The organism is Nocardia speluncae NBRC 108251 (genome assembly GCF_001613245.1).
Taxonomy (GTDB): Bacteria; Actinomycetota; Actinomycetes; order Mycobacteriales; family Mycobacteriaceae; genus Nocardia; species Nocardia speluncae.
Genome location: NZ_BDBZ01000018.1, coordinates 115343 through 173013 on the forward strand (window position 1 = coordinate 115343; position 57671 = coordinate 173013).

55 protein-coding genes (2 of these 55 running past the window's edge) are annotated in these 57671 nt (G+C 67.2%); 35 read left to right on the top strand and 20 right to left on the bottom strand.

Annotation, left to right across the window (positions count from 1 at the left end; translation table 11 throughout):
- Positions 1–854: the 5' portion of a WXG100 family type VII secretion target gene (locus tag NS6_RS34820; RefSeq protein WP_068043261.1), read on the bottom strand. 736 nt of this gene lie to the left of the window's left edge; 854 of the gene's 1590 nt are visible here — the first part of the coding sequence; the start codon lies at positions 852–854; its stop codon lies beyond the left edge, outside the window.
- Between the two features lie 889 nt (positions 855–1743).
- On the opposite strand from NS6_RS34820, the gene NS6_RS17800 reads away from it, so the two are divergent.
- The 8 genes from NS6_RS17800 to NS6_RS17835 all read left to right on the top strand — a co-directional run bounded on the left by NS6_RS17800 (position 1744) and on the right by NS6_RS17835 (position 11601).
- The gene (locus NS6_RS17800; protein ID WP_245669402.1) at positions 1744–2517 is read left to right on the top strand and encodes an aldo/keto reductase; all 774 of its coding nucleotides are present in this window, start codon (positions 1744–1746) and stop codon (positions 2515–2517) included.
- A 365-nt stretch (positions 2518–2882) separates the two neighbouring features.
- On the top strand, positions 2883–3689 hold the full coding sequence (locus NS6_RS17805; protein ID WP_068043266.1) for an NmrA family NAD(P)-binding protein: 807 nt from the start codon (positions 2883–2885) through the stop codon (positions 3687–3689).
- A 172-nt stretch (positions 3690–3861) separates the two neighbouring features.
- Positions 3862–5760: an alkyl/aryl-sulfatase gene (locus NS6_RS17810; RefSeq protein WP_068043269.1), complete on the top strand. Its 1899-nt coding sequence runs from the start codon at positions 3862–3864 to the stop codon at positions 5758–5760.
- Between the two features lie 81 nt (positions 5761–5841).
- Positions 5842–6921 carry an NAD(P)H-dependent flavin oxidoreductase gene (locus NS6_RS17815; protein ID WP_068043409.1) on the top strand — a complete coding sequence of 360 codons (1080 nt, stop codon included), beginning with the start codon at positions 5842–5844 and terminating at the stop codon, positions 6919–6921.
- A gap of 82 nt (positions 6922–7003) precedes the next feature.
- Entirely contained in the window at positions 7004–7642 is a 639-nt protein-coding gene (locus NS6_RS17820; protein ID WP_068043273.1) for a maleylpyruvate isomerase family mycothiol-dependent enzyme, read from the top strand.
- 132 nt (positions 7643–7774) lie between these two features.
- On the top strand, positions 7775–9172 hold the full coding sequence (locus tag NS6_RS17825) for an ATP-binding protein (RefSeq protein ID WP_068043411.1): 1398 nt from the start codon (positions 7775–7777) through the stop codon (positions 9170–9172).
- A gap of 28 nt (positions 9173–9200) precedes the next feature.
- Positions 9201–11153, top strand: coding sequence for a vWA domain-containing protein (locus NS6_RS17830; RefSeq protein WP_068043275.1), 1953 nt, complete (start codon positions 9201–9203; stop codon positions 11151–11153).
- Positions 11154–11187: 34 nt separating this feature from the next.
- On the top strand, positions 11188–11601 hold the full coding sequence (locus tag NS6_RS17835) for a TIGR03668 family PPOX class F420-dependent oxidoreductase (protein WP_068043413.1): 414 nt from the start codon (positions 11188–11190) through the stop codon (positions 11599–11601).
- 96 nt (positions 11602–11697) lie between these two features.
- Here the strand turns inward: NS6_RS17835 and NS6_RS17840 are convergent, their stop codons facing one another.
- Positions 11698–12324 carry a TetR/AcrR family transcriptional regulator gene (locus tag NS6_RS17840; protein WP_068043277.1) on the bottom strand — a complete coding sequence of 209 codons (627 nt, stop codon included), beginning with the start codon at positions 12322–12324 and terminating at the stop codon, positions 11698–11700.
- 70 nt (positions 12325–12394) lie between these two features.
- Between NS6_RS17840 and NS6_RS17845 the strand changes: the two genes are divergently transcribed.
- Positions 12395–13402: an SDR family NAD(P)-dependent oxidoreductase gene (locus NS6_RS17845; RefSeq protein WP_068043279.1), complete on the top strand. Its 1008-nt coding sequence runs from the start codon at positions 12395–12397 to the stop codon at positions 13400–13402.
- 106 nt (positions 13403–13508) lie between these two features.
- Here NS6_RS17845 and NS6_RS17850 read toward each other — a convergent pair whose 3' ends face one another.
- Together NS6_RS17850 and NS6_RS17855 are read right to left on the bottom strand one after the other, a co-directional pair.
- Positions 13509–14096, bottom strand: coding sequence for a TerD family protein (locus tag NS6_RS17850; protein WP_068043281.1), 588 nt, complete (start codon positions 14094–14096; stop codon positions 13509–13511).
- Positions 14097–14148: 52 nt separating this feature from the next.
- A complete protein-coding gene (locus NS6_RS17855) occupies positions 14149–14664 on the bottom strand; it encodes a MarR family winged helix-turn-helix transcriptional regulator (RefSeq protein ID WP_068043283.1) in 516 nt (171 codons plus the stop codon).
- Between the two features lie 74 nt (positions 14665–14738).
- On the opposite strand from NS6_RS17855, the gene NS6_RS17860 reads away from it, so the two are divergent.
- The 6 genes from NS6_RS17860 to NS6_RS17885 all read left to right on the top strand — a co-directional run bounded on the left by NS6_RS17860 (position 14739) and on the right by NS6_RS17885 (position 20104).
- Entirely contained in the window at positions 14739–16178 is a 1440-nt protein-coding gene (locus tag NS6_RS17860) for an MFS transporter (protein WP_068043284.1), read from the top strand.
- A 42-nt stretch (positions 16179–16220) separates the two neighbouring features.
- Entirely contained in the window at positions 16221–16466 is a 246-nt protein-coding gene (locus tag NS6_RS17865) for a hypothetical protein (RefSeq protein ID WP_157112815.1), read from the top strand.
- A gap of 122 nt (positions 16467–16588) precedes the next feature.
- The gene (locus NS6_RS17870; protein WP_068043288.1) at positions 16589–17197 is read left to right on the top strand and encodes a hypothetical protein; all 609 of its coding nucleotides are present in this window, start codon (positions 16589–16591) and stop codon (positions 17195–17197) included.
- Between the two features lie 113 nt (positions 17198–17310).
- A complete protein-coding gene (locus NS6_RS17875) occupies positions 17311–17919 on the top strand; it encodes a CHAP domain-containing protein (RefSeq protein WP_245669403.1) in 609 nt (202 codons plus the stop codon).
- Positions 17920–17985: 66 nt separating this feature from the next.
- Positions 17986–19146 carry a hypothetical protein gene (locus NS6_RS17880; protein ID WP_245669404.1) on the top strand — a complete coding sequence of 387 codons (1161 nt, stop codon included), beginning with the start codon at positions 17986–17988 and terminating at the stop codon, positions 19144–19146.
- 244 nt (positions 19147–19390) lie between these two features.
- Positions 19391–20104, top strand: coding sequence for a DUF1906 domain-containing protein (locus NS6_RS17885; protein ID WP_068043290.1), 714 nt, complete (start codon positions 19391–19393; stop codon positions 20102–20104).
- Positions 20105–20111: 7 nt separating this feature from the next.
- Here the strand turns inward: NS6_RS17885 and NS6_RS17890 are convergent, their stop codons facing one another.
- The 4 genes from NS6_RS17890 to typA all read right to left on the bottom strand — a co-directional run bounded on the left by NS6_RS17890 (position 20112) and on the right by typA (position 25334).
- Positions 20112–20564 (bottom strand): hypothetical protein, encoded by a 453-nt coding sequence (locus NS6_RS17890; protein ID WP_084471161.1) that lies wholly within the window; start codon positions 20562–20564, stop codon positions 20112–20114.
- Between the two features lie 119 nt (positions 20565–20683).
- Positions 20684–21547 (bottom strand): N-acetyl-1-D-myo-inositol-2-amino-2-deoxy-alpha-D-glucopyranoside deacetylase, encoded by an 864-nt coding sequence (mshB, locus tag NS6_RS17895; RefSeq protein WP_068043421.1) that lies wholly within the window; start codon positions 21545–21547, stop codon positions 20684–20686.
- 50 nt (positions 21548–21597) lie between these two features.
- Entirely contained in the window at positions 21598–23385 is a 1788-nt protein-coding gene (locus tag NS6_RS17900) for an ABC transporter family substrate-binding protein (RefSeq protein WP_068043292.1), read from the bottom strand.
- A gap of 50 nt (positions 23386–23435) precedes the next feature.
- Positions 23436–25334: a translational GTPase TypA gene (typA, locus tag NS6_RS17905; protein ID WP_068043294.1), complete on the bottom strand. Its 1899-nt coding sequence runs from the start codon at positions 25332–25334 to the stop codon at positions 23436–23438.
- 149 nt (positions 25335–25483) lie between these two features.
- Between typA and NS6_RS35215 the strand changes: the two genes are divergently transcribed.
- A complete protein-coding gene (locus tag NS6_RS35215; RefSeq protein ID WP_168443446.1) occupies positions 25484–25660 on the top strand; it encodes a hypothetical protein in 177 nt (58 codons plus the stop codon).
- Positions 25661–25735: 75 nt separating this feature from the next.
- Positions 25736–26026, top strand: coding sequence for a 4a-hydroxytetrahydrobiopterin dehydratase (locus NS6_RS17910; protein WP_068043296.1), 291 nt, complete (start codon positions 25736–25738; stop codon positions 26024–26026).
- Here the strand turns inward: NS6_RS17910 and NS6_RS17915 are convergent.
- Entirely contained in the window at positions 25971–27233 is a 1263-nt protein-coding gene (locus NS6_RS17915) for a mannosyltransferase (RefSeq protein WP_084471162.1), read from the bottom strand. The two genes, NS6_RS17910 and NS6_RS17915, sit on opposite strands and share 56 nt — an antisense overlap.
- Positions 27234–27635: 402 nt before the next feature.
- Between NS6_RS17915 and NS6_RS17920 the strand changes: the two genes are divergently transcribed.
- Both NS6_RS17920 and NS6_RS17925 read left to right on the top strand, forming a co-directional pair.
- A complete protein-coding gene (locus NS6_RS17920; RefSeq protein WP_068043297.1) occupies positions 27636–28397 on the top strand; it encodes an Rv1157c family protein in 762 nt (253 codons plus the stop codon).
- 72 nt (positions 28398–28469) lie between these two features.
- The gene (locus tag NS6_RS17925) at positions 28470–28817 is read left to right on the top strand and encodes a hypothetical protein (protein ID WP_068043299.1); all 348 of its coding nucleotides are present in this window, start codon (positions 28470–28472) and stop codon (positions 28815–28817) included.
- A gap of 30 nt (positions 28818–28847) precedes the next feature.
- Here NS6_RS17925 and NS6_RS17930 read toward each other — a convergent pair whose 3' ends face one another.
- Entirely contained in the window at positions 28848–30509 is a 1662-nt protein-coding gene (locus NS6_RS17930) for a PH domain-containing protein (RefSeq protein WP_084471164.1), read from the bottom strand.
- Complete coding sequence (locus NS6_RS17935; RefSeq protein ID WP_068043301.1) at positions 30506–31018, bottom strand: PH domain-containing protein; 513 nt, start codon at positions 31016–31018, stop codon at positions 30506–30508. The genes NS6_RS17930 and NS6_RS17935 overlap by 4 nt, the downstream gene beginning before the upstream one ends.
- Before the next feature lie 163 nt (positions 31019–31181).
- Here NS6_RS17935 and NS6_RS17940 point away from each other — a divergent pair, with 163 nt between their 5' ends.
- The 5 genes from NS6_RS17940 (at position 31182) to NS6_RS17960 (ending at position 38114) form a co-directional block, all read left to right on the top strand.
- The gene (locus NS6_RS17940; protein WP_068043428.1) at positions 31182–33761 is read left to right on the top strand and encodes a bifunctional FO biosynthesis protein CofGH; all 2580 of its coding nucleotides are present in this window, start codon (positions 31182–31184) and stop codon (positions 33759–33761) included.
- 221 nt (positions 33762–33982) lie between these two features.
- Positions 33983–34306 carry a ferredoxin gene (fdxA, locus tag NS6_RS17945; protein WP_068043303.1) on the top strand — a complete coding sequence of 108 codons (324 nt, stop codon included), beginning with the start codon at positions 33983–33985 and terminating at the stop codon, positions 34304–34306.
- Between the two features lie 13 nt (positions 34307–34319).
- Positions 34320–35432, top strand: a complete 1113-nt coding sequence (gene dapC / locus NS6_RS17950) for a succinyldiaminopimelate transaminase (protein WP_068043305.1) — start codon at positions 34320–34322, stop codon at positions 35430–35432.
- Positions 35433–35467: 35 nt separating this feature from the next.
- Positions 35468–37105: an L-glutamate gamma-semialdehyde dehydrogenase gene (pruA, locus tag NS6_RS17955; RefSeq protein WP_068043306.1), complete on the top strand. Its 1638-nt coding sequence runs from the start codon at positions 35468–35470 to the stop codon at positions 37103–37105.
- 49 nt (positions 37106–37154) lie between these two features.
- Positions 37155–38114 (top strand): proline dehydrogenase family protein, encoded by a 960-nt coding sequence (locus NS6_RS17960; RefSeq protein WP_068043308.1) that lies wholly within the window; start codon positions 37155–37157, stop codon positions 38112–38114.
- 131 nt (positions 38115–38245) lie between these two features.
- Here the strand turns inward: NS6_RS17960 and NS6_RS17965 are convergent, their stop codons facing one another.
- Positions 38246–39112, bottom strand: coding sequence for an oxygenase MpaB family protein (locus tag NS6_RS17965; RefSeq protein WP_068043310.1), 867 nt, complete (start codon positions 39110–39112; stop codon positions 38246–38248).
- Positions 39113–39240: 128 nt separating this feature from the next.
- Here NS6_RS17965 and NS6_RS17970 point away from each other — a divergent pair, with 128 nt between their 5' ends.
- Complete coding sequence (locus NS6_RS17970; RefSeq protein WP_068043311.1) at positions 39241–39879, top strand: TetR/AcrR family transcriptional regulator; 639 nt, start codon at positions 39241–39243, stop codon at positions 39877–39879.
- 112 nt (positions 39880–39991) lie between these two features.
- The gene (locus tag NS6_RS17975; protein WP_068043312.1) at positions 39992–41437 is read left to right on the top strand and encodes an acyl-CoA synthetase; all 1446 of its coding nucleotides are present in this window, start codon (positions 39992–39994) and stop codon (positions 41435–41437) included.
- A gap of 127 nt (positions 41438–41564) precedes the next feature.
- On the opposite strand, the gene dapD is transcribed toward NS6_RS17975, so the two are convergent.
- Positions 41565–42512, bottom strand: coding sequence for a 2,3,4,5-tetrahydropyridine-2,6-dicarboxylate N-succinyltransferase (gene dapD / locus NS6_RS17980; protein ID WP_068043313.1), 948 nt, complete (start codon positions 42510–42512; stop codon positions 41565–41567).
- A 60-nt stretch (positions 42513–42572) separates the two neighbouring features.
- Here dapD and dapE point away from each other — a divergent pair, with 60 nt between their 5' ends.
- From dapE to NS6_RS18000, 4 genes are read left to right on the top strand one after another with little or no spacing between them, the layout of a single operon-like run.
- Positions 42573–43670, top strand: coding sequence for a succinyl-diaminopimelate desuccinylase (dapE, locus tag NS6_RS17985; RefSeq protein WP_068043314.1), 1098 nt, complete (start codon positions 42573–42575; stop codon positions 43668–43670).
- Positions 43667–44245 carry an LOG family protein gene (locus NS6_RS17990; protein ID WP_068043315.1) on the top strand — a complete coding sequence of 193 codons (579 nt, stop codon included), beginning with the start codon at positions 43667–43669 and terminating at the stop codon, positions 44243–44245. The genes dapE and NS6_RS17990 overlap by 4 nt, the downstream gene beginning before the upstream one ends.
- Positions 44246–44304: 59 nt before the next feature.
- Positions 44305–45186 (top strand): dihydropteroate synthase, encoded by an 882-nt coding sequence (gene folP / locus NS6_RS17995; protein ID WP_068043317.1) that lies wholly within the window; start codon positions 44305–44307, stop codon positions 45184–45186.
- Positions 45183–46121 (top strand): glucosyl-3-phosphoglycerate synthase, encoded by a 939-nt coding sequence (locus NS6_RS18000; protein ID WP_068043319.1) that lies wholly within the window; start codon positions 45183–45185, stop codon positions 46119–46121. Before folP ends, NS6_RS18000 begins: the two co-directional genes overlap by 4 nt.
- Positions 46122–46355: 234 nt before the next feature.
- Here the strand turns inward: NS6_RS18000 and NS6_RS18005 are convergent, their stop codons facing one another.
- From NS6_RS18005 to sigE, 6 genes are all read right to left on the bottom strand, one after another.
- Positions 46356–46865, bottom strand: coding sequence for a hypothetical protein (locus tag NS6_RS18005; RefSeq protein ID WP_068043321.1), 510 nt, complete (start codon positions 46863–46865; stop codon positions 46356–46358).
- A 303-nt stretch (positions 46866–47168) separates the two neighbouring features.
- Positions 47169–48029 (bottom strand): hypothetical protein, encoded by an 861-nt coding sequence (locus NS6_RS18010; RefSeq protein WP_068043323.1) that lies wholly within the window; start codon positions 48027–48029, stop codon positions 47169–47171.
- 51 nt (positions 48030–48080) lie between these two features.
- Positions 48081–48497: a Sec-independent protein translocase protein TatB gene (gene tatB / locus NS6_RS18015; protein ID WP_068043325.1), complete on the bottom strand. Its 417-nt coding sequence runs from the start codon at positions 48495–48497 to the stop codon at positions 48081–48083.
- A 33-nt stretch (positions 48498–48530) separates the two neighbouring features.
- Positions 48531–50069 (bottom strand): S1C family serine protease, encoded by a 1539-nt coding sequence (locus NS6_RS18020; RefSeq protein WP_068043327.1) that lies wholly within the window; start codon positions 50067–50069, stop codon positions 48531–48533.
- A gap of 10 nt (positions 50070–50079) precedes the next feature.
- Positions 50080–50466 (bottom strand): zf-HC2 domain-containing protein, encoded by a 387-nt coding sequence (locus NS6_RS18025; protein ID WP_068043329.1) that lies wholly within the window; start codon positions 50464–50466, stop codon positions 50080–50082.
- A 111-nt stretch (positions 50467–50577) separates the two neighbouring features.
- Positions 50578–51240, bottom strand: a complete 663-nt coding sequence (gene sigE / locus NS6_RS18030) for an RNA polymerase sigma factor SigE (protein WP_084471180.1) — start codon at positions 51238–51240, stop codon at positions 50578–50580.
- Positions 51241–51677: 437 nt separating this feature from the next.
- Here sigE and NS6_RS18035 point away from each other — a divergent pair, with 437 nt between their 5' ends.
- The 4 genes from NS6_RS18035 to NS6_RS18050 all read left to right on the top strand — a co-directional run bounded on the left by NS6_RS18035 (position 51678) and on the right by NS6_RS18050 (position 56030).
- Complete coding sequence (locus tag NS6_RS18035) at positions 51678–52310, top strand: O-methyltransferase (protein ID WP_033243314.1); 633 nt, start codon at positions 51678–51680, stop codon at positions 52308–52310.
- A 218-nt stretch (positions 52311–52528) separates the two neighbouring features.
- Positions 52529–53275 (top strand): TetR/AcrR family transcriptional regulator, encoded by a 747-nt coding sequence (locus NS6_RS18040; RefSeq protein WP_068043331.1) that lies wholly within the window; start codon positions 52529–52531, stop codon positions 53273–53275.
- 182 nt (positions 53276–53457) lie between these two features.
- Positions 53458–54378: an ABC transporter ATP-binding protein gene (locus tag NS6_RS18045; RefSeq protein ID WP_068043432.1), complete on the top strand. Its 921-nt coding sequence runs from the start codon at positions 53458–53460 to the stop codon at positions 54376–54378.
- Positions 54375–56030: an ABC transporter permease gene (locus NS6_RS18050; RefSeq protein WP_168443445.1), complete on the top strand. Its 1656-nt coding sequence runs from the start codon at positions 54375–54377 to the stop codon at positions 56028–56030. The genes NS6_RS18045 and NS6_RS18050 overlap by 4 nt, the downstream gene beginning before the upstream one ends.
- Positions 56031–56126: 96 nt before the next feature.
- Here NS6_RS18050 and glgC read toward each other — a convergent pair whose 3' ends face one another.
- Positions 56127–57341: a glucose-1-phosphate adenylyltransferase gene (gene glgC / locus NS6_RS18055; protein WP_068043333.1), complete on the bottom strand. Its 1215-nt coding sequence runs from the start codon at positions 57339–57341 to the stop codon at positions 56127–56129.
- A gap of 88 nt (positions 57342–57429) precedes the next feature.
- On the opposite strand from glgC, the gene glgA reads away from it, so the two are divergent.
- A protein-coding gene (gene glgA / locus NS6_RS18060) for a glycogen synthase (protein WP_084471181.1) crosses the window boundary here: on the top strand, positions 57430–57671 show its beginning. 985 nt of this gene lie beyond the right edge of the window; only the first 242 of its 1227 coding nucleotides appear in the window; it begins with the start codon at positions 57430–57432; its stop codon lies off the right edge, out of view.

A 57671-nucleotide genomic window follows, 5' to 3' on the forward strand; every position in this document is an offset into this window, starting at 1 on the left:
GGCGATACGCGTGGCGGCGTTTCGGTGGCCGGCGCCCCTGGGAACGCCGCTGGTCTGGCCCGCGCGGCAACCGGTTTGTTCTGCACCCACGGGGATTCCGCCGTGGGGCGGCCGCGGCTGCCTGGAGGCGCCGATGTTTCCGGTAACTTTCCTGCCGGTGTGTTCGGTGGAGTACTTTGCGGCCTTGCGGGCTCCCGGGCCGCCGTAGGTGGGCCGGGTGCGGTTTGCGGAGCAGAGTTTCCCGCCTGCTCGCCGGGGGAATCGGGAGATTCGGGGGCGGGAGATTCCGGCGGCGACGAGTCCTGCGGCCGACCGGATCCCGGGGCCTCCCGTGGCGTGGATCCGGGGGCGGCGTCGAGACCGGACCTGGGAAGGATTGCGGGTCCCGGGTGCTGGGCCGCCTCGGATACCGGTTCGTAGGCTCCGGTCGGCTGCTGCGGGTAATCACCTGTGGAGTGAGGACCTGCTGTAGTTCGGGGCTGGATCAGGGGCCCTGCCGGCCGCTCCGGTACGGCTGTGTGCATGTTGTCCCGAGGGAACGGGCCCGAATTCTCGATCTGCTGCGCGCCGAGGCGGTCCTGCTGCTCGAAGGCGTCGGCGGAGTCCTGTAGACCGGCACTCATCGACCGTAGATCCGCGACGAGGGCCGCGAAGCCGTCCACACCACGTTGGGAGCCCGGTTCGTGACTCTTCGCGAACGTCTCACCGAGTTCGTCATCACCCCAGCACTTGCCCTGTTCGGCAATGATCGCCTGGATCGTCTCCAGCATCTGCTCGGTCTCGTCGGCTTGTCGCATCAGTTTCGCTGCCGACAGACGCAGCTCGGCCGGATCGACCGACAGCGAGTCGTTCACTCGGACCCCTTCGGGTTTGTCGCGGCGTCCGAGTAGTTGCGGACCGGGGGCGGCGCTGTTGTGGACAGCATGACGATAACCAGATTTGATTGTTACTTAAGGTGTATCGTCGGCTCATCCCATCGGTGGGAATGTGCGCCTGTACCCTCGGGGCCGAAATTGTCCGCGGCGACGGCCGTAACCGGGTCGGTCGCCGCCTTGTTCGTCGGGCTACGCAGCATGTACGCCTGATCAGGTCTACGCCGAGGCATACGAATGGGTGATCGCCGACTGCCGGCCCCTGGCACCGGCCTCCGCGATGTCGTTTTCGCCGGCTCACCTTTGGCCGCACGAACATGACGAGGCCGGTGACCAGCAGCACGACCAGCGGCAGCAGGGGCAGGTACGACACCCACATCGGTCCCTGCACCGCCAAGGTGACAGAAACGACCACGATGCTCAGTACGAATGCCGCGGCCGCCCAGCGGTGCAGCGCGCGAGTTCCGGCCGGGCGAACCTGCGGGCCGCGGGATCCGGTGTTCGCGGTAGCCCGGCGCCGGGAGCCGAGGTGGGGCACAACGTACAGGTACAGGCCCGAGAGTAGGAGCAGGGCGAGTGCTGGAAGCGGGAGGTAGAACATCCAGTCCGGTCCCTGTACCGCCACGGCGGCGACGGTGACGACCGCAGTCGCCACAAACCCGAGAGCCACCACGCGGTGCGCCTACCGGACTCGTTTGTTCCCGTACATTACGTCCTCCTCGGCCGGGACGCGGCTCGGTCGTCGAGCCGCATGCTGTGTCGATGACAACGCTATTGACGGGCCGGTGGCCGGCGCTTCTCGATTCCTGGCCACTGTTGCGGGGTTGGGCTCAGCAGGCCCGCAGTCCCGCGATCAACAGGCCGACCAGACATGCCGATGGGTGAGGAACGCAACCATCGAGGCGGTTCACGTCGCTGGCTGGCGACAGCCGTGGACGACAGCCTGCGCAGGCTGAACGTCGACCACATCGACCTCTACCAGATGCACCGGTGGGATCCGGACACCAGCGATGACGAGACCCTGTCGGCGCTGACCGACCTGCAACGCGCAGGAAAGATCCGCTACTTCGGCTCCTCCACCTTTCCGGCCTACCGGATCGTCCAGGCGCAATGGGCGGCGCGGGAAAACCATTCGGGTCGCTACGTCACCGAACAGCCTGCCTACTCGATCCTGCAGCGCGGGATCGAAGCCCACGTACTGCCTGTCGCCGAGGAGTACGGGCTCGGGGTACTGGCCTGGAGCCCGCTGGCCTCGGGCTGGCTGTCGGGCGCCATCCGCGCGGACCGGGAGATAGCGACCAGCCGGTCGGCGATGCTCCCGGACCGCTTCGACACCACGATTCCCGTCAACCGGGCGAAGCTCGATGCCGTCGAGAAGCTGGCCGCGCTCGCCGACGGTGCCGGACTGTCCATGATCCAGCTGGCGCTCGGTTTCGTGACCGCGCACCCGGGCGTGACCGGCGCGATCATCGGCCCGCGGACCATGGATCATCTGCATTCCCAGCTGGCGGCGGGGGACGTGGTGCTCGCCGCCGATGTTCTCGACGCGATCGACACCATCGTCGCCCCCGGTGTCGACCTCGCCCCGGGCGAGAAATTCGATACGCCACCCGCATTGCTCGATCCGGCGCTGCGGCGCCGGTGAGCTCCGGGCCCCGGCCGGACCCGACCGGAATCACCGCCGATTGCTATGCCCCGCAGACGAATCCGGGGGTCCCGGCATGGTGGTGATGCGTCGGAGCTGATCGAGGCGGCTCGCGCCTATCTACACCTGCTCGACCGCTCCGGAGTCGGGTGGGTCGAGTCGCGTACGGCCCGCCCGGCGGGATCGTCCACGAGGACGCGGTGCAGGTCGTCGCTGTTCCCTACCGCTATCTCGACGACTGGCCGGTGGTCAGGGTGCCGTGATCCGCATCTGCCGGCCCGTGGTCGGAACTCGACGGGTCTCGCTTCCCTGTTGACCTGAACATATGTTCAGGTCTTAGCGTCTCCGGTGGAAAGGAGCTCACAGTGACGATATTGGTGACGGGCGCAACGGGAAATACGGGACGGCACGTAGTGGCCGAGCTGCTGCGAGAAGGGTATTCGGTTCGGGCGCTGACCCGTGATCCGCAACGGGCAGCAGCGCTGCTGCCGGTGGGCGCGGAAATGGTGGCCGGCACCCACACCCAGCCGGGCACGCTGGATACCGCATTGGACGGTGTCACCGGGCTGCATATCACCGTGACCGCCGGAATGGCCGAGGCCGGACCGGAACTGGTGCGACGGGCAGTCGCCGCGGGGGTCGAGCGGATCACCATCCTGTGGGGTGGATACGTCGGGCCCGCGGAAACCGCGGTCGCGGAATCCGGTGTGGCCTGGACTCGGCTCGAACCTCAGGAATTCATGTCGAATGCGCTGACCTGGCGGGAATCCATCCGGGCGGAGGGGAGGGTGCGGGAGCCGTTCGATCTGCCGAGTGCGGTGGTGCACGAAGGCGATCTCGGTGCGGTGGCCGCGCTCGCCCTCACCGGAGAAGGGCATGCGGGCCGCGCATACAACCTGAACGGGCCGGCGGCACTGACCACGAGTGCGCGGGTGGATATCCTTTCCACCGCGCTGGGCCGGGAGATCGCTTTCGAACAGATCGGCGGCGAAGCGGCGATCGCACGGCTGGTGGGCGAGGGGGTCTCCCGCGGCGATGCCGAGTATGTGGTCGGGTGGCATTCCGATCCGCCCGCGGCGGCGCAGATACCGGACGGCACCGTCGAACGGCTCCTGGGGCGGCCGGCCCGGACCTTCGCCGACTGGGTGACCGAACACAAGGATCTGTTCTGAGCCGGTGGATTGCTGGTTGATAACCATTCGGTGATTGCTTCGCGGATACAGTCGAGTGCCGTCCTATTGTCGCCTGGTCAGCGATATCCGATTCGGTGAAGAATCGAGGTAACCGGCCGGACAGCTCGATGCCGGCGGGCCCGTCGGCCTCCATCCCGGGAACGGAGTCATCATGTGCTACGAACCCAAACCCGCGACGGCGCGCACCGCCCAGGTGAATCGCGACGCGGCGGCGCGGTACGACCTCGCGAATCGGCAGGATTTCACCGATGCCCGCAAGGGGTTGATCGCCGAGCTCCCCGGCAACGTGGTCGGTGACGGGGGCTCGGTGATCTTCGATCCGGGTGCTCTCGAGTGGATCGGCGAGGACAACCCGCCGCCGGATTCGGTGGATCCCAGCTTGTGGCGGCAGAGCCGGCTCATCCGGCTCGGGGGCCTGTACCGGGTCGCCGACGGGATCTACCAGGTGCGGGGGAACGATATCGCCAACCTGACTGTGGTGGAGGGCGAGGACGGGCTCATCGTCATCGACTGTATGGCCGGGGTGGAATCCGCCGCGCAGGGGATGGCATTGGTCCGCGCCCATATCAGCGATAAACCCGTGGTCGCGGTGATCTACACCCACACCCATATCGATCACTACGGCGGCGTGAAAGGGGTGGTCGATCCCGCGGATGTGGCCTCGGGCAAGGTGCCGATCATCGCGCCGGGCCACCAGTTCGACAAATACGCCATCGGCGAGAACGTCATCGCCGGCAATGCGATGGCCCGGCGCAGCTTCTACGCCTTCGGCGGACTCCTGGACCTGAACGAGCGAGGTCATATCACCTGCGGTATCGGGCCCCTCAGCACCGCGGGACCGACCGTCTCCTATATCTCGCCTACTGATCTGATCACCGAAACCGGAACCAAACGTGACATCGCCGGTGTGGAATTCGAATTCCTCTACGCGCCCGATACCGAGGCGCCCGAGGAAATGCATATCTGGATTCCCCGGTTCAAGGCGCTGACGTGCGCGGAGAATGCCAACCACACCTTGCACAACATCCAGACCCTGCGCGGCGCGCGTACCCGCGATGCACGCAACTTCGCCCGCTATCTCGACGAAACACTGGAGCGCTGGGGTGACGAGGCCGAGGTGCACTACGGCCCGCATACCTGGCCGGTCTGGGGTAATGAGCGGCTCACCGCGTTCCTCGAATCCCAGCGCGACACCTACAAGTACATCCACGATCAGGCCCTGCGGCTCGCCAACAAGGGGTATACGCCGCTCGAGGCGGCGGAAGTGATCGAGCTGCCGGCGGAGCTGGGCCGGGACTGGGCCAACCGCGGATACCACGGCACACTGCACCACGACGTGCGTGCGGTGTTCACCAAGGAATTGGGAATGTGGGACGGCGACCCGGTATCCCTGCACCCGCATCCGCCGGTGGAATCGGCGCGGCGATTCGTGGAATTCGCCGGTGCCCAGGCCGTTCTCACCGAGGGCCGGCGGGCTTTCGATTCCGGAGACTACCGCTGGGCCGCCCAGATCCTGCACGCGCTGGTTTTCGCCGAACCGGACAACACGGCGGCGCGTGAACTCCAGGCCGATGCCTATGAGCAGATGGGATACCAAGCCGAAGGGCCGCAGTGGCGCGGCATCTTCCTCAGTGCGGCGAAGGAGTTGCGCGACGGCGTGCCACCGCCCCCTTATACGACCGCGAGCGAGGACACGATCCTGGCTATGCCGGTCGAGATCCTGTTCGATTTCGTGGCTGTGCACGTCATCGGAGAAAAGGCCGCCGAGGTGGATATCGGCATCGACCTCGATTTCACCGATATCGGCGAACAGTGGACGATGTGGATGCGACGCGGCGTTCTCAATGCCCGGCGGGGAAAATCGAGCACGCCCCGACTCACGATCACCGGTGCGAAACCGGCGATCACCAGTGTTCTGCTGAAACCGTCCACCGTCGAGCAGCTCTCGGCGGCCGGCACTTTGCAGGTGGACGGTGACCGCGCGGCGCTGACCGAACTGGACGCTGTCCTGGACGATTTCGACCCCGCGTTTCCGATTGTCACGCCCTGACAGCCGCGCCGGGTTCGTCCGGGCAGCGCGACATCGATGGGTAACGTCGGTGCCGGGCAGACCACCCGAGGAAGGTTCAGCGTGTTCGATCTCGTGGAGTTGACCGTTCCGATCATCGCCGCGCCGATGGCAGGCGGCCCGTCCACACCCGACCTGGTGGTGAGCGTCGGTGAAGCCGGCGGTCTGGGATTCCTCGCAGGCGGGTACAAGACACCGGAGGCGCTGGCGGAACAGATCCGGGAAGTACGGGCCCGCACCGAGCAGCCGTTCGGGGTGAACCTGTTCGTTCCGCAGCAGCCCGCCTACGATCCGGCCGCGGTGCACGAGTACCGGGACCGATTAGGCGCTGCCGCCCAGCGGTACGGGATCGAACTGCCACCGATCCGGGAACGCGACGACGACTGGTTCGCGGCGAAGATCGATCTGCTGATCGAGCAACAGGTGCCGGTGGTCTCGCTGACCTTCGGCCTGCCGCCGGCCGATATCGCCGGCCGGCTCCGCGCGGCCGGAGCCATGATCATCGCGACGGTGACCACTGTCGCGGAGGCGCGGGCCGCGCTGGACCTGGAGGTCGGCGCGCTGTGTGTACAGGGCCCGGAGGGCGGCGGCCACCGCGGGACCTTCCGTGTCGAGGACGAGCCGGAGACGACGCCTCTACCGGCCCTGCTCGACGAGATCACGGCGTGGTGCCCACTGCCGGTGGTGGCGGCCGGCGGGATCGGTGACGGTGCGCGGATCGCGGAGCTGCTCGCCCATGGGGCAGTAGCCGTACAGCTCGGCACCGCGTTCCTCCGGAGCCCGGAGTCGGGGGCGAAAACGGCGTACAAGGACGCGCTGCGCGATCCGCGATTCACTCGTACGGTCATCACCCGAGCCTTCTCCGGACGACCGGCCCGCGGGCTGGCCAACGACTTCATCGCGGCCCACGACGAGGCCGCGCCGGCGGCCTATCCCCAGGTTCATCACCTCACCAGCCCAGTTCGTGCGGCCGCGGCTGCACGGAACGCACCGGAGGATATGGCGCTGTGGGCAGGTACCGGATACCGGGCGACATCGGCGGACCCGGCCGCGACGATTCTGCGGCGGCTCTGGAGCGAGGCCGTTGCGCACGGGGCATTCGGCGCTGGGGGCGGTGGGAAACCCGCTCGGCCGAACCATTGAGGGGAATCTGTCGGTCTGTGCTCGTACGCTGCCCGCAAGCAGCTGCCGCGCGGCCTGCGGCCCCAACAGCTCTGGAGGAACTGTGCAGGATGTCTGGCCGACCGTCCGGGCGGAGCGGCAGGCGCTCATCGCCGATCTCCAGGGGCTGAGCGAGCCGCAGTGGGAAACCCCGTCGTTGTGCGCGGGCTGGTCGGTGCACGATGTGCTCGCCCATATCGTGGCGAGCGCGAAAACATCGAAACTCGGCTTCGGCTGGGAGTTCGCGCGGGCGGGTTTCGATTTCGACCGATTCACGGCCAACGGTGTGGCGCGTGAACGGGGCGTACGGCCCGCCGAAACCCTCGACCGGTTACGCGCTGTGCTGGACCGTACGGTCTCACCGCCCGCGCCGGCCGACAGCCGGCTGGTCGAGATGGTCGTGCACGGAGAGGACATCCGGCGGCCGCTGGGCATCACCCGTGCCTATCCGCAGGACGCGGTCGCGGATGCGCTCCGGTTGCAGATCCGCACGTCGGAAGGGTTCGGTGGCGGACGGGAACTGGTTGCGGGGCTCACGCTGGTGGCCGACGATGCCGATTTCACCACGGGATCCGGGCCGGAGGTTCGCGGCCCACTGCTCGCGCTGCTGCTGACCGCTTCCGGGCGTGAGGTGGCGACAGCCGAGTTGGGTGGCAGTGGCGCCGAGACCGTGCGAGAGCGGCTGGCATCATCCACCTACTAGCGTCCGCGGCACCGATATGCTGCGGAAACGTGTGGCGAACCGGATGGGAGGAACCGTCCGGACGCGATCTCGGCGGCGGGTGTGACCGGTGAGCTGTCGACCGATGGCGGAAATCGTCGTAGCGTCGATGAGGTGACAGTGCCAACAAACCTGCCCACCACCGTGGGCACGTTGCGGGCGGCCGGGTATGCGCCGCGAAGTGTGAAGGCCGAGATACGGGAGAACCTGCTGGCCCGGCTGGGGTCGGGGAAGGACCCGTGGCCGGGGATCGTGGGATTCGAGCGGACCGTGCTGCCGCAGCTGGAGCGGGCGCTGCTGGCCGGTCACGATGTGGTGCTGCTGGGGGAGCGCGGACAGGGCAAGACCAGGCTGCTGCGGACGCTGCTCGGGTTGCTCGACGAATGGACCCCGGTGATCGAGGGTCTGGAGTTGGGCGAACATCCACTCGAACCGATCAGCCCGCAGGCGCTGCGGCTGGCGGCCGAGCTGGGCGACGATATGCCGGTGACCTGGCGGCATCGGTCGCAGCGGTACGCGGAGAAACTCGCCACCCCGGATACATCCGTGGGCGATCTGATCGGTGATGTGGACCCGGTGAAGGTCGCCGAGGGGCGCAGTCTCGGGGATCCGGAGACCATCCATTTCGGGCTGGTGCCGCGGGCGCATCGTGGCATCGTCGCCGTGAACGAACTGCCCGATCTGGCCGAACGGATCCAGGTCGCGTTGTTGAATGTGATGGAGGAGCGCGATATCCAGGTCCGCGGTTATACGCTGCGGTTGCCGCTGGATGTGCTGCTGGTGGCCACGGCCAACCCCGAGGATTACACCAACCGCGGCCGGATCATCACTCCGTTGAAAGACCGTTTCGGCGCGGAGATCCGGACCCACTACCCGCTCACTGTGCCCGCCGAGATGACACTGGTACGGCAGGAAACCGACCTGGTCGCCGAGGTAGGCGATCCGCTCATCGAGGTGCTGGCACGGTTCGTGCGGCGGTTGCGTGAATCGCCGGCCATCGATCAACGCTCGGGGGTCTCGGCGCGTTTCGCGGTGGCGGCCGCCGAAACGGTGGCTGCGGCGGCGCTGCGCCGGGCCGCGCTCACCGGGGAGAATCCCGCTGTCGCCCGGCCGGTCGATCTGGAATCGGTACCGGCCGTCCTGCGCGGCAAACTGGAATTCGAATCCGGTGAGGAGGGGCGGGAGCAGGAGCACCTCACCCATATGTTGCGGCGCGCGTTCGCCGAGACCGCGCGGGAGCGGCTCGGTGGGCTGGATCTGCGGCCGCTGGCCGAAGCCGTCGAGCAGGGACACCTGGTGACCACCGGCGAACGGGTCCCCGGAGCGCAGGTGCTGGCGGGCCTGCCGGAGCTGCCGGTGCTGCACGAGGTGGCAGCCAGGCTCGGCGTGGCCGCCGGGGACCCGCCTGCGCGGATCGCGGCCACGGTCGAATTCGCCTTGGAATCCCTGTATCTGGCGCGTCAGGTGGCCAAGGATTCCGATGACGAGGGCACAGCGGTGTACGGCGCGTGAACGTTGTACTGGCCGGAGATGAGGCGGCATGACAGCGGCGGACAGCTATTCCTACGGGCCTTATCACGAAGGGCCTGATCCGCTCGCGCCTCCGCTGGACCTGCGTGAGGCGCTGACCGATATCGGCCGCGAGGTGATGGAGGGTTCCTCCCCGCGTTCGGCCCTCGAGGAACTGTTGCGGCGCGGAACGACCGGACTTCCGGGGCTCGAGGAGCTGACCCGGCAGCTGTGGGAACGGCGGGCCGAGATCTCCCGCAATCACCGCCTGGACGGGACGTTGCAACAGGTCCGGGAGCTTCTGGACAAGGCGCTGGAAGCCGAACGCCGGGCACTGTTCCCCGATCCCTCCGACGACGCCCGGTTCGCCGAAATGCAACTGGGCGCCCTGCCGTCGAGTACCGCGGGCGCGGTCCGCGAACTCGGCGAGTACCGCTGGCGTTCGGAAACCGGACGCGAGAACTACCGGCAGATCCGCGATCTACTCGGTCGGGAATTGCTGGAATCCCGCTTCCAGGGTATGAAACAGGCGTTGCAGAACACCACCGGACAGGACGTGGAGCGGGTCCGGCGGATGATGTCGGATCTCAACGAGCTGCTGGCCGCGCACGGCCGGGGCGAGGACACCGCCGAACGTTTCGCGGAGTTCATGGCCGAGTACGGCGAATTCTTCCCCGACAAGCCACGTAACACGGAGGAGCTGATCGACAGCCTGGCCGCCCGCGCCGCCGCCGCCCAGCGGATGCTGAATTCGATGTCGGATCAACAGCGGTCGGAGCTGAACGAACTGCTCGGGCAGGCCTTCGGTGATCCCGCGCTGGCGCAGCAGATCGCCGCATTGGACGCCCACTTGCGCGACCTTCGTCCAGGGGAGGACTGGGAGTCGGGCCGGCGGTTCCGTGGTCAGGATCCGCTGGGTATGGGTGAGGCGGTCGAGGCGATGCAGAACCTCGGCGAACTCGACGAACTCGCCGCGCAGCTGGCGCAGTCGTATCCGGGGGCGCGGCTCGAGGATATCGACCTGGAAATGCTGGAACGTCAGCTCGGCACCGACGCCCGGGTCGACGCTGCCCGGCTGGCGGAGCTGGAACGGGAACTGCGCCGCCAAGGTCTGTTCGAACGAGCGCCCGATGGATCGTTGAGATTGACCCCCAAGGCGTTGCGGCGACTCGGTGAAGTGGCACTGCGAGATGTCGTCGGGCAGCTACGCACCCGCAAGGGTGAGCGGGAAACCGCCCGAGCAGGGGCAGCCGGGGAACCGACCGGTGCGAGCCGGCCGTGGCAGTTCGGCGATACCGAACCGTGGGATGTCTCGCGGACGGTCCGCAACGCGGTGTTGCGGACGGCGTCCACCGGGAGTCCCACAGTGACTTTGGATGTCGCGGATGTGGAGATCGCCGAGACCGAGCAACGGTCCCGCGCGGCGGTCGCGCTGTGTGTGGACACCTCGTGGTCGATGGTGCAGGACGGGCGCTGGGTTCCCATGAAACGCACCGCGCTGGCGCTGCAACACCTGATCAGCACCCGGTTCCGTACCGACGCACTCGAACTGATCACCTTCGGTCGTCATGCCACGACCGTGGAGATCGGGGAACTGACCGCGCTGGAACCGGTCTGGGAACAGGGCACCAACCTGCACCATGCGCTGCTGCTGGCCGGACGGCATCTGCGCCGCCACCCCGACGCGGTACCCGTGGTGCTGGTGGTGACCGATGGTGAACCGACCGCCCATCTGGAATCCGACGGGACATCGTTGTTCAACTGGCCGCCGGACCGGCGCACCCTCGCCACCACCATGATCCAGGTCGATTCGCTGGCGAAACTGGGTGCGTCCATTTCGGTGTTCATGCTCGGTGAACAGCCGCGGCTGGCCGCCTTCGTGGATATGGTGGCCCGGCGCAGCGGTGGCCGGGTGGTGGCACCGGACCTGGACGGTCTGGGTGCGGCCGTGGTCAGCGACTATTTGCGGGGCCGGCGCCGCTGACCGACCGGCACGTAGGCGAGGAGTGCGGATGCGGTTGAACGAAGGGCAGGCGCGGGATCGATTCGCCGGCGCCCGGGTGGCCCGGCTGGCCACGGTGACCCCTGAGGGGCGTCCGCATCTCGTGCCGATCGTTTTCGCCGTAACCGGAGACATTGTGTACACGGCCGTGGACGCGAAACCGAAATCGACCACGGCCCTGCGCCGGCTCGCGAATATCGACGCGAACCCGGAGGTCGCTGTACTGACGGATTTCTACGACGAAGACTGGACGCGCCTGTGGTGGGTACGCGCCGAAGCTGTTGCATCGATTGTCACGGGGGAGAGTGCGCGAACCGGTATCGAGCGGTTGACCGTGCGTTACCCGGTGTACCAGAAAGAGCCGCCGCCCGGTCCGGTACTCGCACTCGAGGTCACCCGCTGGTCCGGTTGGTCCGCCGGGCCGATCTGACCACCAGTGCAGGCAGGAAAACGCGGTGGCCGAACCGCAGAGGTGGCCGACCGACTATCTGGGGTCCAGTGAACTCGTCGCCGAGGTCGGCCGTCCTCACGCTTCCTGCGACACCTCGCCCGGTGTTGCAAGTGCGATCTGCAAGGCGAGTCCGACCGCCTCGCGGATCTGTTCGTCGTCACCACCTTTGTCGACGATGGACAGGACGGCAGAGCCGACTGCGAAGGTCGCGCCGCCGATGACGGCGCCGACCAGCGCTCCCGCTTCTATGTCGCCCAGGCCGGGGTATGCGCGGCGAAGCGCGGCTGTCAATTCGTCCTGGCCGGCGAGCAGGCGCTGCATGAGGCGGGCCCGTGCGTGCTCCGACTCGGAGAACAAGCGTGCACGCGCACCGAGCAGGATCGACGTTTCCTTCGGTACTGCGGATTCGATCATCGCTGCGGCCGCGCCGGCCAATGCTGTCCGGGGCGACTCCGTGTCTGCACACGCTTCGATGGTGGCAATTCCGATCTCGGAACGGAGGCGTGCATCGCCGAGTAGCACATCCTCCTTTGTGGCGAAATGCAGGAAGAATGTGCGAGACGAGACATCTGCGGCTTCGGCGATCTCGGCGACTGTGACCCGGTCGAAGCCGCGCTCCGCGAACAGGCGATTCGCGGCGCTGATCAGCGCGGCTCTGGTCTGCTTCTTCTTGCGATCTCTCCGCCCGGGTTCGTTTCCCATGCGATAACACTACACTGACACACCTGCTACAGTTGATGTATTAATTCATTCACTGAAGCAGGAGAGGTTCATGGGAAGTCTTGATGGACGAGTTGCGCTGATTACCGGCGCGGGTCGGGGTATCGGGCGGGCCGAGGCGCTATACCTTGCGGGCGAGGGCGCAAAAGTGGTCGTCAATGATCCCGGCGTCGCACCCGACGGTAGCGGGGGTGACGTGAGCGTCGCGGCCTCCGTTGCCGAGGAGATCCGCGAACGAGGTGGCGAAGCCGTCGCCAGCACGCACAGCGTTGCCGAGTGGTATGCCGCCGCTGCGCTGATACAAACCGCTGTCGACAATTTCGGTGATCTGCACATAGTGGTCAACAACGCGGCGGTCAGTCGGCCGAGCTCGCTGGTGAGTGCGAGCGAGGAGGCGTTCGACGCGGTTGTCGCAGTGAAACTCAAAGGGACGTTCAACGTCAGTCACTGGTCGGCCGACTACTGGCGCGGCCGCTACGAGACGGGCGACCGTCAGGATCGCTCGCTCGTGAACACCACCTCGACGGCCGGACTCGACTCGCCCCTACCGCTCAACACGAGCTACGCTGCGGCGAATGCCGGTGTGGCGGCGATGACGATCGTGCACGCGCTCGAACTCGTCCGCTACGGAGTCCGTGTCAACGCCATCTCTCCCGGCGCGCGAACGCGCCTGTCTCTCGACCTGCCGGCCGGAGTTCCGTCGCTGACGCAGCACACTCCGGCGCCGGGAGAGTACGACCCGTGGGACCCGATCCACCAGGCCGTTGTCGTCGCATACCTCGGTCGAGCGAGCACGGTAGTGACCGGACAGGTTCTTACCGTCCGGGGTAGTACCGTCATCCCGACGAACACCTGGTCGTTGGGAGCGCCGGTGACGAAAGAGGGCGCGGGCTGGGATGTCGAAGAACTCGCGAACGCTCTCGGTGAGGTCCCCTTCGCCGACCCCTTCGACCGGCTCACCTTTCTGCGCCGCGTGTACGGAGTCTCGACGCGTGACGAGATCCAGGACCTGCTCAATTCGATACTCGACACCGATCTGGCCGAAACGGCCAACCCCTAGATATCCTTCAGTGGCAGCCTTTTCCGCGGGTTCCTGTCTTCACCATCGTCGAATTCTGCACATGGGCAACGGACTCGGGTTCGGAAACATTACCGCCGGAGTGATGTCACTGCCCGCCCATGGCGAACCGCAGCAGCGCCTGCTTATCGCCCTGCTTGATCTTGCCCTTGCGGTTGAGTACTTCCAGCTGCCATGCGTTTCCGTTGCGGAACGCGCGGGCCACGGCGTTCGCGTTGTCGGCACCCAGCAGCGACGGCCAGATATCGGCCACCTGCTGGCTGCTGCCGCCGGACGCGTCGTACACCTTGAAAGAAATATTGTTCGCCTTCTCGAAGGAGGTGCCCTTCTTGAACGCGGCCGCGACGAAGACGATCGCGTCGATTCCGTCGGGAACATCGCCGAAAGTGACGTGCACGGTTTCGTCGTCCCCGACGGCTGCACCGGTCTGCTCGTCGCCGGAGTGCAGCACCGAGCCGTTGCCCAGCGGGTCCAGCGAGTCCAGGCCGGCGAACCGCACCGGTTCACTGCCCTGCATGAGGATGGCGATGAGGTCCAGGTCCACCCCCTTCTTGCGGCGCGCCCAGCCGAGCGCGCCACCGCTGGCGCCCGCGGAGGGATCCCAGCTGACCCCGACACTCAGCTTGGTCATTCCCGCGAGATCCGCGGCGCCGTCTTCCTTTTTGAGCGTGATCATGGCTCAACCGTACCGGCTGCCGGAGAGCGCCGGGTGACCGGCGAGTTCGCGCTTATCGACCGCCTGAACCCGCGGGTCGGTACGGGCGTGGCCAAGGGTGGCGGACGACGCCTTCGACGCTTTCGTTGAACCTCTCCATCAGCCGGACCAGCTGGTCGATTTCGTCGTCGGGCCAGTCGGCGAGCATATTCGCGACTCCACTGCGCTGTAGTTCGAGATCGGCCTCGATGAGCTGGATTCCTTTTTCGCTCGGCCGGATCTTGCGCGCCACCCCACCGTCGGGATCGGGGACGCGTTCCACCAGATCCTGCTCCAGCATCGCGGCGACCTGCCGGTTGATCGTGGAGACATCGAGCCCGAACGCTTCGGCCAGTTCGCGCAGCGACAGCGGCGCCCCGAGTTGCAGGCGGGTCAGGATCAGATACGCGGATCTGTCCAGCTGGAACGGGGTTCTGCGGCGTGCGGCCGGATGGTGCCGGGACAGCAGGGTCAACTCCAGGACGAGCCGCGCCAAGACGGTCGGGTCCCGGTGATCCGCCGCACCGGCGGGCAGAGCCGAATCGGACATTCGGCCACTATGGCGTCTGATTCGTCCGATTGCAAAATTGTGCACCATACACAGGCTATGTAACGTGCATAGATGTGACCGCCGTAGCCGACGACCCCTCCAGATCCGGCGAACGGGGTCGTCCAGGCGTCTCGCCGACCCTCCTGATCGCGACTCTCAGCACCATCGGCATCGTCGTCTCGCTCATGCAGACATTGGTCGTCCCGCTCATCCCGAGCCTGCCGGCCCTCCTGGACACCACACCCACCAACGCCTCCTGGGTGATCACGGTAACTCTGCTGGCTTCGGCGGTGTGCACGCCGATCAGCGGCCGGCTCGGCGATATGTTCGGCAAACGCCGCATCCTGCTGTTCGACCTGCTCGCGATGGTTGTCGGCTCGGTGCTGTGCGCGATGTCGTCGTCACTGATTCCCTCGGTCGCCGGGCGCGCGCTACAAGGTGTGGCGATCGGTGCCATCCCGCTGGGTATCAGCATCCTGCGCGACGAATTACCGCCCGAGCGCGTCGGCTCGGCCATGGCGGTGATGAGTTCGACGCTCGGGGTGGGCGGGGCGATCGGGTTGCCGCTGGCGGCCGTCATCGCCGAGCACGCCGACTGGCATGTGCTGTTCTGGGCCGCGGCCGCCATGGGCACGATCGGCGCCGGCCTGATCTTCCGGTTCGTTCCCGAATCGCCGGTACGCACACCCGCCCCGTTCGACTTCGGCGGTGCCGCGGGACTGGCCACCGCCCTGCTCGCCCTGCTCATCGCGATCACCCAGGGCGCGCAATGGGGGTGGACCAGCTCCTCGATCCTCACTTTGTTCGCGATATCGATCCTGGTCTTCCTCGGCTGGGGCCGATACGAGATCGGCCGCCGGCATCCGCTGGTGGATCTGCGGGTATCAGCGCGACCCCGTGTGCTGTTCACCAATATCGCGTCGATCGCCGTCGGATTCGCGCTGTACGGCATGTCGCTGACCTTCCCGCAGCTGTTGATGGCCCCGGCCGAAACCGGCTACGGATTCGGTTTGTCGATGGTCGAGGCCGGATCGGCGCTGGCGCCCAGCGGTTGCGTGATGATGCTGCTCTCCCCGGTATCGGCGCGGATCTCGGCCCGCTTCGGCCCGAAATTTACCCTCGGAATCGGTTCGGCGGTGGTCGGCATCGGCTATCTGTGCGCTGCGGCGATGATGGACAGCGTCTGGCAGATCATGCTGGCATCGATCCTGGTCGCGGGCGGTGTGGGACTGGCCTACGCCGCGATGCCCGCGCTGATCATGGGCGCGGTCCCGGTCACCGAAACCGCGGCCGCGAACGGGTTGAACGCGCTGATGCGTTCGGTCGGGACGTCCACCTCGGCCGCGGTGATGAGTGCGGTACTGGCCAATATGACCATCACCCTCGGTAGTCAGCTCCTGCCGTCCCGGGACGCGTTCCACACCGCCTTCCTGATCTCCGTCGCCGCCGCCTGTGTGGCCATCGTGCTCACCACGCTCATCCCGAAACAAACGGATGCGACGGACCGGATATGACGGATGCGGTCCACCCCGAATCGGCAGTACATTAAGGCCTGGATGGAAGACCGGGAGGCGCTGGCCGCCGCCGGGCTTGATCGGCGGGAGGGGAGCGACATGGACGACCTGACCTCGACTGCCGTTCGATGGGGCGACTGGCTGGTGTTGGTCGATCCGCGCTGGCAGGAAACCGCACCGGAGGTGACGCCACCATCCGAGGTGCTCCTCGGTGGCTGGATGGTAGGCAAAGATGGTGTTGCGGGTCTGTTCGAACCCAATCCCCATTACGTGGCGCTCGGGCGATAGGTCGAGTTGGCCCGGACACGCCACGCCTCTTCGGTCAGAGTCGCACCGGACTCCTTCACACCTTCACACCCGACCAAGTCCGCAGCGTACCGATCCTGAGCCACGACAAGAAGGTTGTCGGAGTGCAATTTCCGTCGAAGCTCACAGACGTGAAGAAGTCGATGAGCTTCACTCGTGAAGGACTCGCATCCGCGAGCCGCGAGTACCATCAATACACGCGGGGGCGAGGACCCGAGCAGCCGAAATGGGTCTGCAAAAGGGCGTACCCGGCTCCGTGGGGTGAAGAGACGGTATTCGCGCGGGCACACGCCGATAAGAGCAGATACGGTGTCCAGGTCAAGAAGAAGATTCCGTTCACGAAATGGAGCAGATGGGTGCCCGTGCGTGTCAACGGAGAGACCTACGGGCAGATCCTTGCCGCGGACAAGCATTTCAAACAGGCCGTCAAAGGCGCACCCACGGCCGAACTGGTCCAGATGTCGTGTTCACCCGCCGCGGGCTCGGCAGCGCGCGAGTCCGCCGAATCGCTGCATTCGGCAGGAATAGGCTTCGATGTACACGCCACCGACAAGACCCATCTCTACAGCTACAACACCAGCGAAGAGCCGGGACCAGGCTCGGTAAAACTGGATGGCGACATCATCGTCGGACACGGTTCCGAAATGGAACTACTCGAATCCGGTGACCCGATGAAGTCACCCTGGGGCAAATACGAGGCACCCGGACAATGACCGAACACACAAGTCCGACGCCCGTACGAACCAATCCCGTTGCACACGACTTCGAACATCAGCGCAGTCGACTTCGAACATCGACAAGAGGTAGCGGTTTCGAAGTAACAGGGGTGACAACGGATATTGGATACGGCCGCGCCCGGCCGGCCGGGCGCGCGATAGGTGCCCTTTGCGTCCTGGTATCAGTGCTGGCGGTGCTCGGCGGTTGTGCGCTGCCCGGATCCGGCGCCGGGATCGTCGGCGAGCGGCTCACCGAGTTCCCGGTGATCGACCGGTCGATGCTGACACCGGCGCAGGCCAGGGTCGTCGATGCCGCCGCGGCCGAATTCGCGGCGCCGCGCTCGGGGCCCGAATACTCCGAAGGCACTACCGAACCCTGGTGCGCGAACTTCGTGAGTTGGGTGATGCGCGCCGCCGGCCTGCCACTGGTCAATCCGAATTCCGGGTCCTGGCGGATCCCCGGCGTCTACACCCTGCAGGAGTACTACGAAAGCCGGGGCCGGTTCGTATCTTTCGACCCCGCGTACCGGCCCGTCAGCGGTGAGGTGGTCCTGTACAGCCCGGACAGCCGATTCGGCCAGCACACAAACATCGTGATCGACTCCGAAAACGGAGTCCTGACCACGATCGGCGGTAACGAAAACGACGAGGTGAGTATCGAACAATGGGATCCCGCCGGCGTCGGCGATATCGCCATCGTCGGATACGGCCGGTTGTAGCCGGGGATGGTTGCCCGAGCCCGCGAACTCGATCGCGTAGCGTGAACCTCGGCGGTGGAGGTGGAGGTGTCGGAACGGCTCATGGAACCGGTCGAAGCAGTCGAGAGGGAATGGATCGACTACGCCGAATTCGGCGAGCGATTCGTCACCCACGCGGTGACCGAATCCAGGATCGAGGCGGCGGTCGCCGGGATCACCGGGCGCGGACTGAGTATCGGACCGTTCAACCTCGGCCCGGCCGGCCTCGCCGGATTCCTGGCCGAAGGCCGGATCGGCCGGCCCGAGGTGGTGCGCCGTGGTTCACGGGTCAGCTTCGACGTCCGGATACCCGTATCTCTCGCTGCCAAGATCCTGCTCGGCGGCCGGCGCCTGGGATTGGAAACGGTGGTCTCGATCGACCTCACGTTCCACGCCCGTACCGCGGATCCGCTGCTCATCGTGATCGATATCCCAGCGGTACGCCGGTCGGACGTCCGGGTGCTGTTGCGCTTGGCCGCCGCGGATTCGGTGGCCGAATGGATGCTCGATCCGATCTCCGGGCTGCTGCAGAACGAGGTCGCGAACCGGGTGAATGCGATGCTGCGTGATCCGGGTGTCTTGCGCAGCCGGATCTACGATGTCGAGGCCATCGTCGACGGCCGGCGCTCCCCGTACCGCGGCCGCACCGAATTCGAGTGGATCGACTACGCCGAGTTCGGCCGCCGTTTCTTTCCGTGGATGGTCACCCGGGAACGTCTCGCCGGTTTCATCGCGCATCTGGCCGGGCGGCCGATCGAGATCGGCCCTTTCCGCACCGGGCCCCGCGCGGCCGCCGAGGTCACGGTGCGCGGCGAGGTCGGGCAGCCGCTGCTCACCGACCTCACCGCGCCTCCGGCAGTGGACGGCGATATCGCCCTGGTGCGTTTCGGTCTCACGGTGCCGGTGTCGCTCGACATCACCGTCAATGTTGTCGAGGACAACCGCTACCGGGCCGGTCTGGAAATCCCCCTGGTTCTCACAGCCCACGCTGCCGACCCGCTGCTGATCGTGGTCGAGGCGGATCCACCGGCCCGGGAAGACGTCCGCCTCGAATACGCGGCCCAGGGGATGCGCGCCGCCGCCCTGGGGGTCCTGGGCGGGATCAAGAAACAGATCATCGCCCAAGCGGTGCGAGTCGTCCGCGCTGAACTGGCGGACCCGGCCACCCGCACGCTGGACGTAGCCGCACGAATCGACCGGCTGCTGTAAGCGCGGGCACCGGTGCGCCGACGTTTGCCGCTTCGGTGCTCGAAGGCGCTGCCTACCAGGGGGCCTGCCCGGCCGTAGCGATGCCCCGGCAAGCCGGGGAGCTCCGGAACCCGCGCGTCGGCGCAGCGGCGCGCACCGCACGTGATGCAATGGTCTCCGCGTTCGAGGCTGTCGGTACGCAGTGCGGCGGGGCGGCACCCCGAACAGACGTTGCGGTTTCCACCGGGGTGCGAAGGAGTCATCGATGGTTTCCCTGTCACGACGTGCGCTGCTCGGGTACGCCGCCGCCGGAGTCGCAGCGGGAGCGGTGGGTTCGACAGTCGCGGCTCGGCCTGCCGCCGCCGCACCGCGGGGCACACTGCTCGACTATGCGGCGGACGTGCCGTCGGCGGAAGCGATCAAGGCCGCCGGGCACGCGGGGGTCATCCGGTATGTATCGGATCGGCGGCCCGGGGCGGAGTGGATGAAAGGGAAACCGCTGCTGGCCGGGGAGGTTTCGGCGCTGCGCGAGGCAGGACTGGCGATCGTGTCCTGCTACCAGTTCGGCAAGGGACCCACCGCGGACTGGCGGGGCGGGATGGAGGCCGGTAAGCGGCATGCCGAACGGGGGCTGGAATTGCACCGCGATGCAGGCGGTCCGGAGAATCGGCCGATCTACGCGTCCATCGACGACAATCCCACGCCGGTCGATTTCGCGACCATGATCCTGCCGTACCTGCAGGGCTGGCAATCGGTGGTGGGACGCGAGAACACCGGTGTCTACGCCAATGCGCCGACCATCGAACTGGCCCGGGTCGCGGGGGCCGGGGCGTGGTTCTGGCAGCACGATTGGGGCACCCCGGAAGGGTTCGTCCATCCCGCGGCGAATCTGCACCAGTTCGAGATCGACGATCGCACGGTGGACGGGGTGGGGGTGGATGTGAACAATATCCTCACCGCGGAATACGGCGCCTGGTGAACGCGGCTCACTTCTTCGTCGCCGGCTCCGGCCGGTTCGCCGCCACATACATGTAGATCAACGGGACCACCGCTCCGGACAGGAAAAGCAACAGCGTCGGCAGATCACTGCGCAGCGGGTAGTCACCACCCGGTCCGCGACTGGCGGCGATCAGGAACGCGGCCAGCCAGGCACCGACCGGCAGGAAGAGTACCGAAAGCCGGGTGCTCACCGTCGCAACCGCCCACACCAGCGCCAGATTCACCGGCCCTGCCAGGATCGCCGTGATCGGTACCGGCACCGTGCCGATATACAGGGGGAGATACAGCACCTCCAGGATCAGTGCGATCACCGCGTCCAGGACCAGCACGGCGATGATCAGCGGACCGGGTATGCCGTTCACGGCAGCGGTGGCCCGGCCGCCGATCCGCGACCGCAGGCTCCGGGCCGGGATCGCCGAATCGTCCACGGTGGCGGTCACCGGCGCGGCCGAGTCGCCGGCGATGCACCTGCTGTCACCCGCGCAGTGCGGGCCGAGCCACCCTCGAGTTCCCAGTGCTGCATGTGGACGAGTGTATTCGGCGCCGCGCTGCCCGGCGGCTATCCCAGTCCGGCGAACAGATCGCCTTCGCGGCCGTCCGCCGCGCGCGGCCCGCTGCGGCCGCGGGCCAGTATGTAGTGCTCCTCGGGGAGAATCGGCTGGGCGACCATATTGGTCAGCGCGAACTCGCGTCCCGACGGCGCGACCGCGAGCTGGGTGGCATGGGCCCGTAGCGCGGCACGTTTACCGGTCAGCACCTCGGCCACATCGATCGTCGCCGTCACCGAAGCGCTCGGTACACAGGCCAGTTCGTTCCCCGCGGCAAGCCGCCATCCGGGTGGCAGCGCGCCGGGCAGGCCGTCGACGGTGCGCCGGGCCAGCGCCCGCAGGTGTTCGTGCAGGATATCGGCGTCGGTCACGGTCCAGTAGAGCTTGGGAGTGTCCCAGCCCCGGCCCGCGGCGGCCGCCACCGCGGCAGTGGTGACCCGATGTGCCCGGATATGGTCGGGATGTCCGTAGCCCCCGTTCGGGTCGTACGTCACGACCACCCGGGGGCGTAACCGCAGGATCACCTCGACCAGCGCCTCGACGGCGGCATCGCCGGACCGGACGAAGGCGCGCGGATGCTCGGCGGCCGGAGTGCCGGCCATCCCGGAATCGCGCCAGCGGCCGGCGCCGCCGAGGAAACAGGGGGGCCCGGCGTCGAGTTCGGTGAGGGCGCGGGTCAGTTCGCCGATGCGGTAGCCGCCGAGCTGGTCGGCGTGATCGGCGGCCAATCCGGCCCATTCGTCGCCGATGATTTCGCCTTCTTCACCGAGCGTGCAGGTCATTACGGTGACCGGGACCCCGAGCCGGCGATAGTGCGCGATGGTGCCGCCGGTGGTGATGGTTTCGTCGTCCGGGTGCGCGTGCACCAGCAGCAGCCCGCCCTCTCGATCCGGGGTGGGTGCGGCGCCGGGCCGGCCGGCGGCGGTCACGGTATCCGCCGCCACATCGCCGCGTCACCGAAGATGCCCGCCTGGATGGCTCCGCTGAGCGAGGCGCCGTCCACCGAGGGGCCGGCCGCGGCGACCACATTGTCCTGCACGATCGGCAATACGATGGATTCGCCCCACAGCCGTGGTTCGGCGTCGGCCAGCGTCCGGGGGACCTCGACCCCGTGCAGGGCGCCGTCGATCGCCGGCTGGAATTCCGGATCGCAGACGCCGGCCAGATTGCTGGGCGCCTGCCGCGCCGCTTCCACGGCGGCGGGCACCTTGGTCTCGGATTCGTTCTCCTCGTCCGCGGGCGCCCCAGGGGGTGCCGCGGGCGGGCAACCATAGCGGGAGGCAAGCGCCGTCGCCGGGTCGCCACCGGTCGCCTCCCAGCCGACCACGGCGTCGATAGTGTTCTCGACCAGTTCTTTCCCGTACAGCTCATCGGCCGCCAGATTGCGCACCGAGGCGTCGATGCCGGCGCTGCGCAGCTGGTCGGCGGCGGTATTGGCGACTGCCAGTGCGGTATCGTCGCCGGTCACCGCGCCGATCCGCAGGACGAGTGGTTCACCGTTGCGGGCCAGCGAACGCGGTCGCGGTGCGGGGGAGGTCGCCGAGACCGGGGGTGGTTCCGGTGCCCGGCCGAAACCGGCCTCGGCCAGGAGCCCGAAGGCCTGGTCGGCGTTGAGTGGCGGCGGCTGGGTGGAGGTGTAGCCGGGGTCGGAGGGGGAGAGTACCTGCGCGCGAACCGGTTCCACCCAGTTCCCGGTCTGGGCGCCGACAGTGGCCAGCAGCGCCGGGTCGAGCAGGGCGAGTACCGCCGTGCGCACCCGGTGATCGGCGAGTACACCGTCGCGGCCGTTGAGGGTCAGCCGCAGCTGCCGCGATTGCGGCATGATCGCGGTCCGCACCGAGGGGATCGCGGCGAGCTGGGCCTCGGTGGCGACACCGCCGTGTACGAGCGCCATCTGGGTATCGCCGTTGCGCAGCGAATCGGCGAGCTGTGCGGTGGTGCCCCCGCGGCGCAACAGGATCTGGTCGGGCCGGGCGGGTGTGCCCCAGAACCGGTCGTTGCGTTCCAGCAGAATCTCGTCGCGGCCGGGGTCGGCGGATTCGATGGTGAAATGACCGCCCGATACCGGGATCTGCTCGACCAGAGTGCGCTGGAACCCTCCCGGCGAATCCTTCATCAGATGTGAGGGCAGCAGGTTCGCGAACAACTGCGGCCACGCCGGATACGGCTCGTTCAGGACCACGGTGACGGTTTTCCCGCCGCCCGATGAGCGGACGTCGGAGATGAGCCGGTAGCCGGCGGGGTCGATCACCCCGGGCTGGGTGATCATCTGTTGCCACAGATACCAGAAATCCTCGGCCGCGATGGGCGCGCCGTCGGACCAGTTGGCCTGGTCCTTCAACCGGTAGGTGATTGTGAACGGCGCCTGCGAGGTGACCGTCGCCGAGTCGAGCAATGCGGTATCCGGTACCCACAGCGTCGCACCGGGCGCGGCCGGGTCGGGGGTCGGCCGGAACGGGCTCGGCAGCACCATGGCCGCGACCGCCGACGTTGCCGGGGATTGGTTCGACCGCAGATGCGGATTGAACCCGATCCCGATATCGTCGACCGCCACGACCACTGTGTTCTTGGTCGGCTGCGCCGGTTCGGTTTTCGGGCTGTCGGTACTGGCGATGGGCGGCGGCGGGTCGGCGGTGCATCCGGCCAGGACCGGAACGAGCACCGCCAGCAGCACAAACAGCCCGCGCCACACCGCGCGCCTCCCCGAAATCATCCTCGGCACTCTACCCAACGCCCGGCTGTCACGTCCGGCGGCGAAACCGGTTACAGCGCGGCCCGGTCGCGGGCCTTGCGGCGGGACAGTTCCCGGGCCCGTTCATTGGAGGCCAGTGTCAGCTTGCGCACCCGCACGAACTCCGGGGTCACCTCCACGCATTCGTCGGCCGCGCAGAATTCCATGGCCGCTTCCAGATCCAGCTGCAGCGGTTTGGCGAGCGTCTCCATCACATCGGCGGTGGAGGAGCGCATATTGGTGAGCTTCTTCTCCTTGGTCACATTGATATCGAGGTCCTCGGCCCGCGGGTTGATCCCGACGACCATGCCCTCATAGGTTTCGGCGCCGGGTTCGACGAAGAACTGCCCGCGGTCGGCGAGCTGGATCATGGCGAACGGGGTCACGCTGCCGGACCGGTCGGATACGAGTGATCCGGTGTGCCGTGCCCGGATCTCCCCGGCCCACGGCGCATAACCGTGCGATACCGCGTTGGCGATACCGGTGCCGCGGGTCTCGGTGAGGAAATCGGTACGGAACCCGATCAGCCCGCGCGAGGGCACGATGAACTCCATCCGCACCCAGCCCGCGGCATGGTTGTTCATCTGCACCATTTTGCCTTTACGGGCGGCCAGCAGCTGGGTGATGGCGCCCAGATATTCGTCCGGGCAGTCGATGGTGAGCTCTTCGAACGGCTCGTGCACCTTGCCGTCGACCTGCCGGGTCACCACCTGCGGTTTGCCGACGGTCAGTTCGAAACCCTCGCGCCGCATCTGCTCGACCAGGATGGCGAGGGCCAATTCACCACGGCCCTGCACTTCCCAGGCGTCCGGGCGCCCGATATCGAGTACCCGCAGCGAGACATTGCCGACCAATTCCTGGTCGAGCCGCGATTTCACCATGCGTGCGGTGAGCTTGTGTCCCTGCACCCGCCCGACCAGCGGTGAAGTATTGGTACCGATGACCACCGAGATGGCGGGCTGATCCACCGTGATCCGGGGCAGCGCGACGGGCTCGTCGGGGTCGGCGAGGGTATCGCCGATCATGATGTCGTTGATACCGGCGACGGCGACGATATCGCCGGCCACCGCGACCTCACCCGGCTGCCGTTCGACACCCACGGTCTGCAACAGCTCGGTGATCTTGACGTTCTTCACACCATCCGCGTGCATCCACGCGACGTTCTGGCCCTTGCGGAGTTCGCCGTTGTGGATCCGCACCAGTGCGAGCCGGCCCAGGAAGGCCGAGGCGTCGAGGTTCGTGACGTGAGCCTGCAGTGGTGCGGTCTGGTCGCCCTTGGGGGCGGGGATGTTCTGGAGCAGTACATCGAACAAGGCGTCGAGGTTGTCCGCGTTCGGCACTTCACCGTTCTGCGGCTGCTCCTCGGATGCTTTACCGGCCCGGCCCGAGGCGTAGAGCACGGGCAGATCCAGGGCCAGTTCGGCGGCCTCGGCGGCGTCGTCGTCGAGATCGGAGGCGAGGTCGAGCAGCAGATCGTGGCTCTCCTCGACGACCTCGGCGATCCGCGCGTCGGGACGGTCGGTCTTGTTGACCACCAGGATCACCGGCAGGCAGGCCGCGAGGGCCTTGCGCAGGACGAAACGGGTCTGCGGCAGCGGCCCCTCGGAGGCGTCCACGAGCAGCACCACACCGTCGACCATGGACAGGCCGCGTTCGACCTCGCCGCCGAAATCGGCGTGGCCGGGGGTGTCGATGACATTGATGACGGTGACACTGCCGTCCGGATGGTGCCGGTGTACGGCGGTGTTCTTGGCGAGAATGGTGATGCCCTTCTCGCGCTCCAGATCGCCGGAATCCATCACTCGATCGACGAGTTCGGCGCGTTCGGCGAAAGCGCCGGACTGCCGCAGCATGGCGTCGACGAGCGTCGTCTTGCCGTGGTCGACGTGTGCCACGATGGCGACGTTGCGAAAATCGCGTGCAGACGACACGCCGGTTCCTCCTGATGGTTGGCTCTTGCTTATCGGCCGGACCCTGGGATCGGGGAGATACGGACTAACCGGCATCTGGGCCGTTTACACCCTACCGGGGCCGAGGTCGCCTGTTCGCGCCCCCCGAAGGTAAGGGTATGCTAACCCGCATGGGCAAGGTCAAGGCGAAAGAGGTGTCGAGCCTGAAGCCGAAGAAAAAGTGCTGTCGGAAGAAGACGCGCTGCGTGAAATGCCCTGTCGTGATCATGCGGATGAAACGCCTGGAAGCCACGGGCGCCACCGGTAAGGAATTGAAGAAGGGCCTGAAGAAGGCGCGCGCCGCGTGAGCTGATCTGTACCGGCCGGTGAATCCGCGGCGGCCACTCTTGTGAGAATGTGAATTCGCGGGGTACCACGGCGATATGACCACACCACTGCTCACCGAAACGCAGATCACCGATGCGCTCGATTCGCTGCCGGAATGGTCGCGTGCGGGCGATGCGATCAACCGCACCGTGCAAGCTTCGTCCTTCCTCGCCGGTATAGAACTGGTGCGCCGCGTCGCGGAGGCCGCCGAGGCGGCGAATCACCATCCGGATATCGATATCCGCTGGCGCAAGGTGACCTTTGTCCTGTCCACGCATTCCGCGGGCGGACTCACGGCACAGGACGTGGCGCTGGCCCGGGAGATAGATCGGCTGGCGGGGCGTTGACCCGGGAAACCGCCCGGCCCGCCCAGATGGTCCAGGCGTACAGCGCGAGCACCCCGATCACATCGACAGCGCCCAGCCACGACCACACCCCCCACCGCGAAATCGTCCAGATCGAATCCTGCAGGAACGACAGCACCCACGGCGCGCCCACCAAGGTGGTGACCAGCCAGTACCCGGCCAGGATCTTCGCCCCGGCCACCTCCCGGAACGGTCCGTAGAGCAGCCAGAGGACCGTCGGCAGCAGCCAGCCCCAGTGATGCGACCAGGAGATCGGCGATATCAGCAGGCCGAACAACTGCACGATCAGCACGGTACCCAGCAGATCATCGCGGCGCAGCGCTCGCCAGGCGAACCAGCCCAGTGCCGCCATCACCGCTGCGCCGGCGATCCACCACGGCCCGGTGCCGACATCGCTGCCCAGTATCCGGCTCAGCGCCCCGCGTAGCGACTGATTCCACACCGACCCCACCGGGCCGATCCGGTCGGCATCACCGAGCAGGGTGCCGAAGTAGCGGCGGGTCTCCTCGGAATTGATCAGGAAACTGCCGCCCACGGTCAGGCCGAAGGCCGCTGCCGACCAGGCTGCCGCGAGCCAGCGGCGCCGCGCCAGGAAATACAGGCCGCTGATCGCCGGTGTGAGCTTGATCCCGGCGACCACCCCGACCAGTGTCCCCGAGACCCACCACCGGGTACTGCGGACGGCGAGCATCACCCCGAGCATCAGGAAGACGTTGACCTGTCCGTAGTCGATTGTGGTGCGCACCGGCTCGAACCACAGGCCCACCGCCGTCCACGCCACGGTGGCGGCCCGCCAGCGTGGCTCGGTGAGCGCCCGGGGGCCCAGGACCAATTCGAACGCGAGACGCACCACCCAGTACAGGGCGCCGACGATCGCGAACAACCAGAGCACCGCGACCGCGGTGAACGGCAGGAAATGCAGCGGGAAGAAGACGACCGCGGCGAACGGCGGATACGTGAAGGGCAGCGGGAAATCCGGGGTCTTCTCGGCGTAGGTGAAATCGTAGAGACGGTCGGTGAGCAGCGACGCCGAACCGTCCACGTAGACGTGCAGATCCACCAGGTTCATACCGTTGGGGGTCAGCAGCATCCACAGCAGGCGCACCGCCACGCTGATCGCCAGCGCCGCCAGGGCCAGGCGAAACGGTGTGAACCCCCGAAGGTCGGTCCGGGCGCTGGGCTGATTCAAGACATGGGCTTTCGAGTCGGTCCGGGTCGGCGGCCGGACCCGGCGCGGCGGCAGGTGTTTCCGGCGCGGAATACATTAACCCGACCGTGCCGGGGCGCTGTGCGACCGGTTACCTCGATCGTTCGCCGGTGTCGGCGAGCCGAGGAGGACGGTGTCCGGATCAGGGGGCTCCCGCGCGACACACATACACATTCGACTCAAATTTCACACATGTCACAATGGTTGCCCGCTACTGTCTGGTATCACAGTGAAATAGGGGTCGCAATCGCTACCCCGGTGCTGTACAACGCGCGCCAGTGTCCTTAGAGTGACCCCGAAACGACGGCTTTTCAGCGTCGCCCAGATGTACCCGAGGTAAGGACGGCTAGACCAGTGCTTCGCACCCGAGGATCGCGGATCGCAATGTCCGCGCTCGCCATTGCGGCCGGCGCCTCCCTCGTGGCGCCCGCGACGGCCGTCGCGGCCCCGGCCACCGAGGCGTCGGTGAACAGCGTCCCGATGGTCCCCGAAGGGGTCCCGGTCGACGTTCTCGCCGCGCTGGCCCCGGTCATCGTCAACCCACCGGCGGCGCCCATCGCGCAGGACATCGCCGCACCGGGTAGCCCCCAGGCCGCGATCCTGGCCCAGGCCCGTGCCCTGCTGGACACGGTGAATCTGCCCCCGCAGATCAAATCGACCCTCGATCGGGTCATCACCTTCCTGGACGGAAGCGGTGGCGGCGGCCCCGATATCCCGGAATCCGGCCCGGTGATCGCCCAGTTCCTCTACCCGACGATCGGTAAGGGCTGCATCGCCCCGTCCGGTGATTCCGTCGGCACGGCCCTCGCGGTTCCCGGCCCGGCACAGCTGCCGCCGCCCGGCCCGGCCGCCGGCCAGACGGGATTCGTGTTCACCGCGCTCGGCACCGAACACCCCACGGCCGAACAGCCGCAGCCGATGACGGTGCAGTGGCGCAATATCGATACCGGCGCCGTCGGCACCGAGGTACTCACCGACGAAGCGAAGATCAACCCCGACGGTCCCGCGACGCTTTCGGCGATCGCGAACACCGGCACCGGGCGCGTAGTCGCGGTCATCGGCGGCGGGCTCACCACCCAAGCCACCGAAACCGAGGCGCGTACCTGCTCGTTCGCCCCGACCCTGGGCTTCTTCACCGTCGGCTGAAACGTGAACCCGCTGTATTTCCGGCGCATTCGTGCGCCGGAAATACAGGCCCGACTGTGGTAGACCGGGAATATGGCGACTGTCGAGCATTCGCACAGGTCGATCCGGAGTCGGCGCGCGCCGCGGTCGATCCTTTCCATCAGATCCGAGGGGTCGATCCTGTCGATCGGATCGGCGTATTCCATCCTGTCCATCGGCAGTGCCGGATCGGTACTGTCGATCGGTTCGATCGGATCCTTCGGATCGCTCATCTCCAGCGGGTCGTTCCTGAGCCTCGGTTCGGCGCTGTCCGGACTGTCGCGCTGGTCACTGCTGTCGTGGATGGGCAACCATTCGAGCCCGGACGAACGACCCGGGCTGCGGGTGGTCGCGGACGAACCCGACCTCCGGGTCGCCCCGACCTGCCACTGCCAAACCTGAGCTGTGTTATTTGCGGCGCCGCGAGGTGGGTCAGAGATCCGGGGTGACCTTCTCGATCAGGGGGCGGACCTGGTCGAGGGGGATGTCCGGGATCGAATAGACCTTTTTACCGGCGGCGGTGGCTGCCGAGAGGGTGGCCAAGCCGGCGCGGCGCTGCCAGAAGGTCTGCCGGACCGTCCAGCCGATGATCCCGGGAGCTTCCAGGCAGGAGCGTTCTCGGTCGAGGGAGCCGGATCGGACCACCAGCCAGGTGGGTGCGCCGGATTCCGCGGGGAGGACCGCGTGGCCGAGGCCGCGGTAACGGTCTTCGGCGAGCAGCGCGCCGATCGGGATCAGTGCAACCGGGATCAGCCACCACCACGCCGCGACCTGCCAGCCGGCAGCCGTGGGAATTGCCAGTGCCACCAGGAGCAGGGGCGCGGGCCAGCCCGCCCGGATATGGCGGCGGCGGCGGGCCGCCGGCCCGTGCTGGGTGAGCCGGACCCGGGCGGGCGCCTGAAGATGCTGTAGCGCGGCGGGATCCGGGTCGTGCTGATCACGCCGGGGGCGGAGCAGGTCGGCGAGGGTGCGTTCGACAGCCGGCCGGGGCGACTGCGGCAGAATTTTCTGTCTGGGGTTCTCGCCGGTCATGATCGCTTCGAGCTGGGCGGCGCCGGCCGAACGCAACAACAGCGGTTCGATGATCGTGGCACCGCGCAACCGGGCCGTATCGAGGGTGATCTGCCGAAGCGTGAACAGGCCGCGCCGGACCTGCAGTGTGCTGCCGTAATCGGTGACCCGCAGCCCGAAATACGTGATCAGATAGTGCGCACAGGCCGCCACGCTGACCACCACCACGAGGACGGCCAGGAACAGCACGCCGAGGATGATCAGTGCCGCGACGCCGACACCGCGCACCGTATCCACGGTCTCCCTGTCGACCCGGATTTCGGTGGAACCCAAGCCGAACTGGGCGGCGATACCGATGGCGGAAGCGGCGAGGGCGAACCCGGTCAGCGACAGCGGCGCGTAGCGCACCCACTCCGCCCGCCAATGCCCGATTTCGCGACCCACTGCGGTATCGGTTCCGCGGTCCGCCGCGGAATCGATACCGTCACCCGTCACCGCGCGCGTGTGGCCACTATCCGCGCCGGTGGGTTTCGGGTCGAGTGCGGATGCTCCGGGGCCGTCGGCAGAGATATGGGGCCGCCGTGTGTGCGCGAGCAGTTCGGTACGCAGCGGGCGCACCTGATCGGCGGCCAGCGCATCGAGAGTGAACCGATCGTCGGCTCCGGCTTCCTGTCCGGTACCGAGCACCACCGCGGCCAGGCCCAGGATCCGGTGGAGCGGGTCGGCCTCGATATCGACCGAACGTATCCTGGCCCGCGGCACCGATAATCGTTTCCGCTGGATCACGCCGGTGCGGAGTTCGACGTGGGTGGGACTCATCCGGTAGGTGGTGGTGAACCAGAGCGCGAGACCGTACGGCACGACGATGATCGGCGCCAGCAGACCCCACAGCGGATTCCCCGAGCCGATACCGAGCAGCGCGCCGCCGATCACCGCCGGAAAGAACTTCATGATCGCTTGCACCGGATGCACCAGCAGCATGCGGCGGTCGAGACGCAACCATGGTCCTTCGCCGGTGGTCACCCCCGGCGGCGCGCCGGTATCGGGGGCGGCTGTCGGCCGATCCTCGGCCGCGTCGCTCATGTCGCGTCCCCACGGTGCCGGGCCGCGATCTCGGTCAATTGCGCCACCGTCTTCTCGGCGAGCGCCCGGTCGAGCAACCCGATCCGGACAGCGCCCGCCGAGGAAGCCGTGGTGACGGTGATCGTCGAGAGCCCGAGCAGCCGCTCCAGCGGGCCGCGTTCGGTATCCACGGTCTGCACCCGGGAAATCGGCGCGACCCGGCTCTCCAGGGACAACCAGCCCACCCGGCTGTACACCGCCTCGTCGGTCACCTCCCAGCGGTGCACCCGAAACCGCCATCGGGGCACTACGATCGTCGCCAGCACGGCCACGGGAACCACGACCACCGCTACGGCTACGTGCCAGGAGCGGCGATCCGGATCGACAACAGCCCAGGCCACCAGCGCGGCGATAAGGACCAGCCAGGTCAGGGCGATTTCCACCGTCCACAACGTCTTCGCGCGGGGACTGGGCCGCCGAGCGGGATCGAGTAGCGGATCGGTGGACCTGGGCGGGCTGTCCGGCGACATGTATTCATGGTCGCACGCTTGTTCGGTGTTTCGGGTCGGACAAGATCGAACGGCGGCCCGGCGGTCCCCGCGTACGGCTGCGACCTGCACGGAATAGCCCGCGATACAGCGAGGTTGTGAACGCTCGACGACCTGGGAGGAGACAGTTCCGGATGTGTACCGCATGATCGAGGGCGTGACCGAACTACCCGAACCGACCGTCCCGACCCCCGTGCCCACGCCGTCCGCGATGCGACGGGCGCTGCGCCGGGCCCGCGACGGGGTCACGTTGAACGCCGACGAAGCCACCGTGCTGCTGCACGCCCGCGACGACGATCTGGCAGATCTCTGCCACAGCGCCGCCCGGGTGCGCGACGCCGGTCTCGAATCGGCCGGGCGACCGGCCACCATCAGCTACTCGCGCAATGTCTTCATCCCGCTCACCCACCTGTGCCGGGACACCTGTCACTACTGCACATTCGTCACCGTGCCCGGCAAATTGCGCGCACAGGGGCGCGGGATGTTCCTCGAACCCGACGAGGTGCTCGAGATCGCCCGGCGCGGCGCCGAACTGGGTTGTAAGGAAGCGTTGTTCACCTTGGGGGACCGCCCCGAGGCGCGCTGGCCCGAGGCCGCGCAGTGGCTCGACGAACGCGGTTACGATTCCACGCTGGACTATCTGCGCGCGGTTTCCATCCTGGTGCTCGAGGAGACCGGTCTGCTGCCGCATCTGAATCCCGGGGTGATGTCCTGGGAAGAGATCTCCCGTTTGAAGCCGGTCGCCCAGTCGATGGGGATGATGCTGGAGACCACCGCGACCCGGCTGTTCACCGAGAAGGGCAACTGCCATTACGGCAGCCCCGACAAGGACCCGGCGGTACGGTTGCGCGCGATCACCGACGCCGGCCGGCTCTCTGTGCCCTACACCACCGGAATCCTGGTGGGTATCGGGGAAACCATGGCCGAGCGGGCGGATACGATCCTGGCGATCCGCAAACAGCACAAGGCTTTCGGCCATATCCAGGAAGTCATCGTGCAGAACTTCCGGGCCAAGGACGATACCGCCATGCGGCACGCCCCCGACGCCGATATGTCCGAATTCCTGGCCACCATCGCGGTGACGCGGCTGCTGCTCGGCCCGGATGTCGCGGTGCAGGCGCCACCGAACCTGGTATCCGGTGCAGAATGCCGGGCACTGCTCGCGGCCGGAATCGATGATTGGGGCGGCGTCTCGCCTGTCACGCCCGATCACGTCAACCCGGAACGGCCGTGGCCCAACCTCGATACGCTGGCCGAGCTCACTGCGAGCGCCGGATTCGAGCTGGTGGAACGTACTTCCGCGCATCCGAAGTATGTCCGCGCCGGTAACCCCTGGATCGACCCGCGGATCGGCGTCCACGTCGCCGCGCTCACCGATCCGGAGACCGGGCTGGCGAAGGCCGGTGCGCTACCGGCCGGGCTGCCCTGGCAGGAACCCGACGAATCCTGGGAGTCCGTGGGCCGGACGGACCTGAACACCGCCATCGACACCGCCGGTCGCAATACCGATACCCGCAGCGATATCGACAACGCGTTCGGCGATTGGGACACCATCCGCGAACAGGCCCGTGATCTCGCCGCCGTGCCACAGCGGCTGGATGCCGATGTCCTGGATGCGCTGCGTGCCGCCGAGAAGGATCCGGCCGGCCTCACCGATGCCCAATACCTGGCGTTGGCGACCGCGGACGGGCCCGACCTCGAAGCCGTCGCCGGTCTGGCGGATCAGTTGCGCCGCGATGTCTGCGGCGACGATGTGACCTATGTGGTGAACCGGAATATCAACTTCACCAATATCTGCTACACCGGTTGCCGGTTCTGTGCGTTCGCGCAGCGCAAAGGCGACGCCGACGCGTTCACCCTCAGCACCGACGAGGTCGCCGACCGGGCCTGGGAGGCGCATGTGGACGGCGCGACCGAGGTCTGTATGCAGGGCGGTATCGACCCCGACCTGCCGGTCACCGGGTACGCGGATCTGGTGCGGGCGGTGAAGGCCCGCGTGCCGTCGATGCATGTACACGCGTTCAGTCCGATGGAAATCGTCAACGGTGCCTCCCGCGGCGGTGAAAGCATCCGCGATTGGCTGACGGCATTGCGGGAAGCCGGGCTCGGCACTATTCCCGGTACGGCCGCCGAAATCCTCGACGACGAGGTCCGCTGGGTGCTCACCAAGGGCAAGCTGCCGGCGTCGGCCTGGATCGACGTCGTCACCACCGCGCATCAGGTCGGAATCCGGTCGAGTTCGACCATGATGTACGGGCATGTCGACAATCCGAGCCACTGGGTGGGGCATCTGCGCGTACTGCGCGGTATCCAGGACGAAACCGGCGGTTTCACCGAATTCGTGCTGCTGCCGTTCGTGCATCAGAGCGCCCCGCTCTACCTCGCCGGCGCCTCCCGCCCAGGGCCCACCAACCGCGACAACCGCGCCGCGCACGCCCTGGCCCGGATCATGCTGCACGGGCGGATCCACAACATCCAGACCAGCTGGGTGAAGCTCGGCACCACCGGAACCCGGGTGATGCTGCGCAGCGGCGCCAACGACCTCGGCGGCACCTTGATGGAGGAAACCATCTCCCGGATGGCCGGCTCCCAGCACGGTTCGGCGAAAACGGTGGCCGAACTGACCGACATAGCCGAAGGTATCGGCCGCCCGGTCCGCGAACGCACCACCACCTACGGGGTCCCTCCGAGCCGCGGCCCGGTCCCCGGCCTCGAACTGGTCTGAGGAGGGTAGTCGGCGGAGGGCAGTCGGCGGAGGCCGGCCGGCCTCGAACTGCCCTCCGGCCCCTACTTTCGACTTTGTTCCACCCCGATAACAGGGCAATCGACCCTGAACCGCGTGACAGAATATTAGGACAGGCTCACCGGGGGTAGCGTTTGGGGCGCCAGGAATACTTGTGCGCGGGCGCAGTTACCCGGAGAAGAAGAAAGACTAGGAGAGCGGGAGTGACCTACATCATCGCCGAACCGTGCGTTGACGTGTTGGACAAGGCGTGCATCGAAGAATGCCCCGTGGATTGCATCTACGAGGGCGGCCGGATGCTCTACATCCATCCCGACGAATGCGTTGACTGTGGTGCGTGTGAACCGGTCTGCCCGGTGGAGGCGATCTTCTACGAGGACGACACCCCCGATCAGTGGAGCGGCTACGTGAACGCGAATGTCGATTTCTTCGACGAACTCGGTTCGCCCGGCGGCGCGACCAAGCTGGGCAAGGTCGATTTCGATCCCCCGTTCATCAAGGCACTGCCGCCGATGACCGAGGGTTGAGAGCGTTCGGTAGATGGGCACTGAGGTAACGCATCGTCGGCGGGTGAGCGCGACGCTGCCCGATTTCCCGTGGGACACCCTCGCCGAGGTGAAGGCGAAGGCGGCGGCGCATCCCGGCGGGCTGGTCGACCTGTCGGTCGGTACCCCGGTGGATCCGGTGGATCCGCTGATCCGGGCGGCCTTGAGTTCGGTCGCCGAGGTGCCGGGTTATCCGACGACCCACGGCACACCCGAATTGCGTGCGCAGGCCGTGGCAGCCTTGGCCCGGCGGTTCGGGATCACGGGTGTGGCCGAGGCGGCCGTGCTGCCGGTTATCGGGACCAAGGAGCTGATCGCGGGTCTGCCGCGGCTGCTGGGGCTCGGTGCCGCGGACCTGGTGGTGATACCCGAGGTTGCGTACCCGACCTACGAGGTGGGTGGTCTGCTCGCCGGTACCCGGATTCTGCGTGCCGACGGGCTCACCCGGCTGGGGCCGGAGAAGCCCGCGCTGATCTACCTGAATTCCCCATCCAACCCGACCGGCAAAGTGCTGGGTGTGGAACACCTTCGCAAGGTGGTGTCTTTCGCGCGCGAACGCGGTGTGATCGTGGCCTCCGACGAGTGTTATCTGGGCCTGGCCTGGGATGAACCGGCGGTGTCGATCCTCGATCCGCGGGTGTGCGATGGCGACCACACCGGCCTGCTGGCGGTGCATTCGCTGTCGAAGACATCGAATCTGGCCAGTTACCGGGCAGGTTTCGTCACCGGTGACCCGGAGCTCGTGGCCGAACTGCTGGAGGTCCGTAAACACTCCGGCATGATGGTGCCGTTCCCGATCCAGGCGGCGATGTCGGCGGCGCTGGCCGACGACGAGCACGAATCGGTCCAGCGGGAGCGCTATCGCGCGCGCCGCGAAGTCCTGCGCTCCGCGTTGCTGGGCGCAGGTTTCCGGATCGACCACTCCGAAGCCGGCCTGTACCTGTGGTCCACCCGCGACGAACCTTGCCGCGACACCCTGGCCTGGCTGGCGGGCCGCGGTATTCTCGCCGCCCCCGGCGATTTCTACGGCCCCGCCGGCGCCCGGCACGTGCGTATCGCCCTGACCGCCACCGACGAAAGAATCGCTGCCGCCGCCGGTCGTTTGTGAGCGTCAGGCCGGCTCCGGCGCGCTAGCCTGGGCATATGGACGCTGTCACAGTTGTCCCGACCCCCGTGAACGAACCGGTGCACACTTTCGCGCCGGGCAGCCCCGAGCGGGCACGCCTGCTCGGCAAGCTGGCCGATATCTCGGGCACCACCCTCGACATTCCGCTGGTCATCGACGGTAAGCACCGTCCCGGGATCGGTGAGCGCCGCGAGATCGTCGCACCGCATCGGCACCGGCAGGTGCTCGGGACCTATACGAATACCACTCATGACGAAGCCGCCGCGGCGATCGAGGCGGCGACCGCGGCCGCCCCGGCGTGGCGTGCACTGCCGTTCGACGAACGCGCCGCGGTGCTGCTGCGGGCCGCGGACCTGTTGTCCGGCCCGTGGCGGGAGACCGTGGCCGCGGCGACCATGCTCGGGCAGTCGAAATCGGCGGCGCAGGCCGAAATCGATGCGCCGTGCGAATTGGTCGATTTCTGGCGTTTCAATGTGTCGTTCGCACGCGGCATTCTGGCGCAGCAGCCGCAGTCGAGTCCGGGAGTGTGGAACAGACTCGACTATCGGCCGCTGGAGGGTTTCGTCTATGCGATCACTCCGTTCAATTTCTCGGCCATCGCCGGAAACCTCCCCACCGCGCCGGCGCTGATGGGCAATACCGTCGTGTGGAAACCGGCGCCCACCCAGACACTGGCGGCCTATTACACGATGAAACTGCTGGAGGCCGCGGGGTTGCCGCCCGGTGTGATCAATATGGTGACCGGCGACGGTATCGAACTTTCGGAGGTGGCGCTCACCGATCCGCGGCTGGGCGGTATCCATTTCACCGGCTCGGCGACTACGTTCCGGTCACTGTGGAGTCAGGTCGGTGCCGATCTCGGCCGATACCGTGGCTATCCGCGACTGGTCGGGGAGACCGGCGGTAAGGATTTCATTGTCGCGCACCCCTCCGCGGACCCGGTCGCCTTGCGCACGGCTCTGATCCGCGGGGCGTACGAGTATCAGGGCCAGAAATGTTCGGCCGCGTCGCGCGCCTATCTGCCGCGGTCGCTGTGGCGGGACATGGGCGACGATTTTCTGGGAGTCGCCGATTCGCTGAGTTACGGCGATGTGGCAGACCTGTCGAATTTCGGCGGTGCCCTGATCGATCGGCGCGCCTACGACAAGAGTGTGCGGGCGATCGAGCGGGCCCGTTCGGCGAATGTGGCGATTCCAGTGGGCGGCACCTACGACGACAGTGAGGGCTGGTTCGTCCGTCCGACCGTCCTGCTGGCGGAGGATCCCCGCGACGAATCGTTCGCCACCGAGTACTTCGGCCCGATCCTGTCGGTGTTCGTGTACGACGACGGCGCGCCCGGCGCCTGGGACAGCGTTCTGGCAGAAGTGGAATCGGCGGCCCCGTATGCGTTGACGGGCGCCGTATTCGCACAGGACCGGCATGCGGTCGAAGAGGCGTCCACACGGTTGCGGTTCGCGGCCGGCAATTTCTATGTCAACGACAAACCCACCGGCGCCGTGGTGGGCCAGCAGCCGTTCGGTGGCGCCCGGGCCTCGGGTACCGACGACAAAGCCGGATCCCCGCTGAATCTGCTGCGCTGGGTGGCGCCGCGAGCGATCAAGGAAACCTTCGTCCCGCACACCGATCACCGGTATCCACATATGGAGCGGGAATGAGCAGGCGGGTTCCCGCTGCCGCCGTGCTCCGGGACGGGCAGGAGGTCCGGTGAATCCGTTGCGCCCGGCGATACTCGCGGCCGCTGGGTCGGAGCGGGTGAAGCGGACGCTGACCACGAGCCCGGTGACCGCCCCCCTCGTCCGGCGTTTCGTGCCGGGGGAGACACGGTCCGAGCTGGTCGCCGCGGCTCGGGAACTGCTGGCGAGCGGGCGGGCGGTGAGCGTGGACTTCCTCGGTGAGTACACCACCGATCGGGCGCAGGCCGATGCCGCGGTCGCCGAGTATCTGGCGCTGATCAACGACCTCGCCGCACTGGATACCGCCGCGGTCCCGGCCGGGGCGGCACCGCTCGAGGTTTCGGTGAAACTCTCCGCGCTCGGCCAGTGGCTGGGGCCGGACGGCCCGGCGATCGCCACCGAGAACCTGCGCGTGCTCTGCACCAAGGCCGCAGAGGCAGGGGTCTGGGTCACTGTCGACGCCGAGGACCATACGACCACGGCGTCCACACTCGCCGCGATCCGGCGGGTACGTCCGGATTTCGCCTGGCTGGGCACGGTGATCCAGGCATACCTGTACCGCAGTGTGGACGACTGCCGTGATCTCGCGGCCGCCGGTGCGCGGGTGCGCCTGTGCAAGGGCGCTTATCAGGAGCCTGACACTGTGGCTCACCAGCATCGCGCCGATGTGGACAGCGCGTATCTGCGCTGCCTGGACGTGCTGATGCAGAGTTCGGCCCGGCCGCTCGTGGCTTCGCACGATCCCGCGCTGATCGCCGCCGCCACCGATCTGGCCGCCCGTGCCGGCCGCGGTCCCGGAGAGCTGGAGTATCAGATGTTGTACGGCATCCGCACCGACGAGCAGACGCGGCTCGCCGGCCGGGGCGAGTTCGTCCGGGTCTACGTCCCGTACGGGAACCAGTGGTACGGCTACCTGATGCGCCGGCTCGCCGAACGCCCCGCCAACCTCGGCTTCTTCCTCCGGGCCCTGACAACGCCCGCGCGCGCCTGACGCCGGGCACAGCGCCTCGGTGTCGGCGGCCGGTCATCGGCATTCGCCGGCGCCCGCGAATGTAGGGGTCCCTCAGCTGCTCCTGGAACGAATGTTCCCGGGCACAACCGACGTCGGCGCCGGAAACACACTCAGACCAGTGGTTTGCCCTTGCGCATGCGGCGGCGCATATCCCACAGGTAGTAGTTCATGGGGAACTGACGTAGGAAGCGCGGCTGGAGTTTCATGCCGAAGCCGATGACCTTCATCGTCCGGTCGAACCAGCGCTGATTGCCCTCGGTCCAGTCCATGTACATCGCCTGCCGGATCTGCGGGGGCAGGCAGCCGGAGACGACGAACCGGTGGAATTTCGCCGATACCCACCGAACCGGTAGCGGCAGCATCTTCAGGTCGATGAGGTCGTTGAAGTAGGCGCGGGTGGTGTCGTCGATGTCGAGATTGTCGAGGTTGTCTTCCCAGAACTCCCAGAACGCGGCCCGGTTCGGCGGCCACATTTCCGGGCGCACCTGCAGGGTGGTGCCGAGCCGGATGCTGTGGGCGTAGAAGGTGTCGGCGGTGGCTTCGTCCATGGGGCCCTGGACTTTTTCCAGGAGGTCGACGAAGCCGAAGTACAGGCAGGCCGCGACCCAGAGCTGGAGTTTGGGATCGAACGCGTTGTACTTGACCGGGCTGGTGGGTTTGGTACGGATATGGCGGTGGGAGGTGTTGACCGCGAGCCGGTAGGCATTGCGTTCCTCCTCGGTGCCCAGCATCGCGACCGACAGGTAGGTGAGGGTGGTGCGGAGCCGTTTGAACGGGTGCACCATCACGTTGCCGCTTTTGACGTCGCTCTCCATGACGCCGTAGGCGACCGGTCGCAAACCCAGCTGCATGATCACGTTCGCGGTGCCGCCGAGGAAGGCGGTGATTCCGACGATATGGTCTTCGACGTCGAAATCGGGGGCGTAGAGCGGCCGGGGTTCGGGTTCGCTCTGTGACATGGGCTGGGGAGCGGTCATCAGTGACCTCTTTCCTATGAGAAGATTATATGATAACCATCTCATTCACTCGATGTCGCGTCAACCATCATCGTAATTGTGCGATGCTTACTGTGTCATTGCATCACCGAGCGCGAGAGGGTGCCGAGATGGGTGCGCTGGCTCAACTGTTGCCACTGGTGCGATCGGCGCGCCGCGATCAAGATCAATCGGTATTGTCCGCCGCGCTGCAGGCGTTTCTCGATTTCGGGATCAAACGCACCAGCATGGTGGAGGTCGCGCGGCGCGGCGGGCTCTCGCTGGCCACGTTGTACCGCCGCTTCTCCAGTAAATCCGATCTGATCCAAGCCGTGGGGCTGCAGCAGACCCGAGAGTTCATCGAGGGTGTCGATGCCGCGGTGCAACAACAGATCGATCGCGATGCGGGTGCCGAAGCCCAGATCGTCGAACTGTTCGTGGCCTTCCTCGACGGCCTGCGCGGCAACCGGTTGCTGGACCGCCTGCTCGATACCGAACCCGAGATCGTATTGCCGTACCTGACGACCAAGGGTGCCCCGGTGATCGAACTCGGCCGCGACTACCTCGCCGAATTCGTCACCCGTCTGCAGGCCGAAGGGAAACTGCCGGCCTACGATCCACTGCCGGTAGCCGAGATGGTCGCGCGTACCGCATTGTCGCTCGCGCTGACTCCGCAGACGGTGATTCCACTGGACGACGATATTGCCGTCCGGAAATACGCGCGCGATCATGTCGCGGTCTCGTTCCGGGTACCGGTCACGGATTCCTGAATTCGAATCGACCTGTTTTCGCATTTGTATTCGGCGCAGGCGTTCACCGGCACACTTCGCGACCGGGTAGGTCCGCGAAGCCGCCCCGGCGCCGGGCAGTAGGTTGGGGCGCATGTCTCTCGCGCCGCGTCTGCTCCGATCGCTGGACCCACTGGCCGTCGCCGCGGGAGCCGATATCCCCGATGCCGTCACGATCGGGGGAATCACGCTCTCCCGCAGTGATCTGCTCGGTGCGGCCACTTCGGTGGCGGAACGGGTCGCGCGTGCGGAACGGGTCGCGGTACTGGCCCGCCCCACGGCATCCACCGTGCTCGCCGTCGTCGGCTGCCTGATCGCCGGAGTGACAGTGGTCCCGGTACCGCCCGATTCCGGTGCCGCCGAACTCGACCATATGCTCACCGATTCCGGGGCGCAGGCGTGGCTGGGCGAGGCGCCGGAAGGGACCGCGCTACCGGTGGTCCCGGTCCGGCAACATGCCCGGTCCTGGCACACCTACCCCGAGCCCGGCCCCGACACACCCGCTTTCGTGCTCTACACCTCCGGAACCACCGGCCTGCCGAAGGGGGTTGTGCTGAGCCGCCGCGCGATCGCTGCCGGCCTGGACGCGCTCGCCGAAGCCTGGTCGTGGACTGCCGCCGATGTGCTCGTGCACGGCCTGCCGTTGTTCCACGTGCACGGCTTGATCCTGGGGCTGCTCGGACCGCTGCGCGTCGGGAGCCCGCTCGTGCACACGGGCAAACCGACGCCCGCGAACTATGCCGCGGCCGCCGGCACCATGTATTTCGGCGTGCCCACCGTCTGGGCCCGGATCGCCGACGATCCCGATACCGCGGAAAAGTTGAGCGCCGCCCGGTTACTGATCTCCGGTAGCGCACCACTGCCGGCGCCGGTATTCGAGCGGCTCGCCGAGCTCACCGGCCAGGCGCCGATCGAACGCTACGGGATGAGCGAAACGATGATCACGCTCTCCGCGCGGGCCGACGGTGAACGCCGGCCGGGCTGGGTCGGGGTGCCGGTGCAGGGCGTACAGACCAGATTGCGGGACGAAGCGGGAGAGCCGGTACCGCACGACGGTTCGAGCATCGGCGGGCTGCAGGTACGCGGTCCGATGTTGTTCGACGGATACTTCGGCCGCCCGGCGGCCACCGCCGAATGCTGGACCGAGGACGGCTGGTTCCGCACCGGCGATGTCGCGGCGATCGACGCGGCCGGTTTCCACCGGATAGTCGGCCGCGAATCGGTGGACCTGATCAAATCCGGCGGGTACCGGATCGGCGCGGGCGAGGTCGAAACCACCCTGCTGGGCCACCCCGGGGTCGCCGAGGTGGCGGTGGTCGGCCTGCCGGACGCCGATCTCGGCCAGCGGATCGTCGCGTTCGTCGTCGCGCGCGATACCGCACCCGGAGAACAGGAACTGATCGACCATGTCGCCGGCCAACTCTCGGCGCACAAACGGCCTCGGGAGATCCGTTTCGTCACCTCCCTGCCGCGAAATGCCATGGGCAAGGTGCAGAAAAAACAACTGGGCAACGGCTCACCGACACCGCCACCTACATAGGAGCCGAGCCGGGCGAACTCATCCGCATCCACCCGCAACGCGTGATCGCCTTCGGAATCCGAGGTAGGCCGTAGCCCGGCATCCGGCGGATTGCACCGAACCCCGCAACCGTGCCCGCACGTGCCTATCAGTTGTGCGCGTGCAACGCTTCGTTCAGCTCTATCCCCGTGCCCGAGCGGGGGACCACCTCCACCGCACCGGTTTGCGAATTACGCCGGAACAGCAGGTTGTTCGTGCCGCTCAGTTCGGCCGCCTTGATCACCTTGCCGTCCGGCGTGGTGACCTTGGTACCGGCGGTGAGGTAGAGCCCCGCCTCCAGCACGCAGTCGTCGCCGAGCGGGATACCCAGACCCGAGTTCGCGCCCAGCAGCGAGCGTTCGCCGATCGAGATGATGGTGGTCCCGCCGCCGGACAGCGTGCCCATGGTGGACGCGCCGCCGCCGATATCGGAGCCGTCGCCCACGACGACGCCCGCCGAGATACGGCCCTCGACCATGGAGGTGCCGAGGGTGCCGGCGTTGAAGTTCACGAAACCTTCGTGCATGACGGTGGTTCCGGCCGCCAGATGGGCACCCAGCCGGACCCGGTCCGCATCACCGATACGGACCCCGGCAGGGACCACGTAATCGACCATGCGCGGGAACTTGTCGACGCTGTACACGGTGACCGGACCGCGGGCGCGCAGTTTGGCCCGGGTGGTTTCGAAACCATCCACCGCGGCCGGACCGTGGTTGGTCCAGACGACATTGGCCAGCAGCGCGAACTGTCCCTCCAGGCTCACCGAATGCGGGCGGACCAGGCGGTGCGACAGCAGGTGCAGGCGCAGGTACACATCATGCGCGTCGACCGGGGCGGCGGACAGATCGGCGATAGTGGTGCGGACGGCGACCACCTCGACACCACGCGCGGGGTCGGGTCCCACCAGTTCGGCCAGTTCGGCAGGTGCCTCGGCAGGCCGTTCGGTACCGGTCTCGGTGAACTCACCCAGCTGCGGGGCGGGGAACCAGGTATCCAGAACGGTTCCGTCGGTGGTCACGTTGGCGATGCCGATAGCGGTTGCTCCCTGAGTGCTCACGACACCGCAGCCTACCTACCAGCGTCCCCGCAATGGTGCGGCACCTCTACGCTCATATCCGTGACCATCGACTTGCACGCCGATCCCGTCGCGCTGACCGCGGCCCTCGTCGATATCCCGAGCGTGTCCCGGGAGGAGACCGCGATCACCAACGCCGTCGAAACAGCGCTGCGCACGCAGACCAGCGGTTTCGAGGTGGTGCGCCGCGGCAACGTGGTGCTCGCGCGGACCGACCGGGGCCTGCCCACCCGAGTGGTTCTCGCCGGCCATCTCGACACGGTGCCGATCGCCGGCAACGTACCGGGCCGGTTCACCGTCGAGAACGGATCCGAGGTGTTCTACGGCTGCGGCTCGGTCGATATGAAATCGGGGGACGCGGTATTCCTCCATCTGGCCGCCACCATCGCCGAACCCGCACACGACCTGACGTTGATCTTCTACGACTGTGAGGAGATCGCCGCCGAATTCAACGGCCTGAACACCATCGAACGCGAACTACCGGAGTGGCTGGACGCCGATCTGGCGATTCTGGGTGAACCTTCCGGCGGCTGGATCGAGGCCGGCTGTCAGGGCACACTGCGGGTCCGGTTGAGCACGGCCGGGGTGCGGGCGCATTCGGCGCGTTCCTGGCTCGGTGACAATGCGGTGCACCGGCTCGCCCCGGTCCTGGCCAGGTTGTCGGAGTACCGGGCGCGTGAGGTCGATATCGACGGCTGCCGCTACCGCGAAGGTTTGTCGGCGGTCCGCATCGAGGGCGGGGTGGCCGGCAATGTGGTGCCCGATGCGGCCGCGGTGGAGGTGAACTTCCGGTTCGCGCCGGACCGCACGGTCGAGCAGGCAGTCGAACACGTCCGGGAGGTGTTCGCCGGCCTGGAACTGGAGTTCACGGTGACCGATGCGGCGCCTGGGGCGTTGCCCGGGCTCACCGCCCCGGCGGCGAAGGGGCTCGCCGATGTGGTCCGGGCGCACGGTTCTGCCGGGATCCGCGCCAAATACGGCTGGACCGATGTCTCCCGGTTCGCCGCCCGCGGTATACCGGCGGTGAACTTCGGCCCCGGCGATCCCAACCTCGCGCATAAGCGGGACGAGCACGTACCGCTGGCCCAGATCACCGCCGTCACCGAGATGCTGCGCGCCTACCTGGAAGGGAATCAGTGAATCCACGACCGTTCGCACTCTGCGTGTACTGCTCCGCGAGTACCACCGACCCCGGCCAACTCACTCTCGCGGCCCGGGTGGGGACCGAAATAGCCCGGCGCGGCTGGCAGCTGGTCTCCGGTGGCGGCCATGTGTCGATGATGGGCGCGGTGGCCACCGCGGCCCGCGCCGGCGGCGCCGAGACCATCGGTGTCATACCGAAACACCTGGTGCATCAGGAGGTTGCCGATGTCGACTCCGACGAGCTGGTGGTCACCGACACCATGCGCCAGCGCAAACAGGTGATGGAGGACCGCGCCGACGCGTTCCTCACCCTCCCCGGCGGTATCGGCACGCTCGAGGAATTCTTCGAGGCCTGGACCGGCGGCCACCTCGGCCAGCACACCAAACCGATGGCGATCCTCGACCCCGGCGGCCACTACACCGGCCTGTTCACCTGGCTCACCGAACTCCGCGACCGCGGTTTCGTCCCGCAGGAAGCGCTCGACCGCATTACCGTCACCCCGGACCTGACCGAGGCTTTCGCCGCGTTGGAGCCCCAGCCACCCCAGGGCGCGGTGCTGCGGGCAATCTGACGACAACACCAAGGGGGGCCGGAACCCGCGCGCCGCAGGCACGCAAATAAGCTCAGCTCATGTTCGATCCTGTCCGTCCGTTGCCGACATTGTGCGGCCGGGCGGTGGCGACGGATCGTGCGCTGGTCATGGCCATTGTGAACCGGACCCCGGATTCGTTCTACGACCGGGGCGCCACCTTCGGTGACAGTGCTGCGCTGGCAGCGGTGGACCGTGCCGTGGGCGAGGGCGCCGATCTCGTCGATATCGGTGGCGTGAAGGCGGGACCGGGGGAAACGGTGGACGCCGCGGAGGAATCACGGCGGGTGGTGCCGTTCGTCGCGGCGATCCGCGCGAAATATCCCGACCTGCTGATCAGCGTCGATACCTGGCGTTCGGAGGTCGCGCGGGCCGCGGTCGCCGAAGGCGCCGACCTGATCAACGACACCTGGGCCGGGGCAGATCCGGAGCTGGTGCCGGTGGCCGCGGCGACCGGAGCCGGAATTGTATGCAGTCATACCGGCGGTGCGGTCCCGCGCACCCGGCCACACCGGGTTCGGTACCCCGATGTGGTGGCGGAAGTGACCGATACCGTCGTGCATGCCGCGGAGGCGGCGCTGGCCGCGGGTGTACGCAGGGATTCTGTGCTCATCGACCCGACCCACGACTTCGGTAAGAACACCTATCACGGGCTCGCACTGTTGCGTGCAGCGGACGTTCTTGTAAAAACCGGGTGGCCTGTCTTGATGGCGCTGAGCAACAAGGATTTCATCGGAGAGACATTAGGTGTCGGACTTTCCGAACGGCTGGAGGGCACATTGGCAGCAACTGCGTGGGCCGCCGCGGCCGGTGCCCGCGTTTTCCGGGTGCACGAGGTCGCCGCGACCCGGCGTGTGGTCGACATGATTGCGGCGATCCAGGGTGTCCGGCCCCCGGTACGAACTCTGCGAGGTCTCGTATGAAACTCTCCCCTCATGAGCCCGGCTGGGCCACGACCAATACCTGGGATACTCCCGAGTGGGCGGTGGCCGATCTGGTTTCCGCCAAGGCCGGACGCACTGTTTCGGTGGTGCTGCCGGCATTGAACGAGCAGGACACGGTCGCCGACGTGGTGGCCAGTATCCGCCCGCTGCTGGGTGGCCTCGTGGACGAGTTGGTGGTCCTCGATTCGGGTTCGACGGACGCGACCGCGGAACGTGCCCGTGCGGCCGGTGCCGAAGTGGTCAGCCGGGAGCAGGCCGTGCCCGAACTCGAACCCGTACCGGGCAAAGGCGAGGTGCTGTGGCGTTCGCTGGCGGCGACCAGCGGTGATCTGGTGGCTTTCGTCGACTCCGACCTGATAGACCCGGATCCGGCCTTCGTCCCGAAACTGCTCGGGCCGCTGCTGACCGCCCCGGACCTGCATCTGGTCAAGGCCTACTACCGGCGCCCGCTGCGCCACGGCGGTGAGCTGGACGCGCACGGCGGGGGAAGGGTCACCGAACTCGTCGCCCGGCCGCTGCTCGCCGCGCTGAGACCGGGGCTGACATCGGTCCTGCAACCACTCGGTGGGGAATACGCGGGCACCCGGGAGCTGCTCACCGCGGTACCGTTCGCGCCCGGGTACGGAGTAGAGATCGGGCTGCTGCTCGATACCTACGACCGGTGGGGCTTACCGGCCATCGGTCAGGTCAACCTGGGAGTACGGACCCACCGCAACCGCCCGCTTGCCGATCTCGGGGTGATGAGCCGGCAGATCCTGGGCACCGTACTGGCTCGCAGCGGTGTGCCGGATTCGGGTGCTGCGCTCACCCAGTTCCCGCTGATCGGCAACGAGTTCACTGCCCACAGCACCACCGTGGACCTGGTCGACCGGCCACCCATGAACACGATCCGGCCGGACGTGGCCGCCGCCTGAGCCGGGTGAGTCGCCGCGCTCGGTAGCCGGTATCCGGACCACGCCGCCGGCCTCCGGATCACGGACCACGAGGACGGGTTCTGCCCTGAGTCGCCGCGCCACCCGGCGGGCGAGCCGCGAACGCCGGATGGAAGTGCGCAGCGCACCGCGGGACGGCGGTGATGCCGGCCCACCCGCGGCGAACCGGTGTCCGATCCGCGAACTTCCCAGCGGCGGCCGGAGTCGATGGTTTACCTATGAAGGCCGATCGTCCGTGGACTTCTTCCGGCTCTGCTCCGGGCCATCGGGCAGGTGCTCTGTTGCGTCCTGATCGAGTGTGGACCTGTCCGCCGTACCTGCTTGCCCGCCTGCAGTCGTGCTTTTGCCGGTGGTCTCCGTGGTACCGCCGGTGGTCTCGGTGCTGGGCTCGGTCTCGGTCCCGCTGCGGGGCCCGGTCTCACCGCCGGTCTCGGTTTCCGGGAGTGTTCCGGCTTCGGAGCCCGCGCCGGCGGCCGGCGTTGTTTCCGGCTCGGGCCGGGCCGCCCGATCGGTGGCGGTTGCCTCGGGAGGCTCGGTGCCGGCGGGTTCCGCGGTTTCTTCCGGCTCGTCCTGTTCGTGTTCCAGGCGGGCCTGGAGTTCGGCGACCGTGACGTATTCGGTGCCCGCCGAGCCCGGATTACGTAACCACAGGATCACCGAGACGAGCAGCCCGGCGACGACCAGAACCACCGCCACGATGATCAACGCGTCCACCTGCGCCTCCACGAATTACCTTGCCGGAGCCGGACAACGCCGAGGGCTGTGTGCACCTATCGGTGCGAGGCTGTTTCACGGTCGCCGAAACATTCCACCGAATTCGGCAGAATGCGGGCGGTGAGCCTGTAACCCCAGCGTCAGCGCCAGCGTAGCAATAGCTTTGACTAGCTAATATTCGTTGTCGCTATCGACGATTCCGGGCGTGTCGGGAATTATCGCCTGTGCGTGAATTCTCCGCGCACGGCGAAAGCCGCGCGTGCAGTGTTCAATGGCCGCCGGAATACCGGGTGGGCGGTACCGCCGATACCGGGTTCAACGACGCTGGCGCGCCGGCCGCAGCCGCGAATCGACCGGGTCGTGCAGGTAGACCGGTGTCAGTAGATCCGCGTCGACCGGCTCCCCGGTCCCGCGTTCGTAACGAACCCCGATCAGCACCGAGAACCGGCGATTGGCCGCCCGCTCGTGCAGGGTGGCCAACCGGGTGGCCAGCAGCCGGACCGCGCCGAGCGAACCGGGCGGGTGCAGGCCGTCGATCACCAGGACCGTGCCCCGGCCGTCGGGCCGTGGTAGGCGGGCCAGGTAGGCGATATCGTGCGGGTCCGGGCTGGCCGGCCGGTAGATACGGCGGGCGGCTCGATCTTCGATACCGCGCCTCCCGTCGCCGGGCCGGGCCACCGCCCGCCGTAGCCGCGGATCGCCGGCGATGAGCTGGCGCAGGCTGGGCGAGAGTTCCGGGCCGCTGATCACGATGAGACCGTCGCGCAGGAGATCCACCGGGCGTCCGGGCGCGAACGGTTCGATGGTTACCCCGAAACCCAGCTCTTTGAGCTGGTCGGCGAGCCGCGGCGCGGCTGCCGGGTCCGGTGCGCCCATCAACCTGCCCGCACGCGTATCCGGGACCAGAAGCGTGAGTGGGCCGTGACCGAAGAACAATCCCTCCGGCGCCGGGCCCTGGGTACTCACCTGATGGATCCGGGCGCGGGAAAGACCCGCGGCGGCACCTATTCTGGCGAAAGTCCACCCTTCGGCGTGCAACTCCCTGATGACTGCACGTCGAATTCGAGTGAGCTCGTTGATCGTTTGCTGAGCCGCTGCAACACCCTCCGTTGCGGCCTTGAGTCGCTCGACTTTGTCCTCGATCGCGAATATTCGCGCCACGTCATCGGCCGACATGTGCGAAGTGTAGACATCAGGCCCCTGAACGGCGTCTAGAGCAGTTGACGATCAGGTGGCGTCGGTGTCGATCGGCGGACGCTCATTATGTCCGAGTGGTTTATCCTGTTGCGCCCGCGGGTAATCTGTTGTCCCGCCGGCGGGGCCGAGAACATTCCTGCTGTCCGGCAGGGAACCCTCGAAGTCCTTGAAAAGGGAATCGTCCCCGTTCAGAAGATGTTTGGTCACCGCCGCCCGCGGAGACATCCCACGTAATTCCTGGAGATCGGCAATCGGCTTTCGCAGTTCGTCGAATTCCGGCCCGAGTTCGGAGCGCAATTGCGATGTGGCGCCCGTCGCGTAATCCCGGACCTGGCGCAATGAGCGCGCAGTCCACCGCGCGGCGCCGGGTAACCGTTCCGGGCCGAGGATTACGAGGGCGGCGACGAGTAGGACGAGCATCTCGCCCCACCCGATACTGCTGAACACTCCATCAGGTTACCCGGCGCCGTGAGCGAGGGATCAGTCGGAGGCGAGCGTCACGGGAATGTCCACCTGCCGGCCTTCCCGGATGAGCTGGACGTTCACCGACTGGCCGATATCGTTGCTCTGTACCGCCACGACCAGTTCGTCGGGATTGGTGACCTCCCGGTCGCCCACCCGCACGATCACATCGCCCTCGACGATTCCCGCGTTCGCCGCCGGGCTCCCCGGCTGCACGTCGGCGACTTCCGCACCACTCATGACCTCGTTGGCGACCGTCTTCTGGCGGGCGCTCACACCGATCATCGGGTGATGGATCGAGCCGTCGCGGATGAGAGTCTGCGCGACCTCGGTCATCTGGTCGACGGGAATCGCGAAGCCGAGCCCGACCGAACCGCCGCTCTCGCTGCGGATCGCGGTATTGATGCCGATGACCCGGCCGTCCGCGTCCACCAGCGCGCCACCGGAATTACCGGGGTTGATGGAGGCGTCGGTCTGCACCGCGTCGATCACGGCCTTGGTGTCGCTGCCTTCACCCTCCAATTTCACGGGGCGATGCAGGGCGCTGACGATGCCGGAAGTAACGGTCTTGCTGAGGCCCAGGGGGGAACCGACGGCCAGAACCGCGTCACCGACTTGGACGTCGCCGGATTTACCCAACTCCGCAACAGTGAGATTTTTCACATCTACCTTGAGGACCGCGAGGTCGCTCTTCGGGTCCCGGCCGACGATATCGGCCGGTGTGCGGGTGCCGTCGGAGAACGTGATCTGGATTCGGGCCTGCCCGGACTTGTCCTGCGCCGCCATCGAGACCACATGGTTGTTGGTGACGATATAGCCGTTGCCGTCGATGACGACACCGGATCCGGTGGCCCCGTTCTCGCCGACCGTGGTGCGGATGGAGACCACCGAGGGCAGTACCGCGTCGGCGACCTGCGCGATCGGCCCGTGCGGCTGCTCGCTGTCGCTCTGTTCCAAGCTGACCTTGCGCGAGGTCAGGGTGGAGGCGGTCTCCGCCGTCAGCCGGCCCACCAGCCCGCCGACCAGAGCTATCGCCAGCGCGAGCGCGGCCAGGATCAGCAGGGCGCGCGGTGCCACCCGGGAGCCGAACAGAATCTGGCGGGCCGAAAGCTTCTCTGCCTGCGGCATTTCCTGGGCGGTCGGTGCCTGCAACGCGGGCGCGCCCAGCCGAGCCTGTGCGTCGGGATCGCGCCAGGGGTCCGCCGGACCCGCTACCGGGGGCGTTTCCGTGCCGGCCTCCGGATCGCGCTGGAGCAGCTCGGTGGAACCCGGCGGACGGCCGAACGCTTCTGCCAGCACCGCCGCTGGAGGGCCCTTCGGCGTGGTCGTCGGCTCGGTACCGCTGCGGCCGGTGCGCGAGGCGAACGATCCGGATTGCCCGGCCGGGCGACGGAAGGTATGCGCGATATGTGAGTCCACATGGGGGCGGTAGACCGGGCGCGGTGCCAGCACCGGCGCCCCGGGTGGGCGCAGCGTGCCGTTATCGGCCGTCGTGCCGTTTTCGTCCGCCGAATCAGGAGTATCGGCAGGGGAATTGTGCGTCGATTCGGAACTCACGCGGCAAACTCTACTTGCGCCACCACGTCGACCACCGGAAGCTGTCGAAGGTCGCGGAAAAGGACTGACCAGTAAATCCGAATACCGCCTCGTTACGTGGATTTCCGGGAGAATTCGGCCCGGCGGCCGGTTCGGCGAGCGGGATACGTGACAGGCTGTCGTGCAGGCCGGTGGGTACCGATACCTGAGTAGCCCGGCGCAGCGCGATCCGGGCCTGCTGCTGCGCCTCCACCTCGGCCGCGCATTCGGGGCAGACCGACAGATGCTGGGCCGCACGCAGATACGGATTCATCCGCAGTTCACCATCGACATAGGCGGCGACCGCCTCGCTCGCCAGATGTTCGGTGGAGTGGAACTGTGCGGGACGACGACCGGGCGTACTGGAGTCGCCACTCATTCGCTGTCCATCCTTCCCAACCGACATCGCTGACCGCCGGGACCCGGCGTTGCGGTCGCCGGATCACCCGAGGCTCGCCTCGATGTTTTATCCGAGGTTCGCCCCTGTGTCTTATGCGAGGCTCGCCTCGGCGGCGAAACGCTCCTGCACTCCATTATGCGCAAGATACTCCCGCAATGCCTGCCGGCCGCGATGGATACGGCTCCGGACGGTACCCAGCTTCACCCCGAGGGTAGCGCCGATCTCCTCGTAGGAGAGGCCCTCGATATCGCAGAGCACGACCGCGGCCCGGAACTCCGGGGCCAGTGAATCCAGTGCGGACTGCAGATCGGGATCGAGCCGGGCGTCGTGGAACACCTGTTCCGGGCCGGGGCCCTCGGCGGGCACCCGGTCGTAATCCTCGGGTAGTGCTTCCATCCGGATCCGGCTGCGGCGGCGGACCATGTCCAGGAAGAGATTGGTGGTGATGCGGTGCAGCCAGCCTTCGAACGTGCCGGGCTGGTAGCTGGACAAAGAGCGGAACACCCGGATGAACGTCTCCTGGGTGAGGTCCTCGGCGTCCTGTGCGTCACCGGAGAGTCGATAGGCCAGCCGGTACACGCGGTCGGCATGTTCGCGCACCAGTTCGTCCCAGGTCGGCATCACCGTCCGGTCGCCGGTCGCGTCGAAGGCTGCGGTACCGGTCAGGGGCTCGTCGAGTTCCCCGGCCTCCGCGGCTACAGCGTCGTAGTCCTCGGCTCTGTCGTCGATAGTGGACATATCGGGCACCTCCATCAGGGCGTCCGGTGAAGCGGGGAGTTCTGTCACCAGGTCTCGGTGTGCGGCTACCTCGCGTTCCGGCCCGGGAAACGGGGCCGGGCCGAATTCGTCCCGGCCGGGCAGGGTGTACCCGCCGACTGTTGCGGGGGTGCCGGCGGGGGACAGCTCGGGCAAGGTGGCGGACCCGCGTGCCGCATCGACCATGTGGATGGTGACAACCTCCTTGATCGGGACCGAGGCGTAGGCTCGAAAGAGCGGCCCGGTTCACGGGCCACCTTTACCGGTTACAACAGTCGGGTCGTACTCCGTTGTTCCCGGCCGCCGCATTCGGTCGGCTGGTCTTGCGTGGGGCCTACTCTTCCCTGTTCCCGTGTGGGACGGGTGTGGGTATCCTGAGGGACACCTGAGAATGTTGCGACCAGCTCGGCCGCGTTTGGCATAGCCTCGAGTGCGTGGCATCGAACCTGGAGCGAAATCTCGCCTACGTCGAAGAGTCCGTCGTGGAGGACGAGGTACTCATCAGCGCCCGCGAGCGGGCCACCGAACTCGGTGCGGCCCCGGTGCCGCCGTCGGTCGGCGCACTCCTCAGTATGTACGCGCAGTTGCTGGATGCGCGGGCGGTGGTCGAGGTCGGGACCGGTGCCGGGGTCAGCGGGCTGTGGCTGCTCGACGGTATGCGCGAGGACGGCACGCTGACCACCATCGATCCCGAACCCGAACACCAGCGGGCTGCCAAGGAATCGTTCCGTGCGGCCGAAATTCCCCTCGCGCGGACCCGCCTGATCAACGGCCGCGCGCTGGATGTGCTGCCCCGGCTCGCCGACGGCGCCTACGACCTGGTCTTCGTGGACGGTGCGCCCATCGAGCATCCGCAGTACATCGCGGAGGCGGTCCGCCTGTTGCGGCCCGGAGGGGCGGTGCTGCTGCACAACGCGCTACTCGGCGGGCGGGTCCCGGATGCGGCGCACCGGGACGCCGCCACGCAGGCGGTACGTTCGGCAACCCGGTTCATCGCCGAGGACCCCGGGTTGACCAGTGTGCTCATTCCGCTGGGCGACGGGTTGCTCTGCGCATCGAAAGGGTAGGCGCCCCGGCGATCATGCTTCGGGCGGTTGACACCTCGCCGTGCCGACCGGTTGCATGCCGGGTGTGTTGTTGCCGGGGTTTATGCCTGTAATCGCAGGTAGCTGAGGGTTGCGGCGGGTTCGCGGAGGTCCTGCCTGCGCCCGAAATTGTTTCTTGACGGAATCTCTACGGCCTGACCCCTTGCTTCCTGATTGAACGCATGTTTAATATATTGAACATGCGTTCAAGCGATGATCTGACTACCCGGGCACGTATCCGTGACGCGGCCGTCGTCCTGTTCGGCGAACAGGGTTTCGGCGTCGGAGTGCGGGCCATCGCGACGGCCGCAGGAGTATCACCCGGTCTGGTCAACCACCATTTCGGGTCCAAGGACGGGTTGCGTCGCGAATGCGACGATCACATACGGGGAGTGATCCGTGAAACGAAGATGAACTTCATGAACCGGCCGTCGGCCGGGAACATGCTGCAGCAGCTGGCCGAGATCGAGGAATACGCCCCGATCATCGCCTATATGATGCGCAGCTTCCAGGCCGGCGGCGATCTGGCCGGCACGTTGTTCGAGCATATGGTCGACGACGTCGAGCAGTACCTGGAAGCCGGGGTGGCTTCCGGGACGCTGCGCAAACCGCGGGATGCAAAGGCAATGGCGCGCTACCTGGCCACCGCCAACGGCGGCGGCATGCTGCTGTTCCTGCAGACGCACACCCCGCCCGACGGGGTGGTCGACTATCGGCGAGCCCTGCGCGACTACGCCGATCAGATGATGCTGCCCGCACTCGAGATCTACACCGAGGGCCTGCTCGCCGACCCCTCGATGCTGGAGGCATTGCGCGCGGCGGGGCCGCAGCCCGGCACAGGCCCGGTCGAACCTGGATCACCTGCCCCCGATCAGAGCGGATCGCGGGTGGAAGATCCGGCCGCAGGGCACGGGAACGATTCGGGCACCACCCCCGGACGCACGTAATCCGGTCACGGCGCCACAGGGGCCGGGTCCAGAGCCGAACCGGGCGGGAGTGATCGCTGTCGAGTCGGCGCCCGGCGAACAGAATCGATAGGGGCTCGGCGTCCGCGTAGGCGCCTGCTCTCCGGTGCGTGCGTGTACGTCACTTCGATAAATTCTATTTCGATGTCCTACAAGGAGATTCGATGATTTCGGCAATTGAGATCCGGGATCTGCACAAACACTTCGGTCCCGTCCGCGCACTCGACGGACTGAACCTGCAGGTGTCCGAAGGTGAAGTCCACGGTTTCCTCGGACCGAACGGCGCCGGGAAATCCACAACGATCCGGATCCTGCTGGGACTGCTGGCACGTACCAGCGGCGAGGCGCGGATGCTGGACCGCGATCCCTGGAAGGATGCGGTATCGCTGCACCGCGAACTGGCGTACGTTCCCGGCGACGTGACCCTGTGGCCGTCGCTGAGCGGTGGCGAGACCATCGACCTCCTCGCGTCGATGCGCGGCGGTCTCGATACCGCGCGGCGGGCCGAGCTGATCGAGCGGTTCGAGCTCGACCCCCGGAAAAAGGCGCGGACATATTCCAAGGGCAACCGGCAGAAGGTCGCGCTGGTCTCCGCGTTCTCCTCGCACGCCCGGCTGCTGCTCCTCGACGAGCCGACTTCCGGCCTGGACCCGCTGATGGAGCACGTGTTCCGCGAATGCGTCGCCGAGGCGGCCGGACGCGGGGCCACGGTACTGCTGTCCAGCCACATTCTCTCCGAGGTGGAGGCCCTGTGTGAGCGGGTCACGATCATCCGGTCCGGGCAGACGGTCGAAAGCGGCACGCTGGACTCCATGCGCCATCTGAGCCGCACCTCCATCACCGCGGAGTTGACCGGTGACCCCGGCGATATCGCGGCACTACCGGGCGTGGCGGATGTGAGCCTCGACGACCACACCCTGCGCTGCCAGGTGGAGGGCGACAATCTCGCCGAACTGATCCGGGTCCTCGGCGACACCGGTGTACGCAGCCTGATCAGCCGGCCGCCGACGCTGGAGGAGCTGTTCATGCGGCACTACTCGGTGAACGGCCGGGAATCCGGCGAATTGCAGGAGGTACGGAAATGACCACGGCTGTGGCCGGTGCCCGGCCGGCTATGTTCGACACGCGATCCGCGGGCACCGAATTCACCGGCGTCCTCCGGCTGCTGCGGCTCTATCTGCGGCGTGACCGGATCGTCGCACCGCTGTGGATTCTGCTGCTGTCGGTGCCCTTGGGCTCGGTGTATGTGGCCAGTATCGAATCGGTGTATCCGACGGCAGGCGATCGCGCCTCGTTCGCGGCCACGATCCTGGCCAGTCCGGCGCAGCTGGCGATGTACGGCCCCGTCTACGACACCTCTATCGGTGCCGTGGGGATCTGGAAAGCCGGGATGTTCCACACCCTGATCGCCGTGGCCACCATCCTCACGGTGATCCGGCACACCAGGGCGGAAGAGGAATCCGGCCGCACCGAAGTGCTGGCCTCCACCTCCGTCGGCCGGTACGCGAGCCTGACAGCCGCACTACTGCTGGCCCTCGGTGGTGCCCTGCTGGCCGGCCTCATCGGGGCACTGAGCCTCACAGCGACAGGGGTTCCGGCCGCCGGATCGCTGGCCTTCGGGCTCGCGCTCGCCGGGTCGGGCATGGTGTTCGCGGCGGTCGCCGCGGTGACCGCGCAGCTCTGCTCGGGTGCCCGGCTCGCCCGCGGGCTGGCGTTCGCGACACTCGCGGTGACCTTCACCCTGCGCGCTGTGGGGGACGCGCAGGCCGGCGCGGGGCCGGTCAACCCGTTGACGTGGATGTCCCCGCAGGGCTGGTCGCTGCAGATCCGGCCCTATGCGGGCGATCGCTGGTGGGTACTGCTGTTACACCTGGCACTGCTCACCGTGACGATCGCGGTGGCCTTCGCCCTGTTGCGCCGTCGCGATGTCGGTGCCGGCCTGCTCGCCGAACGGCTCGGGCCGGCGGCGGCCGGCCCCGGTCTGACCGGCCCCTTCGGCCTCGCGGTCCGGTTGCAACGCGGCACCCTCCTCGGGTGGGGCATCGGAGTCGGGCTCTACGGTCTGGTGATCGGGAGCGTCGTGAACGGTATCGGCGACAGTTTCGGCAGCAACGAAACCCTGCGCGATCTGATCACTCGTATGGGCGGTACCGATTCGCTGGAGGATTCGTTCGTCAGCTACGCGTTCACCATGCTGGGGATCGCCGGCGCGGCGTACGCGGTCTCGGCGGCGCTGCGGATGTTCGGCGAGGAGAACGGCCATCATGCGGAATCGGTGCTCAGCGGCGCCGTCGGCCGGACCCGCTGGGTGGCCTCGCATCTGGTGTTCGCCCTCGGTGGCCCGGTGGTGATCATGCTGACCGCCGGTCTGCTGGGTGGGCTCGCCTACGGGATCGCGGCCGGCGATATCGGCGCCACGCTGCCCGGGATGCTGGCGGCCGCGCTGGTCCAGCTGCCCGCGATCTGGTTCTTCGCGGCGGCAACAGTCGCGCTTTTCGGGCTGGTGCCACGCTGGACGCCGGTGGCATGGGGGTTGCTGACCGCCGCGATCGCGGTCTTCCTGCTCGGCTCCATCTCCGGCGCTCCGCAGTGGTTGCAGAACCTGGAGCCGTTCAGTCACGCACCGAAGGTGCCGGGAATGGCGTACAACGTGGCTCCCACGCTCCTGGTCACCGCCGTTGCCGCGGGACTGCTCGCCGTGGGACTGGTGGGAATGCGCAGCCGGGACGTGCGCTGACCCGCTGACGGTTGCGGCCGTGTGTCCTGGGTCATCACGACCGGATGCACGGCCGCTTCTGTGTGGTCGGTGCCCGGCCCGCCGGCCATCGAGTGATCAGACCCAGGTGCCCTTGCCGACCGTGACCACGCCCCCGTGGCTGATGGCGAACCTGCCGCGGTCGCGTTCCCGGTCCACGCCGATGATCTCGCCCTCGGACACCATCACGTTCTTGTCCAGGATGGCGCGCCGGACCACTGCGCCGCGCCCGATCCGCACGCCGGGCATCAGCACACTGCCCTCGACCGTGGCGCCCTCGTCGACCTGCACGTTCGCGCTGAGTACCGAATTTCGGACCGTAGCCGCCGACAGGATGCTGCCGGCCCCGACAATGGATTCCTGGGCGAGCCCGCCGCGGGCGAATTTCGCGGGTGGCAGGTTCTCGGCGGCGCCGCGGATGGGCCAGTGCCGGTTGTAGAGGTTGAAAACGGGATTCACCGACACCAGATCCATATGGGCTTCGTAGAAGGCATCGATGGTGCCGACATCACGCCAGTAACCGCGATCGCGGTTGGTGGCGCCGGGCACATCGTTATCGGCGAAATCGTAGACGGCGGCCTGTCCCGCGGCGACCAATCCGGGAATGATATCGCCACCCATATCGTGATCGGAATCGGAATTCTCCGCATCCGCCTTGATCGAATCCACCAGCACCTTGGTGGTGAACACGTAGTTGCCCATGGAGGCGAAGGTCGCATTCGGATCGTCGGGGATTCCCGGCGGATGGGCCGGTTTCTCCAGGAACCCGACGATACGCCCGGATTCGTCGGAATCTATACAGCCGAAAGCGCTCGCCTCGCTGCGCGGCACCCGGATACCGGCGACCGTGACCCCGGCGCCCGAATCGATATGGTTGGTGACCATCTGCTCCGGGTCCATCCGATAGACGTGATCGGCGCCGAACACCACGATGTAATCGGGATCCTCGTCGTAGATGAGGTTCAGCGACTGCATGATCGCGTCGGCGCTACCGGTGTACCAGCGCGGGCCCAGCCGCTGCTGGGCGGGCACCGGGGTGATGTATTCACCGGCGAAACCGGACAGCCGCCAGGTCTGCGAAATATGACGGTCCAGGGAATGTGATTTGTATTGGGTGAGTACACACAGCCGGAGGAAACCGGCATTGACCAGATTGCTCAGTACGAAGTCGATGAGGCGGTAGGCCCCGCCGAACGGGACGGCCGGCTTGGCGCGGTCGGCAGTCAGGGGAAAGAGTCGCTTGCCCTCGCCACCGGCGAGCACGATTCCGAGTACGTGCGGCTGGCTCCTCACAGTGCCAAACCTACCGAACCAGGTGGTCGGGGGCGTCGTACGCTCGGCGACTTCTGTATACCGGCCGCTCGGCGGCTACCGTGAATCCGTGAGTTTCGGTTCCAGCGGTGCGGACACCGCGTCCGGGCCGCCGGTGGGCGGCCCGCTACGGGTGGCCGTGTTGACCCGGGAATATCCGCCCGAGGTGTACGGCGGGGCGGGGGTGCATGTCACCGAACTGGTGGCCCGGCTGCGCCGGCTGAGCACGGTGACCGTGCACTGTATGGGCGTACCGCGGTCGGCGGCCCGGGTGCACGATCCGGATCCGGCGCTGGCGGGTGCCAATCCGGC

Excerpts from the sequence above, each read along its gene's own strand:
- NS6_RS17855 (WP_068043283.1), bottom strand. The coding sequence starts at position 14,664 with ATGTCCGATTCGGCTCTGCCCGCCGGTGCGGCGGATCACCGGGACCCG.
- NS6_RS17900 (WP_068043292.1), bottom strand. The coding sequence starts at position 23,385 with ATGATTTCGGGGAGGCGCGCGGTGTGGCGCGGGCTGTTTGTGCTGCTG.
- NS6_RS18025 (WP_068043329.1), bottom strand. The coding sequence starts at position 50,466 with ATGAGTGGCGACTCCAGTACGCCCGGTCGTCGTCCCGCACAGTTCCAC.
- NS6_RS17865 (WP_157112815.1), top strand. The coding sequence starts at position 16,221 with ATGGAAGACCGGGAGGCGCTGGCCGCCGCCGGGCTTGATCGGCGGGAG.
- NS6_RS17935 (WP_068043301.1), bottom strand. The coding sequence starts at position 31,018 with ATGTCGCCGGACAGCCCGCCCAGGTCCACCGATCCGCTACTCGATCCC.
- NS6_RS17920 (WP_068043297.1), top strand. The coding sequence starts at position 27,636 with ATGTCCGCGCTCGCCATTGCGGCCGGCGCCTCCCTCGTGGCGCCCGCG.
- NS6_RS17810 (WP_068043269.1), top strand. The coding sequence starts at position 3,862 with ATGTGCTACGAACCCAAACCCGCGACGGCGCGCACCGCCCAGGTGAAT.
- NS6_RS17800 (WP_245669402.1), top strand. The coding sequence starts at position 1,744 with ATGCCGATGGGTGAGGAACGCAACCATCGAGGCGGTTCACGTCGCTGG.
- NS6_RS18000 (WP_068043319.1), top strand. The coding sequence starts at position 45,183 with ATGAAACTCTCCCCTCATGAGCCCGGCTGGGCCACGACCAATACCTGG.
- dapC (WP_068043305.1), top strand. The coding sequence starts at position 34,320 with ATGGGCACTGAGGTAACGCATCGTCGGCGGGTGAGCGCGACGCTGCCC.
- NS6_RS17930 (WP_084471164.1), bottom strand. The coding sequence starts at position 30,509 with ATGAGCGACGCGGCCGAGGATCGGCCGACAGCCGCCCCCGATACCGGC.
- NS6_RS17845 (WP_068043279.1), top strand. The coding sequence starts at position 12,395 with ATGGGAAGTCTTGATGGACGAGTTGCGCTGATTACCGGCGCGGGTCGG.
- NS6_RS18040 (WP_068043331.1), top strand. The coding sequence starts at position 52,529 with ATGCGTTCAAGCGATGATCTGACTACCCGGGCACGTATCCGTGACGCG.
- NS6_RS18045 (WP_068043432.1), top strand. The coding sequence starts at position 53,458 with ATGATTTCGGCAATTGAGATCCGGGATCTGCACAAACACTTCGGTCCC.
- NS6_RS17840 (WP_068043277.1), bottom strand. The coding sequence starts at position 12,324 with ATGGGAAACGAACCCGGGCGGAGAGATCGCAAGAAGAAGCAGACCAGA.
- NS6_RS17970 (WP_068043311.1), top strand. The coding sequence starts at position 39,241 with ATGGGTGCGCTGGCTCAACTGTTGCCACTGGTGCGATCGGCGCGCCGC.
- pruA (WP_068043306.1), top strand. The coding sequence starts at position 35,468 with ATGGACGCTGTCACAGTTGTCCCGACCCCCGTGAACGAACCGGTGCAC.
- NS6_RS17910 (WP_068043296.1), top strand. The coding sequence starts at position 25,736 with ATGACCACACCACTGCTCACCGAAACGCAGATCACCGATGCGCTCGAT.
- NS6_RS35215 (WP_168443446.1), top strand. The coding sequence starts at position 25,484 with ATGGGCAAGGTCAAGGCGAAAGAGGTGTCGAGCCTGAAGCCGAAGAAA.
- NS6_RS18050 (WP_168443445.1), top strand. The coding sequence starts at position 54,375 with ATGACCACGGCTGTGGCCGGTGCCCGGCCGGCTATGTTCGACACGCGA.
- NS6_RS17830 (WP_068043275.1), top strand. The coding sequence starts at position 9,201 with ATGACAGCGGCGGACAGCTATTCCTACGGGCCTTATCACGAAGGGCCT.
- NS6_RS17850 (WP_068043281.1), bottom strand. The coding sequence starts at position 14,096 with ATGATCACGCTCAAAAAGGAAGACGGCGCCGCGGATCTCGCGGGAATG.
- NS6_RS17885 (WP_068043290.1), top strand. The coding sequence starts at position 19,391 with ATGGTTTCCCTGTCACGACGTGCGCTGCTCGGGTACGCCGCCGCCGGA.
- NS6_RS17940 (WP_068043428.1), top strand. The coding sequence starts at position 31,182 with ATGATCGAGGGCGTGACCGAACTACCCGAACCGACCGTCCCGACCCCC.
- NS6_RS17975 (WP_068043312.1), top strand. The coding sequence starts at position 39,992 with ATGTCTCTCGCGCCGCGTCTGCTCCGATCGCTGGACCCACTGGCCGTC.
- NS6_RS18010 (WP_068043323.1), bottom strand. The coding sequence starts at position 48,029 with ATGTCGGCCGATGACGTGGCGCGAATATTCGCGATCGAGGACAAAGTC.
- sigE (WP_084471180.1), bottom strand. The coding sequence starts at position 51,240 with ATGGAGGTGCCCGATATGTCCACTATCGACGACAGAGCCGAGGACTAC.
- NS6_RS17965 (WP_068043310.1), bottom strand. The coding sequence starts at position 39,112 with ATGACCGCTCCCCAGCCCATGTCACAGAGCGAACCCGAACCCCGGCCG.
- folP (WP_068043317.1), top strand. The coding sequence starts at position 44,305 with ATGTTCGATCCTGTCCGTCCGTTGCCGACATTGTGCGGCCGGGCGGTG.
- NS6_RS17925 (WP_068043299.1), top strand. The coding sequence starts at position 28,470 with ATGGCGACTGTCGAGCATTCGCACAGGTCGATCCGGAGTCGGCGCGCG.